At 37.4% G+C, this 57671-nt stretch carries 56 protein-coding genes, 1 tRNA gene and 5 pseudogenes (1 of these 62 running past the window's edge); 26 read left to right on the plus strand and 36 right to left on the minus strand.

The features are described 5' to 3' along the window. Positions 1 to 933, plus strand: a pseudogene (locus PVV66_RS06890) (filamentous hemagglutinin); the annotation flags it as partial. Next, complete coding sequence (locus tag PVV66_RS06895) at positions 930 to 1337, plus strand: hypothetical protein (RefSeq protein WP_273719059.1); 408 nt, start codon at positions 930 to 932, stop codon at positions 1335 to 1337. The pseudogene PVV66_RS06890 and the gene PVV66_RS06895, both read left to right, overlap by 4 nt. A 220-nt stretch (positions 1338 to 1557) precedes the next feature. Here PVV66_RS06895 and PVV66_RS06900 read toward each other — a convergent pair whose 3' ends face one another. Further along, positions 1558 to 1758, minus strand: a complete 201-nt coding sequence (locus PVV66_RS06900; protein WP_007347209.1) for an AlpA family transcriptional regulator — start codon at positions 1756 to 1758, stop codon at positions 1558 to 1560. Positions 1759 to 1968: 210 nt separating this feature from the next. Further along, a pseudogene (locus tag PVV66_RS06905) lies at positions 1969 to 2871 on the minus strand (tyrosine-type recombinase/integrase); the annotation flags it as partial. Between the two features lie 81 nt (positions 2872 to 2952). Here PVV66_RS06905 and PVV66_RS09735 point away from each other — a divergent pair. The 4 genes and pseudogenes from PVV66_RS09735 to PVV66_RS06920 all read left to right on the plus strand — a co-directional run. Continuing rightward, positions 2953 to 3053 (plus strand): annotated as a pseudogene (locus PVV66_RS09735) (hemin-binding protein); the annotation flags it as partial. A 225-nt stretch (positions 3054 to 3278) separates the two neighbouring features. Then, positions 3279 to 4856 carry an outer membrane beta-barrel protein gene (locus PVV66_RS06910; protein WP_273719060.1) on the plus strand — a complete coding sequence of 526 codons (1578 nt, stop codon included), beginning with the start codon at positions 3279 to 3281 and terminating at the stop codon, positions 4854 to 4856. A 247-nt stretch (positions 4857 to 5103) separates the two neighbouring features. Next, positions 5104 to 8019 carry an isoleucine--tRNA ligase gene (gene ileS, locus PVV66_RS06915; RefSeq protein WP_273719061.1) on the plus strand — a complete coding sequence of 972 codons (2916 nt, stop codon included), beginning with the start codon at positions 5104 to 5106 and terminating at the stop codon, positions 8017 to 8019. Between the two features lie 177 nt (positions 8020 to 8196). Beyond that, the gene (locus PVV66_RS06920) at positions 8197 to 8688 is read left to right on the plus strand and encodes a hypothetical protein (protein ID WP_273719062.1); all 492 of its coding nucleotides are present in this window, start codon (positions 8197 to 8199) and stop codon (positions 8686 to 8688) included. Between the two features lie 646 nt (positions 8689 to 9334). Here the strand turns inward: PVV66_RS06920 and PVV66_RS06925 are convergent. Continuing rightward, positions 9335 to 9781 (minus strand): nucleoside deaminase, encoded by a 447-nt coding sequence (locus tag PVV66_RS06925; protein ID WP_273719108.1) that lies wholly within the window; start codon positions 9779 to 9781, stop codon positions 9335 to 9337. Between the two features lie 267 nt (positions 9782 to 10048). Between PVV66_RS06925 and PVV66_RS06930 the strand changes: the two genes are divergently transcribed. From PVV66_RS06930 to lpxK, 8 genes are all read left to right on the plus strand, one after another. Then, complete coding sequence (locus PVV66_RS06930; RefSeq protein WP_273719063.1) at positions 10049 to 11449, plus strand: pseudouridine synthase; 1401 nt, start codon at positions 10049 to 10051, stop codon at positions 11447 to 11449. Next, positions 11430 to 11996 carry a 16S rRNA (guanine(966)-N(2))-methyltransferase RsmD gene (gene rsmD, locus PVV66_RS06935; protein WP_273719064.1) on the plus strand — a complete coding sequence of 189 codons (567 nt, stop codon included), beginning with the start codon at positions 11430 to 11432 and terminating at the stop codon, positions 11994 to 11996. Before PVV66_RS06930 ends, rsmD begins: the two co-directional genes overlap by 20 nt. Positions 11997 to 12779: 783 nt before the next feature. Next, positions 12780 to 13226: a hypothetical protein gene (locus PVV66_RS06940; protein ID WP_273719065.1), complete on the plus strand. Its 447-nt coding sequence runs from the start codon at positions 12780 to 12782 to the stop codon at positions 13224 to 13226. Positions 13227 to 14517: 1291 nt separating this feature from the next. After that, positions 14518 to 15849 (plus strand): TldD/PmbA family protein, encoded by a 1332-nt coding sequence (locus PVV66_RS06945; RefSeq protein WP_273719066.1) that lies wholly within the window; start codon positions 14518 to 14520, stop codon positions 15847 to 15849. Then, positions 15836 to 16639 (plus strand): 3'(2'),5'-bisphosphate nucleotidase CysQ, encoded by an 804-nt coding sequence (locus PVV66_RS06950; protein WP_273719067.1) that lies wholly within the window; start codon positions 15836 to 15838, stop codon positions 16637 to 16639. Before PVV66_RS06945 ends, PVV66_RS06950 begins: the two co-directional genes overlap by 14 nt. A 46-nt stretch (positions 16640 to 16685) precedes the next feature. Further along, positions 16686 to 16931, plus strand: a complete 246-nt coding sequence (locus tag PVV66_RS06955; RefSeq protein ID WP_273719068.1) for a DUF4170 domain-containing protein — start codon at positions 16686 to 16688, stop codon at positions 16929 to 16931. 1182 nt (positions 16932 to 18113) lie between these two features. Next, positions 18114 to 19436 carry a lipid IV(A) 3-deoxy-D-manno-octulosonic acid transferase gene (gene waaA / locus PVV66_RS06960; RefSeq protein WP_273719069.1) on the plus strand — a complete coding sequence of 441 codons (1323 nt, stop codon included), beginning with the start codon at positions 18114 to 18116 and terminating at the stop codon, positions 19434 to 19436. Further along, positions 19426 to 20466 (plus strand): tetraacyldisaccharide 4'-kinase, encoded by a 1041-nt coding sequence (gene lpxK, locus PVV66_RS06965; RefSeq protein ID WP_273719070.1) that lies wholly within the window; start codon positions 19426 to 19428, stop codon positions 20464 to 20466. The genes waaA and lpxK overlap by 11 nt, the downstream gene beginning before the upstream one ends. 11 nt (positions 20467 to 20477) lie before the next feature. Here the strand turns inward: lpxK and PVV66_RS06970 are convergent, their stop codons facing one another. Both PVV66_RS06970 and mutL read right to left on the minus strand, forming a co-directional pair. Further along, complete coding sequence (locus PVV66_RS06970) at positions 20478 to 20717, minus strand: DUF2093 domain-containing protein (protein WP_273719071.1); 240 nt, start codon at positions 20715 to 20717, stop codon at positions 20478 to 20480. 105 nt (positions 20718 to 20822) lie between these two features. After that, positions 20823 to 22676: a DNA mismatch repair endonuclease MutL gene (mutL, locus tag PVV66_RS06975; RefSeq protein WP_273719072.1), complete on the minus strand. Its 1854-nt coding sequence runs from the start codon at positions 22674 to 22676 to the stop codon at positions 20823 to 20825. Between the two features lie 273 nt (positions 22677 to 22949). On the opposite strand from mutL, the gene PVV66_RS06980 reads away from it, so the two are divergent. Continuing rightward, positions 22950 to 24038, plus strand: a complete 1089-nt coding sequence (locus PVV66_RS06980) for a 2'-deoxycytidine 5'-triphosphate deaminase (protein WP_273719073.1) — start codon at positions 22950 to 22952, stop codon at positions 24036 to 24038. 1106 nt (positions 24039 to 25144) lie between these two features. Beyond that, complete coding sequence (lldD, locus tag PVV66_RS06985) at positions 25145 to 26296, plus strand: FMN-dependent L-lactate dehydrogenase LldD (protein WP_273719074.1); 1152 nt, start codon at positions 25145 to 25147, stop codon at positions 26294 to 26296. Positions 26297 to 27017: 721 nt separating this feature from the next. Here lldD and PVV66_RS06990 read toward each other — a convergent pair. From PVV66_RS06990 to PVV66_RS07000, 3 genes are all read right to left on the minus strand, one after another. Continuing rightward, entirely contained in the window at positions 27018 to 27635 is a 618-nt protein-coding gene (locus tag PVV66_RS06990; protein ID WP_273719075.1) for a transketolase C-terminal domain-containing protein, read from the minus strand. A gap of 5 nt (positions 27636 to 27640) precedes the next feature. Continuing rightward, complete coding sequence (locus PVV66_RS06995; RefSeq protein ID WP_273719076.1) at positions 27641 to 27943, minus strand: hypothetical protein; 303 nt, start codon at positions 27941 to 27943, stop codon at positions 27641 to 27643. A gap of 160 nt (positions 27944 to 28103) precedes the next feature. Beyond that, entirely contained in the window at positions 28104 to 28244 is a 141-nt protein-coding gene (locus PVV66_RS07000) for a hypothetical protein (RefSeq protein WP_273719077.1), read from the minus strand. A gap of 2641 nt (positions 28245 to 30885) precedes the next feature. Between PVV66_RS07000 and PVV66_RS07005 the strand changes: the two are divergent. After that, a pseudogene (locus PVV66_RS07005) lies at positions 30886 to 31334 on the plus strand (phage integrase central domain-containing protein); the annotation flags it as partial. Between the two features lie 472 nt (positions 31335 to 31806). Here PVV66_RS07005 and PVV66_RS07010 read toward each other — a convergent pair. Genes PVV66_RS07010 through PVV66_RS07020 form a run of 3 tightly spaced genes read right to left on the minus strand, consistent with a single transcriptional unit; the run spans position 31807 to position 32841 of the window. Beyond that, complete coding sequence (locus PVV66_RS07010) at positions 31807 to 32022, minus strand: hypothetical protein (protein ID WP_273719078.1); 216 nt, start codon at positions 32020 to 32022, stop codon at positions 31807 to 31809. Further along, positions 31955 to 32182, minus strand: a complete 228-nt coding sequence (locus PVV66_RS07015) for a hypothetical protein (RefSeq protein ID WP_273719079.1) — start codon at positions 32180 to 32182, stop codon at positions 31955 to 31957. Before PVV66_RS07015 ends, PVV66_RS07010 begins: the two co-directional genes overlap by 68 nt. Beyond that, on the minus strand, positions 32179 to 32841 hold the full coding sequence (locus PVV66_RS07020; protein WP_273719080.1) for a lysozyme: 663 nt from the start codon (positions 32839 to 32841) through the stop codon (positions 32179 to 32181). Before PVV66_RS07020 ends, PVV66_RS07015 begins: the two co-directional genes overlap by 4 nt. A gap of 1062 nt (positions 32842 to 33903) precedes the next feature. On the opposite strand from PVV66_RS07020, the pseudogene PVV66_RS07025 reads away from it, so the two are divergent. After that, positions 33904 to 34061, plus strand: a pseudogene (locus PVV66_RS07025) (DNA-binding protein). 131 nt (positions 34062 to 34192) lie between these two features. On the opposite strand, the gene PVV66_RS07030 reads toward PVV66_RS07025, so the two are convergent. The 7 genes from PVV66_RS07030 to PVV66_RS07060 form a co-directional block, all read right to left on the minus strand. After that, positions 34193 to 34268, minus strand: a tRNA-Thr gene (locus PVV66_RS07030). Between the two features lie 1407 nt (positions 34269 to 35675). Beyond that, the gene (locus tag PVV66_RS07035; protein ID WP_273719081.1) at positions 35676 to 35984 is read right to left on the minus strand and encodes a hypothetical protein; all 309 of its coding nucleotides are present in this window, start codon (positions 35982 to 35984) and stop codon (positions 35676 to 35678) included. 448 nt (positions 35985 to 36432) lie between these two features. After that, positions 36433 to 36987 (minus strand): biotin transporter BioY, encoded by a 555-nt coding sequence (locus PVV66_RS07040; protein ID WP_273719082.1) that lies wholly within the window; start codon positions 36985 to 36987, stop codon positions 36433 to 36435. A gap of 133 nt (positions 36988 to 37120) precedes the next feature. Then, positions 37121 to 37675, minus strand: a complete 555-nt coding sequence (locus PVV66_RS07045) for a biotin transporter BioY (RefSeq protein WP_273719083.1) — start codon at positions 37673 to 37675, stop codon at positions 37121 to 37123. A gap of 15 nt (positions 37676 to 37690) precedes the next feature. Further along, positions 37691 to 38332, minus strand: a complete 642-nt coding sequence (locus tag PVV66_RS07050) for an energy-coupling factor transporter transmembrane protein EcfT (RefSeq protein WP_273719084.1) — start codon at positions 38330 to 38332, stop codon at positions 37691 to 37693. Continuing rightward, positions 38329 to 39009 (minus strand): energy-coupling factor ABC transporter ATP-binding protein, encoded by a 681-nt coding sequence (locus tag PVV66_RS07055; RefSeq protein WP_273719085.1) that lies wholly within the window; start codon positions 39007 to 39009, stop codon positions 38329 to 38331. The genes PVV66_RS07050 and PVV66_RS07055 overlap by 4 nt, the downstream gene beginning before the upstream one ends. A gap of 40 nt (positions 39010 to 39049) precedes the next feature. After that, positions 39050 to 40477 (minus strand): amino acid permease, encoded by a 1428-nt coding sequence (locus PVV66_RS07060; RefSeq protein WP_273719086.1) that lies wholly within the window; start codon positions 40475 to 40477, stop codon positions 39050 to 39052. Between the two features lie 165 nt (positions 40478 to 40642). Here PVV66_RS07060 and PVV66_RS07065 point away from each other — a divergent pair, with 165 nt between their 5' ends. Beyond that, complete coding sequence (locus PVV66_RS07065) at positions 40643 to 40960, plus strand: hypothetical protein (RefSeq protein ID WP_273719087.1); 318 nt, start codon at positions 40643 to 40645, stop codon at positions 40958 to 40960. 1017 nt (positions 40961 to 41977) lie between these two features. Here the strand turns inward: PVV66_RS07065 and PVV66_RS07070 are convergent. Further along, positions 41978 to 42181 carry a SlyX family protein gene (locus PVV66_RS07070; RefSeq protein WP_273719088.1) on the minus strand — a complete coding sequence of 68 codons (204 nt, stop codon included), beginning with the start codon at positions 42179 to 42181 and terminating at the stop codon, positions 41978 to 41980. Positions 42182 to 43118: 937 nt separating this feature from the next. Between PVV66_RS07070 and PVV66_RS07075 the strand changes: the two genes are divergently transcribed. After that, positions 43119 to 44276, plus strand: coding sequence for a site-specific integrase (locus PVV66_RS07075; protein WP_273719089.1), 1158 nt, complete (start codon positions 43119 to 43121; stop codon positions 44274 to 44276). Between the two features lie 130 nt (positions 44277 to 44406). Here the strand turns inward: PVV66_RS07075 and PVV66_RS07080 are convergent, their stop codons facing one another. Genes PVV66_RS07080 through PVV66_RS07095 form a run of 4 tightly spaced genes read right to left on the minus strand, consistent with a single transcriptional unit; the run spans position 44407 to position 45634 of the window. After that, on the minus strand, positions 44407 to 44619 hold the full coding sequence (locus PVV66_RS07080) for a hypothetical protein (RefSeq protein ID WP_012230750.1): 213 nt from the start codon (positions 44617 to 44619) through the stop codon (positions 44407 to 44409). Beyond that, the gene (locus tag PVV66_RS07085; protein ID WP_273719090.1) at positions 44612 to 44815 is read right to left on the minus strand and encodes a hypothetical protein; all 204 of its coding nucleotides are present in this window, start codon (positions 44813 to 44815) and stop codon (positions 44612 to 44614) included. Before PVV66_RS07085 ends, PVV66_RS07080 begins: the two co-directional genes overlap by 8 nt. Further along, on the minus strand, positions 44748 to 44975 hold the full coding sequence (locus PVV66_RS07090) for a hypothetical protein (RefSeq protein WP_273719091.1): 228 nt from the start codon (positions 44973 to 44975) through the stop codon (positions 44748 to 44750). Before PVV66_RS07090 ends, PVV66_RS07085 begins: the two co-directional genes overlap by 68 nt. After that, positions 44972 to 45634: a lysozyme gene (locus tag PVV66_RS07095; protein ID WP_273719092.1), complete on the minus strand. Its 663-nt coding sequence runs from the start codon at positions 45632 to 45634 to the stop codon at positions 44972 to 44974. The genes PVV66_RS07090 and PVV66_RS07095 overlap by 4 nt, the downstream gene beginning before the upstream one ends. Before the next feature lie 106 nt (positions 45635 to 45740). On the opposite strand from PVV66_RS07095, the gene PVV66_RS07100 reads away from it, so the two are divergent. Further along, on the plus strand, positions 45741 to 46064 hold the full coding sequence (locus tag PVV66_RS07100; protein WP_012230755.1) for a type II toxin-antitoxin system RelE/ParE family toxin: 324 nt from the start codon (positions 45741 to 45743) through the stop codon (positions 46062 to 46064). Between the two features lie 11 nt (positions 46065 to 46075). Then, positions 46076 to 46387 (plus strand): DNA-binding protein, encoded by a 312-nt coding sequence (locus PVV66_RS07105; RefSeq protein ID WP_120101720.1) that lies wholly within the window; start codon positions 46076 to 46078, stop codon positions 46385 to 46387. 53 nt (positions 46388 to 46440) lie between these two features. On the opposite strand, the gene PVV66_RS07110 is transcribed toward PVV66_RS07105, so the two are convergent. The 3 genes from PVV66_RS07110 to PVV66_RS07120 are packed head-to-tail and all read right to left on the minus strand — an operon-like array spanning position 46441 to position 47673. Beyond that, positions 46441 to 46719: a hypothetical protein gene (locus tag PVV66_RS07110; RefSeq protein ID WP_273719093.1), complete on the minus strand. Its 279-nt coding sequence runs from the start codon at positions 46717 to 46719 to the stop codon at positions 46441 to 46443. Then, the gene (locus PVV66_RS07115; protein WP_273719094.1) at positions 46716 to 47477 is read right to left on the minus strand and encodes a phage antirepressor KilAC domain-containing protein; all 762 of its coding nucleotides are present in this window, start codon (positions 47475 to 47477) and stop codon (positions 46716 to 46718) included. Before PVV66_RS07115 ends, PVV66_RS07110 begins: the two co-directional genes overlap by 4 nt. After that, the gene (locus PVV66_RS07120; protein WP_273719095.1) at positions 47470 to 47673 is read right to left on the minus strand and encodes an Arc family DNA-binding protein; all 204 of its coding nucleotides are present in this window, start codon (positions 47671 to 47673) and stop codon (positions 47470 to 47472) included. Before PVV66_RS07120 ends, PVV66_RS07115 begins: the two co-directional genes overlap by 8 nt. A gap of 75 nt (positions 47674 to 47748) precedes the next feature. Here PVV66_RS07120 and PVV66_RS07125 point away from each other — a divergent pair, with 75 nt between their 5' ends. Further along, on the plus strand, positions 47749 to 47973 hold the full coding sequence (locus PVV66_RS07125; protein WP_273719096.1) for an Arc family DNA-binding protein: 225 nt from the start codon (positions 47749 to 47751) through the stop codon (positions 47971 to 47973). Here PVV66_RS07125 and PVV66_RS07130 read toward each other — a convergent pair. From PVV66_RS07130 to PVV66_RS07170, 9 genes are all read right to left on the minus strand, one after another. Next, entirely contained in the window at positions 47920 to 48477 is a 558-nt protein-coding gene (locus PVV66_RS07130) for an antA/AntB antirepressor family protein (protein WP_273719097.1), read from the minus strand. The two genes, PVV66_RS07125 and PVV66_RS07130, sit on opposite strands and share 54 nt — an antisense overlap. Positions 48478 to 48782: 305 nt before the next feature. Continuing rightward, positions 48783 to 50093: a phage late control D family protein gene (locus tag PVV66_RS07135; protein WP_273719098.1), complete on the minus strand. Its 1311-nt coding sequence runs from the start codon at positions 50091 to 50093 to the stop codon at positions 48783 to 48785. Then, complete coding sequence (locus tag PVV66_RS07140) at positions 50090 to 50314, minus strand: tail protein X (protein ID WP_039760481.1); 225 nt, start codon at positions 50312 to 50314, stop codon at positions 50090 to 50092. The genes PVV66_RS07135 and PVV66_RS07140 overlap by 4 nt, the downstream gene beginning before the upstream one ends. Beyond that, positions 50311 to 50691, minus strand: coding sequence for a phage tail protein (locus PVV66_RS07145; protein WP_273719099.1), 381 nt, complete (start codon positions 50689 to 50691; stop codon positions 50311 to 50313). The genes PVV66_RS07140 and PVV66_RS07145 overlap by 4 nt, the downstream gene beginning before the upstream one ends. A gap of 5 nt (positions 50692 to 50696) precedes the next feature. Continuing rightward, on the minus strand, positions 50697 to 52997 hold the full coding sequence (locus PVV66_RS07150) for a phage tail protein (protein ID WP_273719100.1): 2301 nt from the start codon (positions 52995 to 52997) through the stop codon (positions 50697 to 50699). Beyond that, positions 52994 to 53065, minus strand: a complete 72-nt coding sequence (locus PVV66_RS09740) for a GpE family phage tail protein (RefSeq protein ID WP_081485993.1) — start codon at positions 53063 to 53065, stop codon at positions 52994 to 52996. Before PVV66_RS09740 ends, PVV66_RS07150 begins: the two co-directional genes overlap by 4 nt. 38 nt (positions 53066 to 53103) lie before the next feature. Next, positions 53104 to 53391, minus strand: a complete 288-nt coding sequence (locus PVV66_RS07160; protein ID WP_273719101.1) for a phage tail assembly protein — start codon at positions 53389 to 53391, stop codon at positions 53104 to 53106. Between the two features lie 2 nt (positions 53392 to 53393). Then, complete coding sequence (locus PVV66_RS07165) at positions 53394 to 53900, minus strand: phage major tail tube protein (RefSeq protein ID WP_273719102.1); 507 nt, start codon at positions 53898 to 53900, stop codon at positions 53394 to 53396. Further along, a complete protein-coding gene (locus PVV66_RS07170; protein WP_273719103.1) occupies positions 53900 to 55111 on the minus strand; it encodes a phage tail sheath subtilisin-like domain-containing protein in 1212 nt (403 codons plus the stop codon). Before PVV66_RS07170 ends, PVV66_RS07165 begins: the two co-directional genes overlap by 1 nt. 391 nt (positions 55112 to 55502) lie before the next feature. Between PVV66_RS07170 and PVV66_RS07175 the strand changes: the two genes are divergently transcribed. The 3 genes from PVV66_RS07175 to PVV66_RS07185 all read left to right on the plus strand — a co-directional run bounded on the left by PVV66_RS07175 (position 55503) and on the right by PVV66_RS07185 (position 57338). Next, the gene (locus tag PVV66_RS07175) at positions 55503 to 56078 is read left to right on the plus strand and encodes an antA/AntB antirepressor family protein (protein ID WP_273719104.1); all 576 of its coding nucleotides are present in this window, start codon (positions 55503 to 55505) and stop codon (positions 56076 to 56078) included. 250 nt (positions 56079 to 56328) lie between these two features. Then, positions 56329 to 57063 (plus strand): antA/AntB antirepressor family protein, encoded by a 735-nt coding sequence (locus PVV66_RS07180; protein ID WP_273719105.1) that lies wholly within the window; start codon positions 56329 to 56331, stop codon positions 57061 to 57063. Further along, a complete protein-coding gene (locus PVV66_RS07185; protein ID WP_273719106.1) occupies positions 57060 to 57338 on the plus strand; it encodes a hypothetical protein in 279 nt (92 codons plus the stop codon). The genes PVV66_RS07180 and PVV66_RS07185 overlap by 4 nt, the downstream gene beginning before the upstream one ends. Before the next feature lie 46 nt (positions 57339 to 57384). Here PVV66_RS07185 and PVV66_RS07190 read toward each other — a convergent pair. After that, positions 57385 to 57671 carry part of the coding region annotated (locus PVV66_RS07190) for a HigA family addiction module antitoxin (RefSeq protein WP_273719107.1) on the minus strand (this coding region is incomplete at its 5' end). The annotated region continues 28 nt past the right edge of the window, so 287 of the 315 annotated nt are shown.

Genomic DNA, 57671 nt, shown 5'->3' on the forward strand with positions numbered 1-57671 from the left:
TTATCAGATGAAGGATTGGGATACTGGGATAAAGTGCGTAAAATTGTATTGCGTGTTGACCACCCAGTGGGTGAGGTTGCGCATGATGAAAATGGCAATACCCTCTATTTAACTGATGACAATGGAAAACCTATAAAAGGCAATGATGGAAAAAATATTGTTTTGTATCATTTTTTAAAACCAGAGGAAGAGGAATATTTACAAAAAGGCTCTGATGGCAATGTTTATATGTTCTACAATGGCATTTTTAATTCACCCGATGATGCAGCGGGTAATGCCGTCCAAATGGCTGTTTATAACAATGGTCATCTGTATTTTACATATTTCCCACAATCTAAAGATATGCTGGTAGAGTTAGGGATAGCGTTTTATCAAAAGTTTCTTGAAGGTAAGACTTGGGGATTGAGTAATTCGACGAAGAAATTTCAAGATTTTATCACTCGTTATGGCAATGAGGGGGCTATTGTAAGTATGCATAGCCGTGGTACCTTGACAGGGGGTAATGGATTACGTGACCTTGAAGAGCGTGGTATCCATGGTATAGGAGAAAAAACAGATATTTATCTTTATGGACCAGCTGGTAACTCTCTATCGATAGCGAATGCACACTATTATGTAAGCGATGGTAAAAAAGATCATGTTTACTTACAAAATCATCTATTTGATCCCATTGGCACGGTGGTTGGTCTCAATCCACCTACGGCTTATAAGGTACCCTTGAAGTTCCCCTATGTATTATTTCCACCAGCAACTCCAATGATAGAGCAAGTGGGAGCGATACGCGGCCATAATCCTAGTACCACCCATAAGTGTTATGGTGATGCAAGTGATGCATGTACGAGACGCTATGGAACACCTCATAATGCAATAATTTATGCACCTCATGCAATTTTAGATAATTTAGGTTTAGGTTATTTATGGAGAAAAAAATGAATACACTGTTTAAATTATTAAGTGGGATAGTCCTGTTAGGTGTCACTGGGTGTGACATTGAAAATATTGACAAACCTCCTCGAGGAGAGACAGCTGTGTGGGAAAAACCTGGTGCAGATTCTACTGAGGTAGGAAAAGCTCTTTTAGAATGTGGTCTGCCGCATCTTAATTATCTTGAAGATGAAGTTCAAAAGCTAAGCAACAATGAGAATGCAACGATTGATGCTTGTATGATTCAAGCGGGATTCCGCTATAAAGGGAGTGGTAGCTGGTGTTCTCCTTTTAACGGTAGAGACCTATCCATTTGTCGTCCTGGTGCTATTATTCCGAAGCGAAGTGTTGAAAAGCGCTTAAATAGCCCTTATTGTAAAAAGTATAAAAACGCAGATGAATGCCAACCTTAAGTATTGTTGTTTGTGGAAAGTACAATCCCCACATTCATGTGTTCCCATGCTTGTGCGGGATTGTCTCCTCAACCCACAATCTCAACACTGTATGTGAAGCAGTATAACGTAGGGAATACACTTAGTAATCCTATAACGTTGCGTCATAGGATGGGTTGTGCACTCTCTAGGATTGTGAATTTGAGAAAGCCTTGTCCGTCCTTACGTGACAAGGTTTTTTTTATGCTGCGTCACTTTGACGTTGTTGTTTCGCTTGCTCGATGACATTTAAAAGATCCGATTGTAACCAACGGGATAAAAAGCCAAATTTTAAAGGTTTTGGCAAAGAGCCATTGGTAACATGACGGCGGAATGTTGAGACACTCATATGAAGCAATTTTGCACTTTCACGGTCTGTCAAAAGAATATCATTTTCTGTCATAATAATTTTCTTTCAAAAGTAAAAAAATGAGAACAAATCATAACTATTTATTAACCACATTTTGGTTCATTTTTGAAGGTATTTTATTCATAGAAAACAATATTTTATCATATAATTTCTGATGTGATAAGTTATGACTCTTATTGAGAAAGAATGAGAGAAAAGAGAGCTAAAGTTATCCGCAGATCATGGGGTTATTCACCCCATATCTTAAGATTGACCCGTGATATAAGCCGCCCATTTATCCATATAAACGCGGCGCTGTTCTAGATAATCAGTCCGACGATAGGCACGCTCTACTTTACCGCCGACCGTATGACTTAGAATGGTTTCAGCGACCTCATAGGGGGCGTCTGTTGTTTCAGCAAGCCAATTGCGTAAACTAGAACGAAAACCATGGGGGCAGGCTTCAATTTTATTTTTTCTCATATACGTAGCCATACATTTCTCAGCGAGGGGACCACGACCTCTAGCAGAAAAAAAGAAATCATTACGAGAGAGCAAGCGCGCTTGTTTTAGAATTTCTAATGCTTCTGTTGATAGAGGCACGCGAAATTCTGTTGTAGCATCACGCCTTCCTTTCATATTCTCAGCAGGGATTGTCCATATATCCTCCTCAACTTGATCTTTATGAATATGACGTAAAGGATTGGTACGAACGCCTGTCAGAATAAGCAAACGCAAAGCCAGTTGTGTTATGGTTGATGCTTCACAGAGTGTTTTATAAAAAGCCGGAACCTCTCTCCAATCCATGGCTGGTAAATTTTGCGTTTTATGACGTTGTTTACCTAAGAGCGCGCGTGCTTTTTCTGTTGCTTGTAAATCAACATTCAATCCTAATGCAGCCGCATGTTTAAGACAAAGATTAAGACGTATCAATGCTGTCCGAGCAGCTCCAGTTTTTGTATGCCAAATGGGAGCAAGAACATTCCGTATCTCCGTTTGGGTAATCTCTGAAACGGGTAAACAGCCTAACTTGGGAAGAATATGAAGGCGTAAAGGTGTAAACCAATGTCCATTTTTCCCATCTCCTTTTAATTCAGCTTTACGACTTTCAAAAGCATCTAATGTTTTTTAATAATGAAGATTATATATTGTTTTGCGCTTTTGTTTTTTGTAATTTAAGATACAATATTAAAGTATTAAAGATAGACCATGCTGGTAAATAGATAAAACTCTGATGGTACTTGGAAAAAGTCAATGATTGGTTTTACTAGTAGGCTAGCATTGATTTCCCAATGACAAGCGATGTTCTGTTACGTGCAGAATATCGTTATTTAGATTTCGGTAAAAGAAGTTTATAAAGAATATTACCATTAACAGTTACGCGAAAATTTAATGAAAGTGAATCCGACTTATAAGACACATAATTTTAGTATGATTTAGTTGATAAATTTTCATTGGATGCAAAATTAAATAGTTAAGAAGCTTTATTTTTTTGTGAGTGTGTCATTTTTGCTACAGATCTTTTAAAAAAGATGCTCTATATACATTTCATTTTGGATATTTGGAGAGATTTTATGAACACAAAACGTTTAATAACAGCGTCTATTTTTTCTTTAATTTCAGCGTCTACAGCGCTAGCTGCTGATGTACTGATTCCTCATCAGCCAGCATCAACGACTTCTTCTTCTGCCATTGTTGCGCCTACTTTTTCATGGACCGGTCTTTATTTAGGTGTCCAGGCCGGGGGCTTTTCGAGCAAGGCTGATATGGCTCTTGTTGGTCAAGAAAAGAGTTTCCCATTGGATAAAGAGTTCTCTCCTAAACTTTCAGGTTTTGCAGGTGGTTTTTATGCAGGGTCTAATATTGATCTCGGTGACAGCTTTATTTTTGGTGTCGATACGGATTTAATGTTGTCTGGGAAAAAACACACAAAGACTATCACTATAGGTGCAGCTGATAACATTACAGTAGAAAGTGCAGTGGGAAGATCCCGTAGATCAGCAGGAACACCAACTTCTCCAACCTCACAACCAAGCACACAAAGAACTTCATCAGAAGGTACTGGAACTCCAGCATCAGGTGCGAGAGCTCCAGTAGCAGGTGCAGGAACTCCAGCAGCAGGTGCAGGAACTCCAGCAGTATCAGGTGCAGGAACTCCAGCAGTAAGACCTGCTGCAACACAATCAAATCAATTAGCAACAACTGGCAATTCTAGCAATGTTAATTCTACAATGACAGTGAACAATTCAGGAGTTTCAACACCACCATCCACACCATCATCAAACACGCCATCTAAATTGCCAGAGGCACAATCCGCCTCCTCAAGGACAGAGCCAAGATCAGGGCAATCATCACCGTCATCATTGGCAAGATCAGAAGCAAGCCAACAAGCAGCAAAAACAACTACATCAGGACAATCATCATTAGCAGAAAGAACAGTGCCGAGCGGGAGCCTTGTACTCTCGAGATCAGGATCATCTAATGGATCAGCGACAAAAGCTTCCAATGGAACAAGCGGAGCCCAGCATGGAGGTCATCATAGTGCCCATGGTAGTGGACATTCTAATCCGCATGGTGCGTCTCACGCAGGTGGACATGGCTCTGGAGCTCATGCACATGGTAATCCACATGGTCATGCTTCTCGTCCTCATGGTGTACAGAATGCGGCAGGACATGGAGTACAGAGTACGCAAGCGGCTGATAAGAAGGATTCCAGTGTATATGGTATAGAACAAATGAAAAGGGTGGCTTCTGAACTTGGTCTTGATCAAGAGGATGAGGTTGAAACTTTAAATCATACTTTCAAACAAAATTGGGGTGGTGCTACACGGGTACGTATCGGTTTTGCTGCTGATCGCTTTATGCCTTATCTTGCTGGTGGTATTGCTTATGGGCAGTTCCAAGATACTATATCAATATCTGTTAAGGATGATGAGGGAAGAGTTGTTTCTTCTAAGAACTTAACCGATGAAACAAAAACCATGATTGGTTACACTCTTGGTGGTGGTGTTGATTTCTCTGTGCTGGATAATGTGATTGTGCGTGCAGAATATCGTTATTCCGATTTTGGTAAAAAGAAATTTGCCAAGGAAAAACTTGAAATTAACTACAAAACCAATGATTTCCGTGTTGGTGTAGCTTATAAATTCTAATTTTTTTAAGAGTAAATTTCTAAGAGGCTCCACTATCGGTGGAGCCTTTATTTTTTTAAGATCATTTTTTGGTTTATTTTCTTGTGAATTTCATGATAAAGGCCATAGAGTGTGATGATATATTTTCTTGATCGCTGCTTAATACGAATGATAAGCTCGGCTTTCCTTATAGATAAAAACCAGAGTTGCAGGGTTCAGGGAAGTTATGCAAAAATGAAATCGTAAAAGTGGACAGGAATATTTCACAATGACTGTGAAAAATGAAACAATAGATTATTCAAAAACTCTTTATCTCCCACAGACAAATTTTCCTATGCGTGCAGGGCTTCCGCAAAAAGAGCTTGAGTTGATGGCGCGTTGGGAAAATATAGGGCTTTATGCGCAATTGCGTCAACAAGCAAAAGATCGTCCATTTTATATTCTTCATGATGGTCCACCTTATGCAAATGGCCATATTCATATCGGGCATGCTTTAAACAAAGTTCTAAAAGATGTCGTGGTCCGTTCATTTCAAATGCGTGGTTTTAATGCAAATTATGTTCCTGGTTGGGATTGCCATGGCCTTCCAATTGAATGGAAAATTGAAGAAAAATATCGCGCACAAGGAAAAAATAAGGACGAAGTCCCTCTTAATGAGTTTCGTCAAGAATGTCGTGAATTTGCACAGCATTGGGTAACCGTTCAAAGTGAAGAATTTAAACGTCTTGGTGTTATGGGAGATTTTAAGGCGCCTTACACTACAATGGCTTTTCATGCAGAAGCACGCATTGCGAGCGAATTGATAAAATTTGCTATGTCAGATCAGATTTATCGTGGTTCTAAGCCGGTGATGTGGTCTGTTGTGGAGCGTACAGCTTTGGCAGAGGCAGAGATTGAATATCATGATCATGAGTCAGAGGTGATTTGGGTTAAGTTTCCTATTTTTGAAGCAAATTTTGATGATTTATATGGTGCTTATGTCGTTATTTGGACAACAACACCATGGACAATTCCAGGCAATCGTGCTGTGAGTTATTCTTCGCAGATTTCTTATGGTCTTTACGAAATTGAAAGTGCTGAAAATGATTTTGGTCCTCAAGTGGGAGAAAAGCTTCTCTTTGCAGATGTTCTAGCCATGAGTTGTGCTGAAAAAGCCAAACTTGTTTTGAAACGTTTGCGTGTTATTTCTGCTGACGAATTGAAAGCTCTTGTTTTGTCTCATCCACTCAAAGGTTTGGCTGGAGGATATAATTATAAAATTGCGCTGCTTGAGGGCGCTCATGTGACAGAGAATGCGGGGACAGGTTTTGTCCATACAGCTCCAAGCCATGGGCGTGAGGACTTTGAAATTTGGAATGATTATAAGTCCTTACTGGAGCAAGCAGGGATTGATTCATCGATACCGTTTCCTGTTGATGATGCAGGGTTTTATACGAAAGATGTTCCGGGTTTAGGACCAGATCGTGAAGGGGGACCTGCACGTGTTATTGATGATAATGGAAAAATGGGTGATGCCAATAAAGAGGTTATTAATGCTTTAATTAAAGCAGATCGATTGTTTGCACGCGGTCGTTTAAAGCATTCCTATCCTCATAGTTGGCGTTCGAAAAAACCGGTTATTTTTCGTAATACACCGCAATGGTTTATCTCAATGGATAAAGATCTTGGGGATGGTTCAACTTTACGTAGTCGGGCTTTGGAAGCTGTTTCAAAAACGCGTTTTGTGCCATCTTCTGGACAAAACCGTCTTGCTTCTATGATAGAAGATCGTCCTGATTGGGTTCTTTCTCGTCAACGTTCTTGGGGTGTTCCTATTTGTATTTTTGCCAATGAGGATGGTGTTGTTCTAAAAGACGAAGGCGTGAACGAGCGTATTTTACGGGCTTTTGAAGCAGAAGGGGCAGATGCGTGGTTTGCTGAAGGAGCACGTGAACGTTTTTTAGGTGAGCGTGCACATGAGCCTTGGACGCAGGTTTATGATATTCTGGATGTTTGGTTTGATTCTGGAGCAAGCCATAGCTTTGTGTTAGAAGATCGGGCTGATTTGCAATGGCCTGCTGATGTTTATTTTGAAGGTTCAGATCAACATCGTGGATGGTTCCAATCTTCTCTTTTGGAAAGCTGTGGTACGCGTGCTTGTTCTCCCTATAAGACAGTGATCACACACGGTTTTACTTTGGATGAGAACGGTAAGAAAATGTCTAAGTCTTTAGGCAATACGGTTGTTCCACAGGAGATCATTAAAACATCTGGTGCTGATATTTTTCGTCTCTGGGTCATGACAACAGATTATTGGGAAGATCAGCGTTTAGGAAAAAAAATCCTTCAAACAAATGTGGATTCATATCGTAAACTGCGCAATGCAATTCGTTGGATGCTTGGAACTTTAGCGTATGATGAAGGAGAAGAAATATCTTATGGCGCACTGCCAGATCTTGAAAAATTTATATTACATCGGCTTTTTGAACTGGATCAGTTGGTTAATCGAGCTTACGATGAATTTGATTTTAAAAAGATTATGCGTGCATTATTAGATTTTTCAATCATTGAGTTATCAGCATTTTATTTTGATATCCGTAAGGATTCTCTTTATTGCGATGCACCTTCGTCACAAAAACGTAAAGCTTCTTTGCAAGTTGTTCGTGAGATTTTTGAACGAATGGTGATATGGCTTGCTCCAATGTTGCCTTTTACGATGGAAGAAGCTTGGTTAGAGCGTTATCCAGAAAGCCAATCGGTGCATTTGGAACAATTTCGCTCTGTACCAGAAGAATGGCAAAACCAATCTTTGGCTGAACGTTGGAAAAAAATTCGGCAGGTCCGTAAAGTTGTGACAGGTGCTTTAGAGCTTGAACGCGCTGATAAGCGTATTGGATCTTCGTTAGAAGCAGCTCCTATTGTTTTTATTTCCAATCCAGTTTTACGAGAGGCATTAGAAAATGTGGATATGGCGGAGATCTGTATCACCAGTGCTCTCACAATTACGCAGGATACAATACCTTCCGATGCTTTTACTTTGAATGATGTAGAAGGCGTTGGTGTATATCCAGAGAAGGCTTTGGGGAAAAAGTGTGCGCGCTCATGGCGTTATACACAAGATGTTGGGAGTGATCCGACTTATCCAGATGTCTCTGCTCGTGATGCAGCTGCTTTGCGAGAATTAAAAATTCTTGGCAAGATTTAAAATTTTAGATCAAGGGAAAGCAACGCAAATAGTTTTCCCATATTGATAAATATAGTTTTTTGTGGTATGAAGTAAATTCCGTTGTTTTATCTGCAGGGGGGAAATTTGTGTATGAACCGTTCTCTCATGAATAGCGGGAATATTAGTCAGCCGTATACTGAGGAAATGGAATAAGCAGTGAGAAAACGTGAAGTAAAAATATTTCCAACAGGGATTTTAAGTATATGCTTTGTTTTAACGGGATGCAGTTTATCTGCTCCTACCTATGGGACAAATAAACCGGTTTCGATCCAGTTTTTTGAAGATGTTGCTAATATTGCTTCATTAACACCAGTGAATAATAGCAGTCAGATTGTTATGAAACCTCGCCCAGAACTTGTGATACCAAGTCCTAGCTCACGCGGATTTTTACCGCTGCCACAACAAGATAAATCTGTCAATAAAATAGCAGCATCGAAACAGCATCAAGGAAATGTTTCTTTTCCTCACAAAGGGTCTTCAGTTAATGGGGGTGGTTCAGAAAATCCTTCACAGTTGAATGCGAAACAACGGCAAGAATATTTACGTCGTCAGAGGGCACAAGTTGGAAGTTCAAAATACCGTCGCTATCTCACAGAACCGCCTTTAAGTTATCGCCAGCCGGCAAAGACAGCTCCTATTGGTCGCTAGAGAAAAGGGAGCAGATTAAAGTATTGAGGTATTCTTCCTATTGCTTATAATACCAAGTTCTCGTTCACGCAGAGCTTTACTTTTTCAGCAAGGAGATCTTTATTTCCATGAAATAGCGATATAGCAATAGCATCGAGAGAGTGATTCTGCGTTTTTCTCAAAAGAAATATCTCTCAAGGTTTTTGACTCCATTTCACATCCTCGCTCGTGTGGATGGTATAACGTAAAATCCATTGTGCACCACCATTTTATGCTTATGAAAGAGCAGGCTTGTATCATCATTGTATTTGCCAGCCTCTAATTTTGTGATAGCCTTTGCGCTTGCAAGAGTCTTCATAAGGGACATTTTTAGTCTTTTCTAAATAGTTTTTTATACAGACGGTAATTCATCTTGTGATGTACAAGAAAGAGTTTTTTATTGGTTTACTATAAACAGATTTGAAATGAGAGTATTCTATGATATTTTTGGACTTTATATTTTATATACAAAATAATGCATCATCTCATAGAAGCAATATGCAGTGTTAAAAAAGGTTTAGAGGGAAAATGCTTCAAAATAGTTTTCGCGATATCAAAAGGATTAAGAGTCTTTTTTAAAAAATAGGATAGTTTCTAAAGAGTGAAAGTTATGGATGAAGAATTGTTTTTAGGATCGCTTTTGAATAAAGAAATCTTTAAGTAATTGAGCCGCTTCTTTTTCTTTAAAACCAGAATAAATTTCAGGTTTGTGATGACAGGTTGGCTGCTGATAAAAGCGTGGGCCATTTTCTATGGCTCCCCCTTTGGGATCATTCGTTGCATAATACAGACGTCGTATGCGTGCAAATGAAATGGCAGCAGCACACATAGCACAGGGTTCAAGTGTTACGTAAAGATCGCAATCAGGAAGCCTTTCGCTTTGCAATGCTTCACAAGCCATACGGATTGCGCGCATTTCTGCGTGTCCTGTAGGGTCATATGCAGATTTTATAAAGTTACCAGCGCGTGCAATAATAGCTTTTCCGCGTGTAATGACAGCGCCTACGGGAACCTCATCTTTTTTTGCAGCCCATTGTGCTTCCAAAAGGGCTATTTCCATGGGTGTCAAAGTCATCATGTTCTTTCTACGAGGGTATAGAGAATCTAAAGATTTTTCGATAAGGAATACTATGGAATGAGTAATTTATTATTTTTTTATAATGAAAGGGATACCTTTATTTTTTTAGGTGTTTAAAACAAACTTGCAAGTCAATGGATACGTTATTGCTGTTAAAGGATAGAAAATGATAAATGATTGTGCTACTTCCTCTTTCAGGATAAGCGGTATGGTGCATGTGAATAATTTTCTGAACATACTGGCAAAGATTGGTTTGAAACGCAAATGAATGAAAATAATGAGAGTGAACGGATTGCTAAAAGGTTAGCGCGTGCTGGCGTTGCCTCACGTCGAGAGGCAGAAATGATGATTGTTGCAGGTCGTGTTTCTGTGAATGGTACAGTTGTGACAACGCCTGCTTTTAATGTTAGCCGCTCTGATGTTATTAAAGTTGATGGCAAACCTTTATCTCCGATAGAACGAACGCGCTTATGGTTGTACCATAAACCAGCAGGGCTTGTCACGACGAACCGTGATCCTGAAGGCAGACCTACAGTATTTAGTCATTTACCAAAGGGAATGCCGCGCGTTGTTTCTGTTGGAAGGCTTGACATTAACACGGAAGGGCTTTTGCTCTTAACCAATGATGGTGGCTTAGCGCGCGTATTAGAACTTCCTGTAACGGGGTGGGTTCGCAAATATCGCGTTCGTGCCCATGGAAGAGTAAAGCAGAGCGCGCTGGATAACCTTAAAAATGGTATTGCGATTAATGGTATTTTCTATGGTTCGATTGAAGCCTCAATTGAACGTGAACAAGGGGCTAATATATGGCTTTCTATCGCTTTGCGAGAAGGAAAAAATCGTGAAATAAAGAATGTTTTAGGGGCATTGGGATTATCGGTTAATCGTTTAATACGTGTATCTTATGGCCCATTTCATCTCTCTGATTTAAAAGAAGGAGCCGTACAAGAATTAAAAGGTCGGATGTTACGAGATCAGTTGGGAGAGCGTTTGATTATGCAGGCCAATGCAGATTTTGATGCTCCTATTCTGAAACCCTTTTCAAATTCTCCAGTTGTTGCGGAAAAGCAAAGCCAGAAGGATGTTTCTGTTGCAAATGATGGTTGGGTTTTCTCAAGCGAAAGAGTGATACGGCGCAGATCAAATGATGGTTCTGTTGAGCATGATCGCGCACGATTAAGAGCAAAGTCTCATGAGAATATGAATAAGGGGAAAAGTGAAGAAGGAAAAGCAGAGCGTTTTCTACCACGTTCTCGCCGCGCGAATGTTTGGATGGCTCCTGGTGCCCGTCCGCAGAGTGCACGTAGGAAACCATCCTATAGTGATGAGAAATCGCATGATCATAAGAGCGATTTGGCTGATAAAAAATCCTTTCATCGGGGCAAGGAAAAACTAAAAGATCATCACTTGCAGAAAGAGAAGAGGGGAAGTTTTGTTCAAAAACGTGGCAAAACATCTTATGATGAGACGCATAGCTTTGGTAAGAAAGATCGCTTTTTAAAGGATAAAGAGAAAATGATAAAAGGTGGTCCTGATGAGCGTTCTTTTGAGAGAAAGGACAAAGTAAAATCGTTTAGTGGTGCTATGAAAAAATCTAAACTACATCGTGATGGTACAAAAACTTCGAAGCGATTTGGAGGGGCCCGTGCGGATCATCGGCGGTAAATTTGCTGGGCGTGTTTTATTTTCACCTATTGATCAGTCGATTCGCCCAACGAGTGATCGTACACGTGAAAGCCTTTTTAATATTCTTTCTAGCCGTGAAGAACAGTTTTGGGCCAATAAACGCATCCTTGATCTGTTTGCTGGTACTGGTGCTTTAGGCATCGAAGCTCTTTCACGTGGCGCAAAGGCGGCTGTTTTTGTTGAAAACTCGGTTGAGGGGCGTGGATTGCTTCAAAAAAATATCGAAGCCTTTGAATTACAGTCTATTGGGCGAATTTTGCGTCGTGATGCAACCAAACTTGGCAATATTGGAACAATGCTTCCATTTGATGTTATCTGTGCTGATCCTCCCTATAGCCGTTGTTTAGGTGAACGTGCTTTTGTAGAAGCTTTGCGAGGGGGGTGGGCAAAAGCGGATACACTCTTCGTGTTGGAAGAAAAGAAAGATACAATCATTCATTTACCTGACGTGTTTTATCTCGATGATGAGCGTTTTTATGGTGAGACAGCAATACGTCTTTATAAATTACGATCGTTGACATTTTGAGAGAGTTTTTTTATCCGGTTGGACGAAAAAAACGCTTCTTTACCGTTTCTTTTGTTTTATATTGGTTTCTTTAAAGATTAAGCAGAAAATCAATAAAAGATTCTAAAGTTAAAGAAATTGATGTGTTTTAATTTCATTACGCTTTTTTGTCTCAATCTCTTTATTTTTTGAAGCTTTTTATAGCTCCAAAAGCGAACCTTTTACGATATATGCTCTTCATAATAGAGAGATGTCCTCTAATCTTCTGTTCACCCCAAAATTACTTTGAGAAATAGTATTGTACGCTAAGTTAGCAGCATGTGTTGCTGCTAACTTTGTAAGTTATGTGCTGATTTATTGATCCCAGCGGTATTAAAAGCGAAACACATTGCCAAAGCTTTCGTATATTATAAACTTTAATACCGATGAATGTTTCTTCTATATTTCACGACAACAGTTATGATACCTTTTTGTCTCATTTCTTTCGGTGGAACATTAATCATCAACATTTTATCAACAGTTGAACGCTTTAAGCTATGTAGTCTACATTTATATCTTAAATGGTGCGTAAATTATTGTATGAACTTAAAAAAACAGATATTTTTATTTAAGGTAGACAATAATATTCATTTATACGCAACATTTGTGTGTTTATTTTATTAATATCGCTTGTTGATTTAATCACTATCTATTAAGGACACTTAAGAATATTAAATAGCTTATCGTTTTTCAGTTTTAAGAGTCATTGGTATATTACTCTTTGTTACTAAAGATAAGTGATTTTGTAAAAAAGGGGAGATTATCATGTTTAAATGGACACATAGTGAAGAAATTAGCACAGAAGCAAGTGCAGAGCAGATTTGGTCTATGTGGGAAGACGTAGCAACATGGCCTTGCTGGGATCATGAACTTGAATGGGTAGAACTTTCTGGTGCTTTCAAAGAAGGCGCTGTAGGACGCATGAAACCTAAAAAAGGACCAACGGTAACTTTTACACTTGATAAAGTTATAAAAAATGCTTGTTTTTCTGATTATGCTAAACTCCCTCTTACACGCATGAGTTTTAATCATGAATATATTTGTTCAAAAAAATCTGATTCTTCAAATAACAAAATTCGTCATACTGTAACGATGTCTGGTTTACTTTCTCCTTTCTTTGGAATAATTATTGGATCAAAAATTAAGTTACATCTTCGTGCTGCGATGATTGAAATGAGCAGACGTGCTCTTACTGAAAATAAAACCATCTGATGTGTCTTCATAAAGAAGTTGATCTTTTAAAAAAGCTGCAGAAATTATAGCCTTGTTAGAATGAAATCAGTTATGAATATATCACAAATCAATGAGCTTTTGAGTTAGCTGTTGAAATCGTGTCAAATCAGCTTACGGGATTAATTTTGCTCTAAGGGTTTTATAAAAGTCATTGGATTTTATTTTATCACACAAAAGCTTAAAAGATGATTTTTTCACTGAAAATAAGAAAATTGCAGAAGCTTATCGCTGCTCTTGTGAAGTTGTAGACCAATATGGTCATGATATTTGTTAGTTTCTAATGTTGCGATAGCTTTTATATTTAAGAGCATTCATAAGAGACATTTTATTTCTTCTTAAATAGTTGTAATTGACTCAACATGGATAGGTTTCTAATGGAGAGAATTTTATGATATTAGGCATCTTTGATGCAAATGGCAAAACAATAAATGATGATTATAAATCAAAGTGTTGATTGAAAAATTACAAGGGTAATTTTTTTGATCACTTTTCTAGAGAATATAGCTCTAAAAAACTCTAGAAGATAAAATAAGCATACACTTCATTCCCATAAAAATGAATCTTGTATCTATATATTTGGTTCAAATGTTTAAAAAATTGAATTTTTAAGATGTATAGAGATGTTCGGCTTCTACAAGTGTTTTTGTATCTGTTAAAACAATTATTGAGTGATAAGGTTTCCAGAACTAATTAAGTGAATGTGTTTATTACAAACTGAATTGAGAAATAGATAGAATGAAAGGAAATATTTTTTACGCTATTGATGTTTTGTTTCATTGACAAGATTACTGTTCTCTTATGAGAGAGCTTATAGAAGTAAAGAAATATCCAAAAAGATAAGTCGTTTTCTTGATTCTTTCTTGAGAATTAAAGAATGCTATAGGAATGAGGGAAGTTATTTGACACTCTAGAGGACAACAGGCGTGTGGTTTAGATGGTTTTATGCTTTTTGAATTTTTGATGATTTTAACTTAAATCCAAATGTTATTGCTAAGTCTTCTATTGATTTACGAGGTTTTTTGTTGATCTGATTGTGAGTTGCAGATTTGGCTTTTAAAATGAAGGGTCCATGAGAAATCTTGAAACTAAAGAGATTTTACGACATATTACGTCTTTTCATAAAAGGGAAATGATTTAATGCATTAAAAGAAAAAGAATGCATGAGACATGCGTAATTTTATGAATGAACAAACAAGAATTATATTCTAATTTGTATGAATTTATCAGAGTGCGTATCAATGTAAATAATAAAATATTTTAGGGAGTTATAATGACTGACAAAAATCAGATTGAGAAAGCTGTTTCATTAGTTGAAGCGGCAAGGCGTTCTGGGGCGGATGCTGCTGATGCTGTTATTGTTTATGCACATTCCACCAGTGTATCTGTTCGTTTTGGGAAAGTCGAATCGACAGAAGCAGCCGAAAGCAATGATTTTACTTTAAGGGTTTTTGTTGGAAAAAAAGTAGCAAGTGTTTCTGCTAATTTAGCGTCTTATCCGCAAGAACTCGCAGAACGTGCTGTTGCAATGGCTAAAGCTTCTCCCGATAGTTTATTTGAAGGTTTGGCAGATAAAGAGTGTTTGGTTAAACATCCTAAAGATCTTGATCTTTTTGATGATTTTGTCCCAAGCAGTCATTTTTTAACAGAAGATGCTTTAAAAACAGAAGCGGCAGCTCTTGATGTTAAAGGCGTAAGCAATTCTGGTGGCGCTGCAACAGCTTATGGCCGTAGTGGGTTTATTCTTGTGACCAGCGATGGTTTTTGTGGAGCCTATCGCTCCAGTTGTTTTTCACGTTCTTGCAGTGCTCTTGCGGGGGAAGGGACACAGATGGAGCGGGATTATGATTATACAACAGCCTTACATTTTTCTGATTTAGAGGACGCAGAAACTGTGGGAAAGAATGCAGGGCTTGGTGCTGTTCGACGTTTGGGGGCAGTTCGTGCAGCAACAGGAGGTGTTGATGTTATTTTTAATCCGCGTACTGCTCGGGGAATTGCAGGGCATATCGCATCTATGGTCAATGGAGCTTCTGTGGCCCGTAAAACGAGTCTTTTACAGGACTTCTTAGGTAAGGCAGTGATGAAGCCTGATGTTAATGTAACCGATCAACCTTTGCGATTACGTGGCAATGCTTCTCATCCTTTTGATGGAGAAGGAATAGAGGGGCAAACACTTAATATTATTGAAAATGGTATTTTAAAAAATTGGCTTCTTTCATCATCTACAGCACGTGAATTGGGGCTTAAAACAAATGGGCGCGGTGTGCGTTCGGGATCATTGGTGCAGCCGACAAGTACAAATTTTGCTATTGAACCGGGTTTAGTATCCCCTTGCGATATGATAAAAGATTTACGAAGTGGATTTTATGTGACAGAATTATTCGGCCATGGTATTGATTTTATTACCGGTCAGTATAGTCGGGGTGCTTCTGGTTTTTGGATTGAAAATGGTGAAATTGCTTATCCGGTGAGTGAAGTAACGCTAGGTTCTGATTTGCTTCATATGTTAGCGCATTTAACACCGGCCAATGATATTGATCGGCGTTATGGTACAGCGGCTCCAACATTGTTAATTGAAGGGATGACACTTGCAGGAAAATAACACGCATCATTCTTCTGATTTAAATCTTTTGCGTGACGTTTGTCGAGAGGCAGGGGATTTAGCAATGCGGTATTTTGGATGCTCGTTGGATGTTTGGATTAAAGAAGGTGATTCACCGGTCAGTGAGGCAGATTTTGCTGTTGATCATTTTTTGAAAGAGAAGCTTCTTGGAGCACGTCCAAATTATGGATGGATTTCAGAAGAAACAAAAGATAATCGAGAACAACAAGGTTATGAACGCTACTTTGTGGTTGATCCTATTGATGGAACACGAGGTTTTCTTTCTGGCAGTCCTTATTGGTGTATTTCGGTTGCCATTATTGAGAATGGGCGTCCTATTGTGGGCGTTCTACAATGTCCAGCTCAAGGAGATGTTTATGCCGCTGTCACGGGGGGAGGGGCAACATTAAATGGGATAAAACTTCCTCGTTTAGCCTTTCAGGTTCATCGAAAGTATAAAATTTCGCTTGATAAATCCCTCGCACAAAAATTACCAGATGATTTTCGCAATAAAGTCAGTTTTTACCATTATCTTCCCTCTCTTGCTTATCGTATTGTCCTTGTTGCTCAAGATGAGATCGATATCGTATTAGTTCGTCCCAATTGTCATGAATGGGATATTGCTGCGGCTGATCTTATCTTGCAGGAATGTGGAGGGTGTTTTTTATCGCTTGATGCCCCTTTACTATCTTACGGAATTGAACCTTATCAATATGGCCTTTTAATTGCAGGTAAAAATAATTGCTGTGAGGATATGATAGATGTTGTTCGTCAAGCAAAGTTAGTTTAATCACATAAAAGCGCGCTAGAATTATCTGAATGATATGGAGGCACATATGACTAAAGCCAACGAGAAAAAACAATATTTGTATCTTGTATTTGGTGGTGAATTAAAAAATCTTAAGAGTAATCAGTTTAAGAATCCTGATGATTTAGATGTAGTTGGTATTTTCTCAAATTATCAATCCGCTCAAGAAGCATGGCAGGCAAAAGCGCAAAGCAGTGTAGATAATGCATTACAACGTTATTACATCGTAGATTTGCATCAGTTTCTTGATTCTGAAACAGGCGATGCAGAGTAAAGCTTGAATATTTGGTTATTATATCCGCTACCTCACGCTTGTTTATTGTGCTCTCTCATAAGCGTGTCCTTTAAGAAAAACAGAACGCTGTAAAACAAAATGCTATTATTGTTGTAAATTCTATATCCTTTCTTAAGAAAATATTTCTCAAGACGTCAAATCATTCATTTCAGAATGGTGTTCGTCGCAAGGTATAAAATCCGCCATTGTATCACCATCTTTACGCTTAGAATATTAATAATTACATTATTGTATACTTTGCAAACTCAAAATATTAGGATAAACTTTAGCACTTGAGATAGGGCATAAAAGGCATAGTTACCCCTTTTTTCAGTATTTTTTTACTCTACCCCCCCTCCAGCTGTCGTGTAGTGCGTAAGCAAAAAGTTTTGATTACTTTAACATAAGTTGGCTTTAAATGGAAGAACTTTACGATATTCAGGGGCAAGTTATGCAATGATAAATCATTATACATCAATATATTGCTTTGTTATGCGAATGTAGTGTGATTAAGTTTCTGGATTTGATGTCAGAGTACGTAAAAGAGTTCAAAAAAGAGGCAGTACATTTTAAAGCGCCTTTGGTAAAATAACTAGCATTGACTGATGGCAAGGTGGTTTTGCACAAGTTTTTATTGTGCAAGCAATGAGGTATATCCTTTTATTTATAAGATAAATTTATATGACCATTGCAAAGACACAAAGGTGATTATCATTCATTGATTATTGCTTTTTTGCAATAAGTAGTATCGTATGAGAATTTTCTTTGTTCTCAAATTGAGGAAGTTGTTGCTCTATTTTTCTTGGTTTTTCAAAGATAAATATATAATTTACAAAACAGGGTAAGCGTGATTGGAATAGAACAATATACAGCATATCATGTTTATAAAAAAATCTGAGTATTATTAACGTTTGAAATGCCTTTAAATCTGAGAAAAATATGGCTATGAATGTGGATATTTCATATGGAATAGTAGAGAAAGCTGGAACAGAGGCATTGTATAGTCAATGATCTGTCTATTCTATTGTATTTTGTGTATATGCTATTCTTATAGGGAAAAATGTTTTTTATCCAAGATACGGATGGTATGAAAAAAATATGGATGCAACCAATAGTGTTGATGAATTTTTAAACAAAATAAGCCTATAGATATCTCAAAACAGCTGGATGAGGTGATTTTAAATGGCAGAATTAAAGGCACGTACGGCTCTTTTAACCTATCGGATGATTGGCTTTTGCTTATGTCCTGTTATCCCTTTTTATTTGTTTTTTCGTGCTATCCGTGGAAAAGAAGAGTGGTGTCGCAAAAAAGAGCGTTTAGGTAAAAGCTCTCTTCTACGTCCCCAAGGTTCGTTAGTTTGGTTGCATGCAGCAAGTGTTGGAGAAACACTTGCGCTTGTTCCACTTATTAATCATATTTTATCATTAAAAATCAATGTGTTATTGACAACAGGGACCGTAACATCTTCCTCTCTTGTGAAAAAACATTTTGGTAATCGGTTGATTCATCAATATGCTCCTTTGGACTTAGATTTTGCAGTGCGCCGTTTTATTCGTCATTGGAAGCCTGATCTCGTTTTGATTTGTGAATCGGAAATTTGGCCTCTGCGTATTAAAGAACTTGCCAAAATGCGTATTCCGCAGATTTTGGTTAATGCCCATATGTCTGAACGTTCTTTTAAAGCTTGGCAAAAACGGCGCATTCTTGCCAAACATATTTTTAAGGATATTGATTTGGCGATTAGTCAGAATGAAAGAGATGCCATTTATTACCATACACTTGGCGTAAAATCTGTTACGTTTTCTGGTAATCTCAAGGCTGATGTTTTTTTGGTTGAAGATAAAACATTGCTGGCACGTTATCGTAATGCTATCGGCAATCGCCCAGTTTGGGCTGCTATTTCAACGCATGAAGGGGAAGAGGAGATTGCTTTTGAGGTTCATAAGATTGTTAAAAATTATTTACCAGATTTATTGACAATTATTGTGCCTCGCCATCCTGAGCGTTTAGAAGATCTTATCAAAAAATGTGACAATCAGAGTTTACGTTTTATTCGGAGAAGCAGAAATACTCTTCCAGATATGAATACCGACATTTTATGGGGAGATACGATTGGAGAAATGGGACTTTTTCTTCACTTATCGAAAGTTTCTTTCGTTGGTAAGTCGTTATGTGGAAAGGGTGGACATAATCCATTGGAATTGGCTTTGCTTGGCTCCGCTATTTTAACGGGGCCTCATGTTTCAAATTTTCAAGAGATATTTGAACAATTTTTAACGCGTGATGCAGCATGTATGGTTCAAGATACAAAACAGCTTGCGATTCAGGTGTATAAGCTTTTAACAAATGAAACATTGCGACAAGAAATGGTTGATAAGGCTCATGGGGTAGCAACAGGTATGGCCGGTGCACTTGAGCGCACATTAAAGATTTTAGATCCATTTTTACAACCCCTTGTCATACAAACTGGGTTACGTCAGCGTCAGGGTGGATATGCATATTAATGCCCCCCATTTTTGGTGGAAAAATAAAAGCTTTTTGCATTTTTTATTAGCTCCAGTTTCATGGGGATATGGTTATTTTTCACGTCGTATTATGACAAGACAACCTCCCGTGATTGATCTTCCGGTTTTATGTATTGGAAATTTTACATGTGGTGGTACAGGTAAAACGCCGGTTGTTATTGCTTTTGCCAAAGTGGCTAAAGAACTTGGTTTCGTCCCTGGTGTTGTATCACGGGGTTATGGTGGAGCAGTTAAAGGAGTGCATCTTGTAAATGAGAAATATGACACTGCACGCGATGTTGGAGATGAGGCCCTTCTACTGGCACGGCATGCTTTTGTCGCTGTATCGGCTAATCGTTATGCAGCGGCACAACGGCTGAAAAAAGAGGGATGTAATCTTATTCTAATGGATGATGGTTTTCAAAGCCGCCGCCTTTATATGGATTATGCATTACTTGTTGTTGATGCGATGCGTGGTTTTGGTAATGGAGCTGTTTTTCCATCAGGACCTTTACGTGTACCATTAAAAACGCAATTTTCTTTTATGGATAGCGTTTTATTGATTGGTCACTCAGATGCGCGTGATAATGTTGCTGTTCTTGTTGCACGTGCTGGAAAGCCTTTGCATCGTGCTCATCTTAAGGCAAGTGCCTCTGATGAGGTTGCAGGAAAAGCATTTTTGGCATTTGCAGGTATTGGAAATCCAGATAAATTTTTTCAATCCATTAAAGAATTGTCTGGTCATGTGGTGCAAACTTATACCTATCCAGATCACTATTTTTTCACTGATAAAAATTTAACAAGCCTTGTACAAAAGGCTCAAAAACACAATTTATGGCTTGCGACAACTGCTAAAGATTATATTCGTATACAGACAATTCATATGCAAAAAGATTTGAAAAATCTTATTGTTTTTGATGTGGATGTCGATTTTGTTCAAAAAGATTTCTGTCGTATGCTCCTTGAGGAGGTCATAACCCGCTTTAGAAAACGTTCCAGTGAATTTTCTTGCCTGAAAGGCAAAGGTTAAATTTATAGCTTTTAACCTTCTTCTTTTGTTTTTAACAATTGCTTGAGATATGGATTGCATTCAAGTTCACGGTGATAAGAAATTTCACAACTGGCATATGCTTCCTGGCGGTGATGATTCCAATATTTTAGATCATCTATAGGGATTTTTTGTCCGCTAACGGCACAAATAGTATAGGTTCCATATTCTACAATGTCATATCCATTATTAGAATAATGAACTTTTGCTTCGCATTCACCATTGGAAAACATTTTAGTTCCTTTTTACTTGAGATTATTATTCAAAAAATGCCATAAGTATATTATAAGGTCGAGAGTTAATTTAAAAATATTTTTCTTATCAAAATGGTTAAGCTTTTATTTTCTGCCAAAAAGCCGTTCTATATCTGCTAATTTGAGTTCAATATAAGTAGGGCGTCCATGATTACATGTACTTGTATTGGGCGTTGCCTCCATTTGTCGCAACAGTGTGTTCATTTCTTCGGGGCACAAAAGGCGCCCTGACCGTATTGAGCCATGACAAGCCATCGTTGCTGCGACATAATCAAGCATTGCTTTTAAATTGTTTGTTGTATCATACTCAGCCGCCTCATCTGCGAGATCTTTAATAAGGGCTTGTACGTTGATCTCTCCTAACATGGAAGGTGTCTCGCGTACAAGAATTGCACCAGGACCAAATGGTTCTATTCCTAATCCAAATTTTTGCAAAGCATCTTTGTGCGTTAAAAGGCATGTTGCATCCTCTTCAGAGAGTTCTACAATTTCAGGAATAAGTAATAATTGTGAAGGAAGTGGTTTGGCATAAAGTGCATTTTTGAGTGCTTCATAAACCAATCGTTCGTGCGCAGCATGCTGATCGACAATGATCAAACTATCTTGAGTTTGGGCAATAATATAGTTTTTATGGATTTGTGCTCTGGCTGCACCTAAAGGATAAGATAACTCCTCTGATGAGGGTATAGTGCTTGGAATGTAGGTAGCACCACTTGGTGTATTTAAGCCCTCCATAATAGGAGTGGCATCTTCTTTTAAACCAAAAGAGCTGGTACTATCCAACGGTTTGTGAACCATTGAAGCGGCGGAAAAATGATGAGGATGTGGGCTGTAAGAAGAGGATTGGTGAGCATTTTTAAAATTGCCCAAAGGTTGTTGTGTTAATGGTTTTTGTGTTTGAAAAGCTGCGAGCATTGCTTCAGAACGGGTTGAAGTAGGGCGAATACCAGATTGCTGCAATGCTTCACGAATTGCTCCAACGATTAAACCACGAATTAATCCTGGATCACGGAATCGTACATCAGCTTTGGCTGGATGAACATTAACATCGACATCAGCAGGTGGGAGATCAATAAAAAGAATAGCGACAGGATAACGATCTCGTGTCATGACATCAGCATAAGCGCCTCGAATTGCACTCCATAGAAATTTATCACGCACAGGACGCCCATTAACATAAGCAAATTGATGAAGGCTGTTATTTCGGTTGAAAGATGGCAAACAAGCAAACCCCGTTAAGCGCACAGATTCGCGTTCAGCATTCAGTGCGATGCTGTTAGGCGCAAATTCTTTTCCCATAATTTGGGTAATACGTTGTAATTGTCCTTGAGTATTATTTTCTGTCGCAGACAGTTCCATAGGTGTTCTATCTAGTCCTGAAAGAGAAAAGCGGATATGTGGAAATGCGATAGCAATTCGCTTAATCATGTCACTAATAGCATTTGTTTCAGCCCGATCAGTTTTCATAAATTTTAATCGTGCGGGTGTGACAAAGAAAAGGTCACGAACTTCAACAATTGTTCCCAGATTTGCAGCAGCTGGTTTGGGGCCTACAATTTTTCCTGCAGTAACAGAAATTTCAGCAGCATTCTCGGCCTCTTTTGTTCGTGAAATGAGTTTGAGTTTAGCAACAGAACCAATAGAGGGGAGGGCTTCTCCTCTAAACCCAAGGAAGCAGATATTGTGCACATCATCGGTAATTTTTGAGGTACAATGGCGAGAAACGGCTAAAGTTAACTGATCAGCCGGAATCCCACAACCATTATCACTTACCTTTATAAAATTTTTTCCACCATTTGCTGTAATAATTTCAATGCGCGTTGCACCAGCATCAATAGAATTTTCAACAAGTTCTTTGACAACATTTGCTGGCCGTTCAATCACTTCACCAGCGGCGATTTGATTAATAATATTTTCGCTAAGATGTCGTATAATCATCATAAATTCTAACAAGATTCTTAAGGAGTTTATAGAAAATTATGATAACATCATTTGTGCAACATTCAAGAATGAGAAGGTACGAGAGGTAATATTTCTAAACGCTTCTTATTTTTTTTGAGAGTGATTATACTAAATGTTTTTCATTATTCGAAGTATTAACAAATGACTTGGAGAAAATAGAAAAAATAATTTTTATCATCCTAAAATAGCTTGCACCAATTTATCATCTAGGTCAAAAAAGAAACAGTGTAAAAAGGGAAGGCAACATATATGGCGCGTATAAGCGGTATTTTAGCAGATAGTGATATACAAGCTTTGATTGATAATAATTTTCTGAAAGCTCAGAGCACGTTTGATAAATCTCAAATACAACCAGCAAGCCTTGATCTTCGTTTAGGGGAGAAAGCTTATCGTATACGTGCTTCCTTTATGCCGGGTCTTGATGCAAAAGTTTTGGATAAGCTTGAACGATTAAAGTTGCATGAGTTTGATTTACGAGATGGAGCTGTTTTGGAAACGGGGTGTGTTTATATCGTTCCGCTTTTAGAAAATTTGGCCTTACCAGAATTTTTATCTGCTATTGCCAATCCAAAAAGCTCGACGGGACGATTAGATATTTTTACACGGGTCATTACGGATAATGCTCAAGAGTTTGATAAAATTTGTGCTGGTTATCATGGTCCGCTTTATTTGGAAGTTAGTCCACGAACATTTCCAATTTTGGTGCGTACTGGCTCGCATTTATCACAGCTTCGATTTAGAAAAGGGCAAAGTTATTTAAATGAAATTGAGCTGCTTGCTTTGCAAAGGCAAGAAACACTGATATCGGATGATCTTCCTAATATTAGCGCTGGTGGTATTGGGCTTTCCATTAATTTAAAAGGAAACGAAAACGGGCTTGTAGGTTATCGTGCTAAACATCATACAAGTGTTATTGATATTGATAAACGTGCTACTGCCCATGTTTTAGATTTTTGGGAACCTCTTTTTGATCGTGGTCAAAGGGAGCTGGTTCTTGATCCTGATGAGTTTTATATTTTAGTTTCACGAGAGTCTGTTCATGTGCCTCCGCTTTATGCTGCAGAAATGACTCCTTTTGATCCCTTAGTGGGTGAGTTTAGGGTGCATTATGCAGGCTTTTTTGATCCAGGATTTGGGCATATGGAAGCGAATGGTAAAGGGGCAAGAGCGGTTTTAGAAGTGCGGAGCCATGAAGTTCCTTTTATCTTAGAGCATGGTCAAATTATTGGCCGTTTGGTCTATGAGCATATGCTTAATCGACCATCAACCCTTTATGGACATGATGTTGGATCACATTATCAAGCACAGGGTTTAAAGTTATCCAAACATTTTAAATGATTTGAAAACGACGAATTTTGATAAAATGTATGCAGGAAATGCATTTTAAGTAAGAAATTTGTTCTTCACAAAATCGGCACCATGCATTCTATTTTTAGTTTTAAAAGTTATGACTGCCCTTGCATTTTAGAGGATATGAGAGGAATTTTTACTTCTTTTTTAAGAGTTTTTATCCATGCAAGTTCCGTTTATGATGAGAAGAAGAATAGTTTCAATTGTTTCATCGTGAAAAGATCTAAAATGAAAGAGCTTTACTGTATTCAATTCTTATTCAATATGTCATGCATATGTATTATGATAATAAATCAATAAGTTAATAGAATTCGATATAACAAGCTGCTATTAATTTCATTTTTTTAGAGCTTAAATATCTAGTATATTTTATTTTGTATAAAACTTATCATTAAGAGCCAATAATTAATTTTTTCACTACAGTTCAGTAATATTTTTAATGAATAGTTTTTTAATTTTAGGAACTTATTTATAGCCTTAAGCTATAATATTGCTAGAGAATTATTGAAGGTGAAGGTCTTTTATTCGTATAAATATTAAAAGTTTTTTATATTCTATGTGAATGAGATAATGTTAAAATTTTATGAAAAAGTAACTGATCTGAGTTTTGAATATTAATATGAGAAGATTTCTAGATGTATGCGACAGCTTTATTTCCCGTATTAATTAAAGGCTTTTTTCATTTTTTGGGGAAATTATGGTTTATACTTAATGAGTATAGACTTTCTATTCTTATAAAAGATAATGTAAATAATCTTTGGAGGGAGAGACGACTTTAAATTACAACGAACCAACTGGCGAAGTAATGACTTTCGAAGAGGTATCTATTGACAGCAAGTATAGTACTTCAATTGTCCATGAATAATGTATGAGTGCATACGTTATTGATCCTACTCCATACTGTGATGTTTTAAAATTGGAAAAGAGAAAGAAAGGCGTTGTTTTTATCAATTAGTTTTTTTAGAAAGTTGCAATCCCTGTTATCTTTATCTATTCAATAAAGCGTTTTGTGAGAATATCAAATAGGGGGTACAGGGGGCTCTTATGTGTTTTAGAATGTCTTCTCTTTTCATTTAGGAACAATGGTGCCATCAATGATTATTTCTTCAACATTTGATTATCGCAAGGCTGCAAAACGTCGGCTTCCTCCTTTTCTTTTTCACTATATTGATGGTGGTGCTTATGCTGAGGAAACACTGCGACGTAATTGTACAGATCTTCAAGCACTTGCACTGCGTCAAAGGATTCTAAGGGGAGTGGGTACAGTTGATCTTTCAATCAAGCTTTTTGATCAGAGACTTGATTTACCGATAGTGCTTGCACCTGTTGGGCTAACGGGTATGTATGCACGTCGTGGTGAGGTGAAAGCAGCGCGTGCCGCAGCAGCAAAAGGGATCCCTTTTACTCTATCTTCTGTTTCAGTTTGCCCCATTGCAGAAGTGCAGGAAGCGGTTGGGGCGGGATTTTGGTTTCAGCTTTATGTTCTCAAAGATCGTGGTTTCATGCGTGATGCATTAGAGCGGGCTTGGTTAGCTGGTGTACGCACGTTGGTTTTTACCGTTGATATGCCAGTTCCAGGTGCACGTTATCGTGATGCACATTCGGGTATGTCTGGTCCTTATGCTGGATTACGCCGTTTTTTACAAGCTTTTACGCATCCACATTGGGCTTGGAATGTGGGTATTATGGGGCGCCCCCATGATCTTGGAAATGTTTCTACCTATCTCAAAAAGAAGATTGCATTGGACGATTATGTTGGTTGGCTTGGGGCCAATTTTGATCCATCAATTGGTTGGCATGATCTACAATGGATTCGAGATTTCTGGAAGGGAAAAATGATTCTGAAAGGTATTCTTGATCCAGAAGATGCACGAGAAGCAGTACAATTTGGTGCTGATGGTATTGTTGTTTCCAATCATGGTGGGCGCCAACTCGATGGTGTTTTATCAACGGTGCGAGCATTACCAGCAATTGCTGAGGCTGTAAAGAATGATTTGGTTATTTTAGTCGATTCTGGTGTTCGTTCTGGACTTGATGTTGTACGCATGGTCGCACAAGGTGCGGATGCTGTGATGATTGGTCGTGCTTTTGTTTATGCGCTTGCAGCAGCAGGTGAGAAAGGTGTTACTCACCTGCTTGATCTTTTTGCCAATGAAATGCGGGTAGCTATGACACTGACTGGTGTTCAGACACTCAAAGAGATTACACGCGAAAATTTAGTGAATACAGATATCTTTAAACAATGAAAGTCATATTTTATACTACTTTTAGGAAAAGAAAGCCTTTTTTATAGAAGAGCATAATTGTATTTACAGATATGTTGACAGTTAGCATTAAAGAAAAAGGTCAAAATTCTTCTCCATAAAACAACAAAAAATACCCAATAACTATAATAATAGTAAAGAAAAAATCTTAATAATAATCAAAGCAAAAATGACACTGCGGACACCTTTTATTCACTTTTTTAAAGGCTTATTCTAAGGATAAAAAGGAACAAGCGCTGCAAGTAAAGGCATAACAACTGTTGATATAGAAAAAATAGATATAAATAATGCTGTGAGCATTTTCCTCTCCTATTTATAAAAATATAATACATTAATTATGTTTTATTTTTAATAACAATTAAACACATATAGTATATAATTAATTTTATTTAAAGAGTCAATATGTATTATTAATAATATATAAATTATAATAAAAAGTGGAGATATATTATATAATATCTATAGTATTTATGTTGAGTTTACTGAATAATATATTATATGGATATGTTATTGTCTTTTATGGAATGAATTTTAAAACAATGAAAAATACGATGTAGTATCTTTTAAATAAAACGCGTTCACTAAGAAAGCAAGACAATGCGATTTAATGTGTTTATCAGCCCTTGTTTCTCGTGCTCTCAATGACTTATGATAGTTTTGAACTGGTGAGCATATTGAGATGCAGTTTAATGTTTTTTGTATCTTATGTCATTGCTAATACAATTTTCGTTATACTTTTTCGATTTATTCCATAATTTACCAAAACATCCCATTGGCTTCCATTACAGATTGGCTCCTCCGGTATTTCTAGCGTTACAAATTTGCATGTAATACTATATTCCATAAGTAATTTCGCAATCGCTTCTCCAAGCCCCCCATGAATGCTGGGCTCTACACAAACAATGATAGATCTGTGAGGTCTGCAGAGTTCTATAACAGATGTATCATCTAAAGGTCGGATTGTTGGTGCACTGACAACTGTTGGTATAATTTCATATTTTTGGAGTTTTTCAGTCGCATCAAGACAAATCTGAACAGTCTCACCCGTAGCAAATAAGAGAACTTCTTTTCCCTTTTTGATAACAGAATCTTTGCTGATATCAATTTTTGCAGCACTCTTATGAATATTTATAACAGAGTACTTTCTTAGCTGTATATAAACAGGCATAGGATTGCTTAACATCGAGAAAATTGCAGCTTCTGTTTTTTTATTATCCGCAGGAGCAATAATACGTATGTTAGGAATGACGCGAAGCGAAGCAAAATCTGAAATAGCATGATGGGTTGCCTCCAGTGGTTCATAGCTGATACCAGCACTCATGCCAATCAATCGGAGAGGATTTTCACAATAAGCAACATCTCCTTTATTTGTTCAAGGGTACGCCCTGTCAAAAAACAAGCCTGCGAAACAATAAAGGACTTTTTCCACATGAAACAAAACCAGCAGCAACGCTTACCCAAATTTTGTTCAGCAATTCCAACTTCTACAATCCGTTCTGGATAAAGCTTTGCGAATTGATCAATCTTTCCAGATATTCGTGAATCAGTTGTTAAAACAACAATATTCTTATCAAATTGCGCTATTTTTATAAGAGCCTTATTTAAAATTCCGAGGTTTGAAAATTTCACGGCAGTTTGTGTCTAGTGATGAAGATTATCCATTGCTCCTATTAATTGAATTTTTGACTCAATTCCCTTGACAGCAAGATTATATTTCTCATCTGTTGGAACTTATGGTGCCAGGTTATGTCATTTTCCATAGTGGAAATTCCACACCCTTTTATTGTGTTCATAATGATTGCTGTTGGTTTGTCTTTATGAGAGGGGGTGATCCTAATGATGTTTTCAGTTGCGTTATATCGTGACCATCGAGTTCTACAACATGCCAGCCAAAACGTGTAAATTTATTGGCCAAGGGGTCTGTATTCATTAAAACATCTGTTTGTATTCGTAATTTGTAGCCGGTTTCTATAGACAACTGCTGTGAGATTGCTGAGTTTATAATGTGCTGAAAAAAGTGCCGCTTTCCAAACAGAGCCCTCCGCTATTTCGCTATCGCCAAGAAGCATAAAACAGGATATGATTGAGAATTAAGCTGTCCAGAAAGAGCATTCCTGCACCTAGAGACAAACCATGACCAAGAGAATCTGTACTTTGCTCAATACCAAGAACTTTTTGGGTGACATGACCAATAAAATTTGACCCAAAGCTCAAATACGTCTCAAGAAGTTGAGGATCAAAATATATCATTTCTGATAATAGAATATACAACGCTTCGACCGCATGTCCCTTACTTTGGATATATCAATCGCGATTGGGATTATCGATACGCGTTGGATTTATTTGAAGAATATATTTGTATAAGATATAGATAAAATCAATACAGGAAAGACTTCCAGCTGTGAGACTAAATTTTGCTTTTCTAATGAGACCAAGTATTTTAAGGCGTAAACGGAGAGCATAAATCGCGTCATCAATATCTGCTTTATTCGTTGCATAACCTATGTCTTCTCCCCTTAGAAGATTTATAACATCATCACTTCCAAGCGCGACTTTGTGTGCTATTTCTCCTCTGTTTTAAACGGTTAGCACTGTCATTCTATTTTCTCGTTTCAAATATTGCAACAGCCTTTGCATTTAAACGTTTTATAAGAAGCATTCTTAATTCCTTTTTTGTACAGTGTTTTTCACACAGCAATCCTAATTGTAGCAAGCGCCAATAGTTTTGATTGATTTATTATGAACAAATTTGAAATAAGAAAATTTTACGGCATTAGGTTTCCTTATTTAATACGTAAAACGTTGAAATATTATAAAGCAATAGATTATTCTTAGTATGAGAAGAGGACGGATCGGCTAGCATTATAGAAAGTGTTTTTTTTGGCATTAAAATGGCATCCCAAAATCATGTTTTATCAACCACTTCTTCTCTAGGACTTTCGTGGAAAGTCTCATGGTGTTGAGCCACTTTCGTTCCCCATTGCTATGAGAAGACGAGCAGATATACCACAAAAACGAGCTTAGAAGCACCAAACATGAGTCAATTAATCTAGCGAGAATAGAAAATAAAAGGTTTAAATAGCCACTTTGATCGGTTGTGAAGCATTTTTGATCGGTCGTGAAGCATTCTGAGAATAAAGTATAAATTTTGCATTCCAGTTTGAGGGGTAAGAATAGGAGCAAGATGATCCAATTGCTCTTGTAAGCAATAGGTAAAATTTACCCTATAACTAAAGGAAAAGCTCTCTCTAATAGAGGCTGGACTAGTCATTCAGCCAACGAAGACAGTTTTGCGATGAATCGGTTCGATATAACACAATTTAACATCGCATACTTTGTTATCACAACGTACTGAGAATACGGTTAATATAGCTGACAAGAGTATTAAAAATAATGGATATACTTTACGTATGGAAAATTAAAATATGTTGATTCTATTACACCAGCGGCTGCTGATATTGGTGACAAAAGAAATTTTACCAAAATTATTAAAGATATTTCTCATAGCATGTACACAAAATCTTTTGTCTGCATGAGGGTATTTTCTTTAGATAGAAATTCATTTTATTCGCTGAAAGCAGCAAAAATCATCTCAAATGATGTCGTAAATTTTTGGGAGGCTGTTTCAACGCCACGATCGTCCTTTTATGAAAACTGTTAGCGTTTCAGATGAGACGCTGTGAGGTGTTTCAACGCTTAATAAAGCAAGATCTAGAAACTCTCTCGGACTTAGAATGAGTCTCAAGGTTTTATATTTTACAGCGATTATTAGCGAAAAGGTAGGCAATCTTGTACGATGAGAGTTGAAACCCGTTGTAGCCGCGCGGGTTTAATCCTTTCCAATTTGAAGGCGTGCTAAAACTTATTGACCGCTGTTTAGCAGGTGTTCGCATTGAACATTTACGCTGATCTGATTTTATTGTACATTATGAAAGTTCAAACACCTTGTTTTATTTTGAATCACCTTATTGTGGTGTTGAAGGTTATTACGGAAAGGATTTGTGTCAGTGGGAGAATTATCAGATGATGGCGCGGGTACTGCGCAAATAAAAGGAAGGTGTCTTTTGTTTTTAAACAATATGCTAGAAGTTCGAAAAACTTTCAGTTAACTTCAAAAGAGATTATACCATCGATTGCTCTTCAAATAATGCAATTGTTGTTGAGGAATGGGGCGTTACTAAGTTTGATTTCTAAAACAAAGAAACAATATCCATTAAAGGTTTTTTAATTTTGAAGGTTTGTTGAGAATTCTTTCATAATTTTTTGAAAAAAGTGAACTGATATAAGATATTTCTATCAAAATATAGAAATTTTTCTAGCAAGTTACGAATAAATCTAAAAAATATATGTTAAATAAAAAATGTTGCAACATGTTACCAGAAAGGGCTTTAGAAATGAGGAGCAAAGTGTATAAAAATGCGCAAGAATACATTGCTACACATCTTTTTATAATTCAATAAAAATAAGAATTAAAGAAAAAATTCTATATCAAAAATTAAAGAAGGTCTAAAGGGCGGATCAAAAAAGGTGAACAGGCAATGCGTGAAAAGGTAGATAAGAGGGTAAATTAGATAAGGGCGCTTCATAGATTTATCAGCAGCATTCGTAGAAGAATCCCCTCAAGGGAGATATCGTGATGGGGCAGGGGGGTGAATGTTCGAAAAGACAATATACACTTTTGGTTGTTCCATTATACACATCACAATAAGCGCTGTGAAATGGGGCTTGATCCTATCACAAGTCTTTACTTTAAAAGAAGTACAAAAGCTTGAAAGAATTATAGCGATATTCTCAAAGAAGGCAATGATCCTATTGTCTTTTGAGAACAAACTGTCTTAAAGCAGCAAAGAAATATTTTTCAAGAGATTGCCCAGGCGACTTTTGAAAGTAAAAAAAGCGGAAAAATGAAGGCAAAAATAGGCGTTGGTTTTCTCCATTGGAGTTGCATGTTATTCCGCAGATAGGAAGCTTACCTATAGAAAAATTAACAGCCAATATCATTTGCAATGTTCTTACACCCTTTTAGCATAAAAAAAATAGACACAGTGTGAAAGGATTTAGTTTATCTTCAGGAGTATGACGGTAAAAAAGCCGGAACAATATTATTGACAAATCGCATAAAAAGCCCATATTCTTGTACAGTTCTGTGGACTGATTTTTTCAAGCATGGATGGGTCTATAAACATCATCTTTGCTGAAGACAGCTCTTTTATCTGATCAGATCTTTGAACGGCAATAACAGGGCAATTCATAGCATATTTTTTCTTTTGTTTTGATCAGATAACAGAGATACCCTAGAATATATTGATATACTCAATCATTTTACGCAAATATAACTAGTTGAATCCTTTTGTTTCAAGCTAAACACCTCCCCTTGTTACTTCAATTAAATTAAGCCACCAAAGTGTTTTCACTCTTTAAGTGCCTCTGCTTTTAATTTGAATGTACTCACCCCTTTCAAATTTTTCATTGATTAATTTTTCAGAGGAGTTTCATTTCACCTTTCGTGTATGTTTCCACCCACATAAACGCTCACCTTGTTCGTTATGTTTTAGAATATCTCTTGCCAAATTGGGGCTAATGACATTGATGTCTTGTCGATTCAAATAAATTGGCAGCCATCCAATACAAGAATTTCGTTCATTCGTCGCGCAACCAGTTAGAAAGCTTATTGCGCACATCAGCATCACTTTTCTTGTTAATTTCATTTTCTACCTCAAGCCGTGTTTTCGCTATATTAAAAGCTTCCTTTGTTTGTTTTTGCTTCTCAACTCTTTTCCCAAGGAAAAAGGCTTTCACTAAAGCTATAAAAAAAGCAGCTATGATTGCTGACGTCGTCGTCAGATATTTTTTTATCCATAAGATCATAGGCGGTGTTCCTGAAAACGTTTAGCAATATATACCATAGCTGTACAAGCAGCTAAAACCATAATTCCTGCTAAAGCCCATTGTACAGGGCCATTTCCTGCAAAAAGTCCCCCAAGCCCTGAAAAAGAGCCTATGATTGGTGCAAGAGCTTCTATTTTGCAAATACCTGTCACACCTTCTGGTTCTACTACATGATAATTAGGGGCAACATGAGCACCTTTCGCCCATAATCCTGCTTCGGCAGCTCGACGATTGGCAAGACCTTGGATACGTTTTCCTCCTACTCTTGTCCATTTTTGCAATTCAGTCGGTATCGCTTCATATTCACCATTATTGAGTTTTTTTAAAAGTGTAGATTTGCCAAAAGCCGTTATTCCTACATTATAGGAAAATGATACTAAAGCTGCGAATTGTTCATCACTTAAAGGAACGGTAACAGCTTTTTCAACAGTGACTTCACACTCTCTCAAGTCCTGACAAAGGATCTCTTCAGCTTCTTTTTCCGTAATTTGCATGTCTTTATGGACACTTGGGGCTCCAGCTGCACTTGTATGCCCATAACCAATTGTCCATATTCCACCGGAATCTTCATAAGCCCTTAAACGTAAACCCTCCCATTGCTTAATCAGTGCAAGCCCTTCTGTTGATATTTTTCGCATTATTCTTATCCTATAAAAAAACCTACACAAAGCAGGATATGAATTCAAAACTTACATTTACTCAATTTTAAAGAACGGAATAGTGAAAGGGTTCAATTGAGCAAAACACCATAACGGATTATATTAAAACCCATATCATCTTTAACTATAACAAATACTATATTAACCACTATTTATTTTGTGGTAATTAATTTTCTCTTGAATCTCAATATAATAACTCTTTATAAACCAATTTATAATCAGATATTCCACCTATAAATACAATTGATCTAGAATGATTTAGAGAAAAGTTACTTGAAAAACTTCAATACTTTTAGCAAATAAAATCTCTTTACAATAAAAATATAATAGTTAATTAAATAACAGGAATTGATTTTTAAATAATTTTATAATCCATAACCTACATCATAGAAATTTTTATAAAAACAAAAAGATAAATTATAATTAAACCATTCTACATCTACCAATTATTTAGAATCAAAGAATCGAATACACAACGTATTATACATATTGAATCGAAAAAGCTATAGTTAATTTAATTATTCTTTATTTTTTCCTCTAATTGCTTAATTTCCTTAAAAACAAACCTTTATGAAGGATTTGAAATAAGCTGTTACATAAATTTTGTTATAAATAAAATATATTTACATGAAAACATAATGGATATTTTACTCCTCTCTTATAGTCAGTTTCTAACTGAAACAATATATTAGAGGAACATATTCCATATATAGATCAATGATATTTGATTGTTTTTTAAGAATATTGTACTGTAATAAACTTGAACAATAGTCTTGGTTATGTTTTTTCCCATATGAATAACGTCTTCGTCTTCTTCATATGAAGTGTTTTGTGGGGCGTTTGGGTCAATGGTATCATCTTTGTCTGGTGTTGTATTGGCTACGTTTCCAGCAACATCTTAAATAAATCAATCAAGCTTTTGAAATCTGTTTAGGTGCAATAACACAAGGGATACAAAAGATTTTGATAAAAGCCGCTTGAAGTTAGGGAGGGAATTTTTCCCTCCCAACATTTTACCCATTTATGTAATATACAAATGAGATGCTCTTTGAGAATGGCGATAGATATATCTCACCATAAATGTGCACAGCTTTTTAGTGTATCCACAACAACGATTCGAGCTTGGAGTCTTCAAAGTGGTACTTCCAGAGTTATATAAGTGAGGCAGAGTCGTGCGGTGGAGAAAAAAGAAACCTTAGCCTTTTACTCAAAAGAAAAATATGGAAAAAATAACAATAAATTAGGTAAAATCGTATAAATCACAAGAGGTGAACTAAAAACAGACAATTAAAGAAAAATATATGTATTTCAACGTATTAAGCACAAAAAATGGTGCCGCATGCCGGATTCGAACCAGCGACCCCATCATTACGAATGATGTGCTCTACCAACTGAGCTAATGCGGCATAGATTTGTAAGTCAATGAGACAAAACTAATTTGAGGGTAATAGCTAAAAGTACGTATAAAAGCAAGTATACATTTTTTTCAATAATTTATAAGATGTGATCATAATTGAATGAGGAGAACTGTACAAAAGTCATGGGGGCAGTATTCTTTGATCTTAATGCTATAAAACGCTTTCCGATTTATGATAGTGTTTAAATTAAGATTCTGGAGACCAGTTTGACGTAGGTCTTATACTCAATGGGATTACGATAGAAAGACGTGATAGTTTATTGTTTTTATATACAATTTTTACCATTAAATGCACGTTTTGTCAAAATGGATTTTGACAGTTTAAATTGTAAAAAAGTCAAAAATGGCAAAAATCGGAATTTGACGGTAAAAATGAGAAAAGGCTTTGAAAGGTCTTTGAAGACCCTTTAAGACCCTTTAAGACCCTCTTAAAAACCCTTTGAAAAAAATAAATTGATGCAAAACCTGCTGTCAAATTTTGCAAAACCCAATGACAAGCTACAATCTTTAGGATAGAAAATGGTGTTAAGATATCTTAGTAAAGATAAAAATATTTTCTGTTTCTAAGACAAGGGAGAAATTTATTGAATAAGTGCTTAGGAAACTAAAATTTATCATAAACCAGCTATAGCGACATTGGAACTGGCAAAAGTGTATGATGATATCGACTTGCTCCTTCATAACTGTAAAGATGCTGGTGTCCTAATATATTATTCGTGAGGGCTTTAGTATTTATACTATTCACAAGCGTCCTCACGAAATAGGTGTGACGTGCCCTAAGAGATATCTTTTTAAAACAAACTCGTAAATTAACAACAACAAGTATACTGCATTTGAGCTGTTCTCTTTGTAAATGAGGGACATCACCCTATTAAAAAATGTGAAACATAAAAGCGTAAAGCAATGCGTAATTTCCATTATTAAAAAGATATTGATGTGGGTGTTTTTAAAAAGTCGGAAAGCCAAATTAAAAGGGAAGGGTCAAGCGATTGATTGCTTTGCACCTCCCCCACATCATTTTCTCTAAAAACTTTATGAAATGGATACTCATCCATTTTTAAAAAATTAAAAGACTTACAAACCTTTTTTCAAAATAAAACTTACACCATTCTTTCAACAAGGTAAAAATTTAAAAATCAATTGGCACAAAGTTTGAACATAATTATTACAAATAAACTAATCACTCTCATAGTTTTATAAAAATATTAGTATTTTTTAAAGCTCATTATAAAAACTGATTAATTCAGCTTTGAACGCTTACCTATTATAACCTACTGCTACAATATATAAAATTCTTCGAATATTAATATACATAATTTATTTATAGGTATATACATATCTTGTTATTTATTATCTTTATGAGAAAATTATTTTATTATCTAAAAAATTAACTAATCTACCATTTAAATATGGATAATATTGAATAATATAAATATATTCCTAAATTAATATACACATGTTTTGCTGTTTGAAAAATAAATATCATATTTTCCCAAAATAAATTATGATTACCAGGATGAGCTGGTAAAATAACTTTATTTAATAAAGAATCTTTCTGTTTACTATGAAGTAAATCTGATACACTCATATTATGAGTAATAGTAACAGATTTTTCTCCTTGAAAAACTTTATATTCAGATGCTTTCACTGTAGATAAAAAAATTAATAATATAGCACATATAGCAAAGAAATATTTTATAGTCATTTTTATAATTTACCTCCATTAATAAATATTCATAATGGAATTAACATAAATCTATTTTTGTGTCTATATTATATTTAAAATAAAAAATACGAAAAATAATATTTTATTATCTAAAAGATTATTTAATATTAATCGTTATTAGTTAAATAAATTTTATATTAATTTATAATTCATTATATTTATATAACTTTTAAAAGTCAGTTGTGTAAGTTATGAAAATATTTTTATATGCGTATATTATTCGCAAATTATTTATAAGATATATTTTATAAAACAAAATTAAAATTTATAATAAATATACTAGATAATATATAATACATCCATCTTTCCTAGATATTCCATTTCATTAGAATAAAAATAAGTAATATAAAAAATACTTTATTTTGTTACTATTTGTGTTCTAGCTTTCTCATACAAAGTAATACAAAACTTCATTCAAGAATCAGAACTACTCTTTCTCAGAATGAATGAGAGGGACGGTTTGTTTAATGGTAAGCGCTACAAACGATGCTATAAGCACTTTTAAAAAACCACCAAGTAAAAAAACTAATGAACTTATTAAAACTGTCAGCAAAGACACTTGTGTCATATACGCTGTCCATGGAATACCGAAAGCATAGACAACACCTATACCACCCACAGTATTTATCAAGAATAAGAGTATAAAATTTAATCGCTTCCAAAATAACTCAACCAGTAAGCCAATGAAAAATGCAGCAAAGGGAAAACTGATGAGATAACCGCTCGTAACTCCTGAAAAAACACTAATTCCACCACGACCACCAGACAATAGAGGCAATCCAATCGCAACAAGAACAAGGAAAAGAAGTGATGCGAGAGCTCCCCTTTTGGCCCCAAGTATAGACCCTGCTAACATTGGAGCCATAGACTGAGCTGTAATAGGGACACCTAGAAGAAAGGGAAGAGAAATAGGAGGGAAAAGGCTCAAAACATCATAAATAGCGGCAAATAAAGCTATATAGACTAAATCTTTTGTATTCACTGATATTCCTTCATTATGGCAAAGCCTTAATTATTGTTGTATAATTAATTAAAAGTATCAGATCTATAAAAGAACTCGTCCAATGCCTTATATATCAAAGAGAAATATTATAATAATACATTCAAAATAAAGCCTATTTTTTCTTTGAATGAATGAGAGGAACAGATCTCTTAATCGCGAGTGCAACAAAGGATGCAATCAACACTTTTAAACAATCACCTATCAAAAAACCTGAGGAAGCGATTAAAACCTTCAGTAAAGAAACTTTAGTCATATATGCTGTCCATGGAACACCAAAAGCATAGACAATTCCTATACCACCCACAGTATTTATCACAAATAATGTTATAAAATTTAACCTCTGCCAAAACAATTCTACCATTAAACCAATAAAAAATGCGGCAAATGGAAAACCTATCAAATAACCACTTGCAATCCCTGAAAAGACACTGATTCCACCACGACCACCAGGCAACAGAGGCAAACCAATCGCAACAAGGACAAGAAAAAGGAGCGATGCTAAAGCCCCCCTTTTAGCCCCAAGTATAGACCCTGCTAACATCGGTCCCATCGACTGAGCTGTAATAGGTACCCCTAGAAGAAAAGGAAGATAGATAGAAGGGAAAAGGCCCAAAATAGCATAAATAGCGGCAAATAAAGCAATATAGACTAAATCTTTTGTATTCATTTGATTCTTCTTTCACTATAAAAAACTTGGATTATTATGAGATGCTGTATCAATAGTATCATCAGCATCATAAGAACGCGCTTCCAATGCTTCAGCCACTTCTGAAGCCATTCTGATGGTTCGTATAATTAAAGGTATTGCAAGAGCGACAATGTTCGTATTAAGTCCCCGTGCTTGCTGTGCTTCATGGACTTCATTAAACTTTTCACTCAAAAGAGGAATAAACCTGATTGCCATAGAGATAACCATACTCACTTTTGATGGATTTATACCAAAACAACGAAAGGGCTGAAGCCCTGCTTCAATTGCATCCACCATATCTGAAACTTTTGTTGTGAATGAAATAAGTGATGATAAAGAAAAGAGGACAACAAGACGTAATATAACCTCCACTCCCGTAAGCCATCCGCTAAAAATAGTTTGAAATAAAAATAGAAGAATTAAAAGCAATCCCATCGATTTAAACTGCTTTATCACAGTGCTAAAAGGAACCTTGGCAATTCTATAAAATAAGGCAACAAATAATAAAAAGAGTCCAAGAAGCGCTATGGAAGAAACCATTATTATAAAAGTTCCACAGACTGTAAGAAATAATAGCTTAACCCCAGAACTTAATCTATGAATAAATGTATCCCTTGGAATATATAAACCGATCATGACATTCTTCTTATATACTCCTTGATAGCAACAAAAGGTACCTCATCAATTGCTATCTCCCCCTTATCAAAAACTAGCACTCTATCAAACTTTTTCAAAAACTCCAAATCATGCGATACAACTATTGCCGTTTGTGGTAATTCTTCTATCACTTGCGTAACGCGATGCTTATTTCGCAAATCAAGTAATGTCGTCGGCTCATCAAAAATAATGTAATCTGGTTTCATTGCTACTACACTGGAAATAGCGACGAGTTGTTTTTGCCCACCACTTAATAAATGAACAGCGTGATTTCTGAAATCTTGAAGTTCATAGCGCTGTAAAATTTCATCTACACGCTCCTTAATTTCATCTTTACTAAGCTTCAAATTTTTAAGACCAAAGGATAAGTCTTCTTCTACTAATGGTAAAACAATTTGGTTGTCAGGATTTTGAAAAACAAATCCTACTTTACGCTTTACCGCCTTTGCATCGCGTTTTGTATCAAGCCCATCAACACTTACAAAACCATGAGATGGTAATTGGAGCCCATTGATAAGACGAACAAATGTACTTTTTCCAGAACCATTTGCACCAATAACAGCAATCCGTCTTTCGGTAAGTTGCACAGTAATATTCTTTAAAACACACAATTCACCAAAGACTTGTGTTACCTTATCAAATTTTATAATCCCCAAGATTTATTCCAATCAATCCCTTTTATTAGCTCTTCTTTCGTTATTGTTTCAGTTTATAGCCTAAAAGTAAAAACAAGCACCATAGAGGAACAATGATGACTGCCAAACTCATATCAGGCATCTGTACAGGGATATATATTTCAAGAAAGGATACCCTGATTCCTATCATCTCAAAAAGTCGAGCCATTAATCCATTTTTCCCAAAACCACTTATAAACATTATACAAAATAATAAAACAAGAAAGCATAAGCAAAGATAGTTAGCGTAAGGATATAAACCAAACGCATAAATAAAATTTCCTTTTCTGTTCTTATGGGCCTTTCGAAACTTCAAATGAACAATAACAATAATGGTCCAAGTAATAACGGCTGCCGCTGTCGCAAGAGCCATGATCCGCATAAAACTATTATCAGGAATTAAAGCATTAATAATAAGGATTATTGCCGTACAGAACGATGAAAAAAGAATAGAAACATAAGGAACACGAGCAGCACTCAGTTTACTGAAAATATGTGGAGCATTTTTTTGTATAGCTAAACTATAAAGCATACGACCATTAGAATAAATGCCACTATTGTAAACAGAAATAGCCGCCATAATAACCACAAAATTCAAAATATGACCCGCAGCGGGAATTCCTACAGTTTTAAAAATTGTAACAAAAGGACTACCATTTTTTCCAATCATATTCCACGGACTGATTATCATAATAACGCTGATAGAACCAACATAAAAAATTATAATTCTCCACATAACTTGACGAATAGCCGCTGGAATTGTTTTTTGTGGATTAGATGCCTCTCCAGCAGCAATACCAATAAGCTCGGTTCCTCCAAAAGAAAACATTACTACAGAAGTCGCCAAAATAACCCCTATAGCCCCATAAGGGGAAAAACCGCCGTGATCCCAAAGATAATAGATACTCGCTTGATTTTCCCCCATTCCAGAGACAATGAGAAAAATCCCAAAAATAATCATACCAATAACAGCAGCAACTTTGATTAAAGCACAACCAAATTCAAATTCTCCATAAAAACGGACATTAAACAAATTAACTAACGAGACAAACAAAAGTACAATGAAGGATGACTTCCAATGATCAATCAAAATCCAGTGATCAAGATAAAATCCAATCACTGTAAGTTCAGTCATGCTCACAAGAATATATAAAAACCAATAGTTCCAACCTGTTATAAAACCTGCTAAACTTCCCCAATATTTATAAGCAAAAAAACTAAAAGCTCCTGAAGACGGTTCTTCTACTGACATTTCACCAAGCATTCGCATAATGAAATACATAATAAGCCCACCGATGAGATAAGCTAAAATGACTGAGGGACCTGCTAATTGAATTGCCTCGGTTGATCCATAAAAAAGTCCTGTCCCAATAACACCACCCAAAGCAATCATTTGAATATGACGATTTTGAAGGTTACGTTTTAATTCATTGTGCTTTTTCTCAAACATTCTGTCTCATTACTTTTGTTGAACCTAACCTCAATTTTTATCGAAAAAATTATGCGCCTTTTTCAAAAAACACAAAACAAACGTAAATTTATTTTCTTATCATAATGCAACTCCGTATTTTTCTGTGCATTATACGTATGTCCTGTTAAAACTTTAGGAAAAAACATGCTCCGCCCTTTATTTAAATTAATGACCTTCATTTTCGTGACACTAACAATTATAGCATTGGTTATTGATAATGCACACTCTGTCATCACATCACATTGGACAATAACCCCCCTTAATAAAATTCTAGTAAATCTTCTTCAAACAGATATCTATAACCTTAATCAATCTCTCTGCAAGATAATGCCCGATTTTCTGTCCTCCATTTGCATTACTCTCACTTATCTACCAGCATGGACTATCTTTGGTGCTTTAGCAATAATATTTGGTATTTTAAATTACGAAAAACAAAAGCCTTTTCACAAAATATATACATAAAATGAAGAGTACATTTAAGCTTGAAAAAGACCTTTAGCACTCACTGTACTATACACAACCGATGTAGCTTAGAGTACCTCATCCTATCAACACAACTAAAAGTCTTTTGATCATAAGAGCGGATTAAAATGCTTTATTATAATAAATATATTGCTCAATCACGATTTCTAATCGATAACGATAACATCATTTTATTTGCATCAATTCAAAGAAATTAGCGAATAAATTTCCCCCCTGCCTATAAAAAAACACTGTACAGAAAAAATTAAAATCCATTGAAGTCTCTAGATTTTTCTACGACTGCAGTTTTATACTCTACAAAAACCTTTCTTCATTTTAGTACTAGAAATCACATATAAAAAATGTCTTCCGATATCAGCACGCCTTATAAGATTGAAACTTCTTGAAATTAATGAGGAAGCTTATAAAAACTGTTCTACATGCTAAAAAATGCATTAAATAAAAACTAATCTGTAAATAATGCATAATCGTGATAAAGCACTTTTCGCCCCTTTCTCTCATTGTGAGATTCACCTTATCTCATCTAAAAAACAAGAGGCTATTACTAGAAAATTTTTTAAAAAAATATCTTCATAGGGGCGCGCCTTTCCCATAAAATAGAACACCATTGGATTGCGAATTCATGCGCTTGTTTTGAAGAAATATCTCTCAATATGCCCAAGCCCATTTCGTGATGTAAACCATAAATGATATAACGGCAAATCCATTCAGCACCTCTAACTTTACGTTAGTCAAGTAACAAGCCGATACCATTACATTCCTTGCCAACCCTAAAATGTTGCTACAGCCCTTGGTACTCGAGATGATTCATAAGAAGCATTTTTAGCTCTTTCTTAATAGTTTTTTATCTACCCGGGCCCATCCTGCTTGTAACGTGCAAAAGATACGGTTTTGACTTGTTCAATATGAGGGAGATTTAAAAAGAGGGGATTTACGGTATTCAAGATTTTAATTCAAGTTGAATAACGATAAATTATTATAAATCAGCATGTTGCTTTATTTATAAATTGGCAAAATAATAGTTTCAGTAAGGCTTTGCTCTTCTAAATCTGAAAATCGTCTCGCTAAAACATCAACTTTTTTAGACATCTCATCCAAACTTTTCCATTGATCAGTGACCACACGAGAAAGCTCCTCAATGAATTTTTCTTGGTAAGCTAGCTTCGTTTCTAGTTCTATTAGCCGATTTTCATCCGACATGATTTCGACTCCATTTTAAGTAAAAAACATGACTAATTTTATTAACCCTCTTCCTTTTTCTTTCTATAAAATTGAAAAGTAACTCAACTAATTTTACGCGTCTTATTTTCACATTATAGCTCTTGGCTCTGGATGGTTCATAAAACGTTTTCTATCCACATGCTAGCCACCCTTGTGGTGTGCAAACCAGTGATTTTAATTGATTAAATATAAACAAATTTTAAATGAGAAATCTACGATATTCAGGTTTTCTCATTCAACATACAAAACAATAAATTATCATTACAAATCAATACATTGTATATTTACAAAGACTTAATGTAAATTTAAAAAACTTTTATAAAAACACGTGTTTTCTTTGATGTTCTCAATAATTTTGTAGTGAAGGCTTTGGCATTTCTTAGAAAGAGTAATTATCCCGTGGGTAACTTTGATACAGATAATACCATTAATATGACGCATATCATCAAAAATTTTCGGGACAAAATTAACGTTGAAGTATAATAATTTTAATGAAATTAGAGATATTTCTTGAGAATTCATCTTGTTAGAAACTAAAATATTTTGAGTGTCCGAATCAACTAACATCCCTCGAGAAGAAGTCTTAACTTACAGTAATTAAGAGACATGTTGGAAAATCCTATTCCCTCACTTTTATTTTAGTGCCCTAACCCTTTAAAAAACCTAAGAAAAACAATAAATTATTAGAAATAAAAAAGAGAGTGGTGCCCAGACGCGGCAGACAGGGCTTTAGCAACAAGAATCAAGTTATGTAAATATGTGCAAGAGCTATTGATGTCTATAATTTTTTATGTTCCAATAAAAAAATTAAGAATTAAAGAAAAAATCTCAAATCAAAAAATTAAGGTGGTCTAAAAGGTGGCCCCAAAAAGGTGGACGAGCAATGTGTGAAAAGGTGGACGAGAAGGGAAATTAAGTGAGGGGGATTCATAGGTTATCAGCATTACTTGTCAAGTCTGCTTCTCAAGGTAAGTATTGTGACGGGGCAGGATTATGGTTGAATGTTCGAAAAGACAATACGCGCTCTTGGTTCTTTCGTTATACATACCATAACAAACGCCGTGAAATGGGGCTTGGTCCAGTTGCACAACTTTCTCTAAAAGAAGCGCGCGAACTTGCCAAGCATTATAGTGCTATTCTCAGAGAAGGCAATGACCCTATTGTCTTTCGAGAACAAACTGTCTTAAAACAGCAAAGCAACATATTCAGTGAGATTGCAACAGCGGCTTTTGAAAGTAAAAAAGCAGAGTTAAAAAATGAAGGCAAAAATGGGCGTTGGTTTTCTCCGCTGGAATTGCATGTTATTCCACACATAGGCAGCCTCTCTATAGAAAAATTAACGGCTAATATCATTCGCAATGTTCTTGCTCCTCTTTGGCATGAAAAAGCAGACACTGCACGAAAAGCACTTAATCGTATTAACATTTGTTTGAAATATGCTGCGGCTCTTGGTTTGGACGTTGATCTACAAGCTTGTATGAAAGCACGCGCCCTTTTAGGAAAAGCCCGTGCAACATCAACAAATATTCCTGCTATGCCATGGCAAGAAGTTCCGGCATTTTATCAAAGCTTGGATGATAAGATTCTTTCAAATTTAGCACTGAAGTTGCTTATTTTGACTGGAGTACGGTCGTATCCATTGCGCTATTTGCGTCTTGAACAAATAGATAAAGATATATGGACTATACCCAAAGAAAATATGAAGGGCATTGTAGGAAAGGTTTCAGATTTTCGCGTGCCATTGAGTGATGAAGCTTTAAAAGTGATTGAAAAATCTCTCCCCTTTGAAAAAAATGGTTTTCTCTTTTCTGGTCTTACCGGCAAACCAATTTCTGATGCAAGCATGGCAAAATATATGACAGTTTGTGGTTTGACTTATCGCCCCCATGGTTTTCGTTCCAGTTTACGTGACTGGATAGCAGAAACAACGTCAACACCCTTTGAGATTGCCGAAACTGTTCTTGCGCATTCAGTTGGGAGTTCAGTGACAAAAGCTTATATGCGGACAGATTTTTTAGAACAACGCCATGCTCTCTTGGAACAGTGGGCTGCATTTATAACAGGAGCGACCTAAGGGGATCAAATTGTTAATGTTTTGAAAACCACTGTTTGAGATGTGTAAAACGATATTATCTCTCGCATCTTTGAGACGTGCTAAATTGATAATTTATTTGCTAAACAGTTTCGCACGTTTCAGAGTGTATTTAGAGTCGGATATTTGGTTTTTGTGTAAAAATATTTTCTACAGCATCTATAAGACGTGAAAAATCAAGTGCTAATAAGAGTATAATGAGTACAATCCATTTCGTATAACGTGACATCACTTTTATACTTTTGTAGGTCATGATGATTTCTTGAAGGATTTCTTTTTCTCCTTCTGTAAGCTCTATATCGTCTTGTGTTCTTTTCCTAGCCATGTTTCCACCCACACACACGTTCGCCCTGCTTGTTATGCTTTAAGATCTCTCTTGCTAAGCGCGAACTGATGACGTTGACATCTTTTCTCTCTAAATAAATTGGCAACCAACCAACACAAGAGACATACTTATTTGTCCCGCAACCAACGAGAGAGAGCAGCACGCACATCAGCATCACTTTTCTGATTAACTTCATTTTCCACCTCCAGTCGTGTTGTTGCTGCCTTTAAGGTTTTTTCTGTTTGCTTTTGCTGTTCTGCCTTTTTCCCAAGGGTGAAAGCTTTTGCCAAAGCTATAAAAAAAGCGGCTAGAGCCGCACCTGTTAACAGCAGATTTCTTTTCATCCATAAGATCATAAACGGTGTTCCTGAAAACGTTTAGCAACAAAGAAAATGCCAGCACATGCGGCTAAAACCATGATAGTGGCGAGCGCCCATTGCACTGGACCATTGCCGGCTAATAAGCCGCCAAGTCCAGAAAAAGAACCAATGACTGGAGCAAGAGCTTCGGCTTTGAAAAGCCCGGTTGGCGCTTGCGTTTCTACGGTTTGGTAGTTAGAGGAAACAAAAGCACCTTTCGCCCATAATCCTGCTTCAGCTGCACGCCGATGTACAAGACCTTGCAAGCATTTACCACCGGCTTTGGTCCATTTCTGTAATTCGGTTGGGATTGCTTCATATTCACCGTTATTGAGTTTTTTTAATAGGGTCGAATTGCAAAAAGCTGTTGTTCCTACATTATAGCAAAAGGAGACCAAGGCTGCGAATTGTTCATCCGTTAAGGGAACTTGAACCGCTTGTTCAACGGCATTTTCAAATTGTCTTAAATCTTGGCAAAGAAGTTCTTCAGCTTGTTTTTCAGTGATTGCCATGCCTTTGTGAACAAAAGGTTTTCCGGCATTGTTTGTATGTCCATAACCAATGGTCCATACCCCAATGGCATCTTTATAGGCATTCAAACGCAAGCCTTCCCATTGTTTAATCAGTGCTAGCCCTTCTGGTGATATTGTTCTCATGTATTGCTCCTATAAAAAAGCCCCACACAAGGCGGGGCTGAGTGAAAATCTAAAAATAAATTTCTTTCGCTCTTGACAAGCATTCGTTTATAAACGAATATACATTATGTTTGAAATACGTCACTACCTTACCTCTGATGGCAAAGACTTGATAGCCGATTGGCTGCGAAAGCTCCGTGATGTGCAGGCTAAAACTGCAATTATTCGCCGTCTTAATCGTTTAGAGCAAGGAAACTTTGGCGATTTCAAGCCGCTTCGTGATGGTGTCTATGAACTGCGTATGAATATTGGTCCTGGTTACCGAATTTATTATGCTCAGTCTGGAAAGACCGTATTATTGTTATTATGCGGTGGTACCAAAAAAACACAAGACACCGATATCACTCGTGCATGTGCTTGTTGGTACGATTGGCAAAACCGTGAAGATTAAGGAGTGCAAAGATGAAAGACCGTAGCCATGATGATGCAATGGCAGAAATATTCCATAATGACCCTGAAGTAGCAGCAGCGACCCTTGATGCAATCCTAGCAGATGGTGACCAGGGGGAACTGCTTGTAACACTTCGTCAAATGGCAAAAGCCTATGGTGGTGTTCAAGCTGTTGCCAAAGCAGCCAAATTGAATCCTACGCAACTTTATCGTACACTTTCAGAAAAAGGCAATCCAGAGTTCCGTAGCCTAAATGCGTTACTGCATACCATGGGGTTGCGTTTGGCTGTACAACCTCTTGAACGACCCGTTCCACACGTTTAATCTGTATTAACCACCTCCCCATTTTTAAGAACGAGGAGGGGTATATATTTTACTTAAGCAACTTTTCTAATGGGGTTCTCAAAATTTGGTTCATAAGCGCGCAACAAAGGTTCCATGCTATGCGACAGTTCTGAATCGCCAAAATCTGTTAAAACTGTTAAGATTTTAAGTATACTTGGCATCTCATCTTGAAGTTTTGAAATCAAAGCTTTTTCTATGACAGTCATAGTATCAACCAGAGCAGTACAATCTTTATCATTCATATTTTCATGTCTAGAAAATTGAGATAATGCTATCCATAAATCACATAAGAAGTTGGTATCTATCTTCATTGTACACCTCCATGGATTTGTTCTCTTAAACATGCCAATCCTCTAGATGTGATTTTAGTTGAAGGCAGCACCTTCTCTGTTCCGTCCGGTCTTTGAATGGTGATAGCAGGGCAATCCATGAATCCTTTCTTAATTTTCTCTTGATAAGGTAACAGAGGCGCCCCTGGAGCACGTCGATACACCCAATCATGTTTACGCAAGTAATCCGTTAAGTCCTTAGGTCGTACCTCTAACATCTTTGCTGCTTCAATAAGACCAAACAAACCATCAGAGCGCTTTAAACCATCCAAAGCTTTTGCCTTTGGTTCTAATTTAGCAATGATATTGTCTTTCCGCTCGTTTTCATCTTTTAAATGCGTTAAGACACCAAGCAATACTGCTGGACTGGAGTAGTCGATCGATTGAACATAGGATTGCTTTATCTCGCCCCTACGCCATGCAACAAATAACTTAATAAGCATATAACGGACTTGAGAAGATTTTTCTGTATTCGATAATGTCGCAATCAATAACGCCTGCTCTTCGTTAAGCCAATATTCTGTTACGTTATTGCCCTTTATTACGTGCGCCACAGTGGCGCACCTCCCAAACCGTTCTATTTCTTGCATATTTCTTGTAATTAATTTTCTAACGTCACGTGTACGAACAAACCCTAATTTTTCTGCTAAGTCCACATCGCGAACACGAGGCTCGTTTTCAACTTCTCGTAATTTGATTAATTTGTCTTTATTGATAGGTAAGTATGTGCTATTATTCATTGTAATTGACCTCTTTCAGGTTAGTTAGATGTAAAGCGTTAGAGAGAGTTTTTGCGGACTTATGCTCTAGCGCTTTTTCTTTTTTGAGAATGTTAATTATTTCAGATGAAAGAGAGCGATCATTCTCAGTTGCCCGATTAAACAACCACTCCTTTAATGTACGTGGCATATTTATTTTATATTGGATCGTTTTCATTTTACCTCCATATGCACATATTTAGTACCATAAAGGTACCTTGTGTCAAGTGTATTTTAGGTATATTTTAGGTGCATGACAAAAAAAGATCGTGTGCAATTTAAATTTCTCATTCCAATTGAACTGAAAAATCAATTGGAAGAGCTTGCTGAAGCAAATCATCGTAGCCTTACGGGTGAAATTCTTGCTCGTTTAGAAGATTCTATCCGCACTACCGTTACATTAAATCACTTAATGGCAATGAATTCAGAAGATCTCAAAAAGCTCCTTGAACAACCACTCGTGAATAAAAAACAATAAGATGCCACATATAGCCCCATCAGAACGCTTTAAGCCATCCAAAGCTTGTGCTTTTGGAGTTAGTTCTGCAATCACATGATCTTTCTGTTCGATTTGGCTTTGTAAGTGATTCAAGACACCCAGTAAGGCTTCGGGTTTGGAATAATCAACTTGTGGAGCGGCTATCTGTGGAGTAGCGACTTGTTTTGCACGTCTTTCACATTCGATAAAGTATAAACGAGCTTCTCTACCTTTTTTATTGTTCTCCACCATAGAAAGCTCTTTAGCTACGCTTAAGCTGAGAGCATAATCTTTGGAGGGACGTCCACCTTGGAGGTTTTCGCCAAAATTGGTGAAAACTAAATAATCCTGATTTTCTAATAAATTATATTTATTGATGCGATCTTTAATCCAATTGGAAAAGTCTCGTTTTGCCTCTAAGAATGTGTGTAGATTACGTGCATTTACTGTTTGAACAGTTTCCTGTCCAACAGTTTGTTCCGATATCGGAATAAGAGTATTCATAATGAATTCCTTATGGTTAGATGTTTGTTAATGACACTCTAAAAAAGAGTGCCGGGCGCTAACAAACACGGCCATAAGTCCGTCGTTACACTTTCCCCGCAAGGGTATTGTATAGCGTAACCACACCCGACAATATTATTATACGCATGTAGCATATAATGAGTCAAAGTCTTTAATGTATAGAAGACTGATTATTTCGGTAACCAATCCGCTTATGGTTTAAGGTGTTCGTTAGGCACCTGATTCGAAAATACACATTGCATAAATAATGTCAAGCAACTTTCTATAATTTTTTGATATTTTTGCTAATTGATATCCTCTTTATCCATATGGATTACGCCTTCGCCTTCGTCGCATGCGTTTGGTGGGGCGTTTGGATCAAGGGTATCATCTTTGTCTGGTGTTGTGTTTGCAACGTTTCCAGCCGCATCTTCTTGGGTTTCATCAAAAAGTTCACAATCTATTTTTGTGGTGTAACCACCTGTTTTATCAAGCTTGTGTTTAACGCTTTTGATACGCCATTCTGCTGGAATATAGGGGCGGAAAGGGGGCTCTTGAACAAGCTTTGCTTCTGCTTGCACAAAGGGATCACCTCCGATATCACATGAGAAAGAAGATTTGCCACGCGATGATTTATTGCGATAAGCCGCAATAGCCGCAACAGCTTCTGATTGATTGTGGTAGGTGTATTTGAGTTCATGAAACGGTGCTTGACCAACCTTGACTTCCTTTTTTTCACCACTGCGGATATCATGATAGCTTGCGATAACACCGCCTTTTTTCTCTTCTTCTTGCTCTTGATTTTCAGGTGTTTTGGCTTCCGTCTCTTCTTTAGGCAAATTGGGGGCGTCACTTTCATCCATATGGATAACATCTTCGCTGTCATCAACGTCTTCTGGTTCTCGTGCATCAGCGGCGGCTTTTTGGTCATCTCCTGCATCTGTTGCTAAGCCATTGGCGGCACCTGCTTCATCGCGTGCACTGTATTTAAAATCCCAAGAGGTACATTGTTTTTCATGGATGACAACGACGGGCAGTGTTTCACCGGTAATGGCTTTGCCTTCGCCCCGTTTAGCTAAAACAAGCTTGCCATCAACGGGTTTTGCTACCGCATCATAGTCTTCTGCAAGGCGTGTGGCAAAAGCCATATCGCTTTCAGAAGTTTGGTCAATGTGACGCACAACAATTTTTGCAAGAGCAGGGTCAACTTTTGCTATATAGCCATTGCGCTGTGCTATCTCTTGAATAATATTGCCAAGGGTTTGTTGGTGATAGGATTGGCTTTTGGGTGTTCTATAAGACGTGTTCATAGAGGCGGCGCGTCCTGTCACGCTTAAACTTTGTGGGGGGCTGCTTACAGAGATTTCATCAATCAGATAGGCGCCCATATCGCGGTTTTTGCCGCCTTCATAGCCAAGTGTTACGGAAATGATTGTTCCAATGAGAGGAATATCAAGAAAGCCATTGTCGCACTCACGGGCGCGGTCATCAAGTTCTATGGTGATGCGGTCACTTTTGTCTTCTGCTTCATCGGTAATTTCAATCGACAAAACATAGTCCATCAGCGTTCTTGTGATGTCCTCTCCATTTGCCATCACTATGCAAAAAGGTTTCATGATTGACTGCCCCAAATTCTAATCACCGGTGTGGCTTTAGGATAGGGGAGGGTTGGCAAAACGATTGTGATGCCTGCTTTTAAAATGGGTCCATAGTCTGCAAGACCAAAATTTGCTGCATAGACGCGTTCAACAGCAAGAGCTTGTTGACCCTTGGCATAATATCTCCAGCAAATGGCATCAACCATATCGCCTTCTTTTGTCACGTAAAGATCACTCATAGCTCTTCACCATATTCTCTCAATTTTATTGTAAATTCTTGTTTTTTGGGGGAGCCGTTTTGGTGAAAAATGCTTTGTTTTTCCTCTACGGAAAGAATGACAAACTTGCCTAAAATCTTGCCTTGACCCGTCACAAGGATATGAGGACCATTATGCGCCATTTGTCGCAAATATTCGATTTGTCCGTGACCGCCTTTAAAATCTGGATAGATCACACCGGTTAAAGAAAATTCCGCATTTGCAAAGGCAGGCAATTGAAGTGCTGCTTTGCGCCCCAATCGCCCTTGTTCAACCCATGGAATGCCATAAGACATATCAAGGGTTTGATAGGCTGCCGTTTCAATGGAAAAGATAAAACCACCCAAAGCTAACATCATGATGTTTAATCCGAAAGGCTAGAGGCTATAGCCAAGCGTTGCTGTTTGGCATAGCGTTCAAGGGCTTGATTGACGGCGTTTCTGATTTCATCTTTAAGACCATTGGGGACGGAAATATTTAAATTTGAAATCATCACGCGGGCATCTACTTCTACCGGCTTATGAACGGTAATGGGCTTGGGAGCTTTGAGGGAACCCACTTTTGCATTTGGAGCTTCCATATGCCTTGTTTCAACGCCCCCTGTATTAAAACCACTCTTGCGTTTTTCAGGGGGGGTATTTGTAACCACAGCTGTATCGAGCATTTTTTTTGCCCGTGTATTGGTTTCTTCGGTAAAGGTTTTAATGGTCTCCGTTGAAGTTTTGTTGATTGAAACATTAAACCCTAACTTTTCTTTCATCCAGTTTGGCATCCAATTGGTTAATTTATGCATCATGCCGCTCAACCAGTCAGACAGAGCGTTCCATTTGCTTTTGATGCCATCCCAAAGCCCATTAATAAGATTGGAGCCTACTTCCATTAAATCGACACCGAACAGCCATTCAATGAGTTCATTGATTTTTTTCGAAATCCAAGAGAGTGGTGAAAAGTTTTTAAAGAGCGCCAAGAGGTTATTAAAAACATTACTACATAAGCTTGCAAAAGAATCCCATAGCTTGCTTATAAAGCTTATGACTGTGTCCCAATTTTTGTAGAGCAGATATCCGGCAGCAACAAGAGCTGCAATGCCGCCAATAATCCAGCCAATAGGTGTGGTCATGATAGCAACACCAAGCGATATAAAAGCAGAACTAACGGCAGTTATTGCTGAAATCAGTGTACCTACAAGAGTTAAGGCAAAACTGGCAACTGCGGAAGCAGCTGAGGCTAATGCTAAAAGCAGTGATCTTCCCAGAGTTGCGGAAAATCTAATAAAAGCTTTATCTGCTGTGATTATTTTTGAGAGCAGGGATTTTCCAAGGTTTACAGCCAGACCGGTAATTTTAGCACCAACAGAATTGAAGGCCGCAAGCACTGGTCCTGAAAGAGCGAAAGCAAGCCTGATAAAAACTGCGCTTACTATGGCTAGTGATGTAAGCAGCCAGCCATTGATTTTGTCCCAATTTTTGTAGAGTAAATATCCGGCAGCAACAAGAGCTGCAATACCACCAATGATCCAGCCTATGGGGGTTGTCATAATTGTGATACCAAGGCTAACAAATGCGGCTCCCACGGCTGCTAATGCGGCAATGAGTGGACCAAAAATGAAGGAACCAAGAGCTACAAGCCCCACCTTGAAAAGAGTTATTTCACCAATTAGAGGCTCTAGCCATTGGAACCAGCCTTTAATCCTCTCTGTAAGATCACTGATACCCTTTCTTAAATCAGAGGTAGGATTAAGCAAATCTTGCAAGACTTTTCTTAAGGTTTTCGCCCAGCTCGCAACGGTTGTTTGAATGAGGTCACGGTTTTCATCAATCAACTTTGAAAAACCGTCAACCATATCATTGATCACGGGCATGAAACGTGCACCAATAAAGCTCGCGATACCCCCTATTTTTTTCTTAAAGGCACCAAGCTTGTCACTTAAATCTGCGGCATAGCGTGCGACATCAGCACCTATCAGCCATTTTCCTTTTCTCGCCTTTGCAAACAGCTCTTTGATGGGCGCCATGCCTTGTGAGAGCATGGATGCCATCTCTTTACCATCTCCACCAAACAGTAAGGCAGCAATGTGCTGTCTTTGTGCTTGATTTTTCATCTTACTCATCTTGTCGGTAATTTCTTCCAACAAGACAGAAGTGGATTTGAGTTTTCCAGAAGTGTTTTTGACAGAAATGCCAAGCGCTTCAAAGCCCATCATGCCTCTTTTTTGTCCAGCATAGGCTTGTGCCGAACGCCTATTTAAAACCGCTAAGGATTGTTGAAAGAGTTCGGCGGAAGTGCCTGAATTATCGGCTGCATCACCCCATAATTGAAGTGATGCAACACTCATATTTAAATGGCGTGATGCGTGATAAAGACTATCCCCCAGATGCATGGTTTTCATGGTGAGGGCAGTTACACTTGCCACAAGCCCCCCACCAGCAAGCCCTAAAACACCGGTAAAGACCGAAGCACGACTTGCTGCTGTGCTAAGAGCACCTTGAACACCATGAAGACTTTTTGTCATGTTTTGTACAGCAGCAGAAAAGCGCGGAATACCCAAACTATGTGAGAGTGTTTTTGAAAGTGTATCGAATTTCTTTTGTATACGTTTAAGAGGCGTGGTGAGTTCGTCTTCAAGTGACAATTTCACCTTTGCATCAGCAACTTTTTCACTCATTTTGTCTTATACCTTTCTGCTGCTTGTTTTCGCCAGAATATGAGTTCTTGTGGTTCCATTTCCATCATCTCTGAAAGGGACCAATGGAACACAATGGCGATATCGGCTATGAGTTTTGCGGCGGTTTCCCAGTCGAGGTATCCCGCCGTTTGATAAAAGACTCCAAGATCTCTCCAATGCTTGACAAATCATTGATATCAAGTTCACTAATAGCCTCATGCGGCCATCCAGAAAGGCGTGCGATCATAGCGATTGTCTGCTCTATACCTTCTTTTTTGTCGATTGCTTGCAAATCTTTTGTTTTGGGGCGCTGTAAGGTAATTGTGGTGTGCTCTTTTCCTTCAAAGGCAATGGGTATCAATAATTTATGTGTAATGCTTGTTTGGACGGTCATTTTTATAATCCTATGTTTTCTCTGTGGTCTGCGAGTTGATTGACGCCATTGAATTTTCTGATGAGGTTGAGGACGTCTATCTCAACAATTTCAACGTCTTTCTGGACATATTTGAAATATTGCAATGTGAATGTTGCTGTAGAAGTTGCTTTGCCTCCCGGTTGCCATTCTGCCATTTCAAAGCCTTTGCAAAGTCCTCTCATGGTAATAACAACACCTTCTGCGGGTGTGCCTTGTGCTTGCATTGAACTGCGCAATGAGATGTCGACATCGGTGCGTCCCAACAGCGCCATTAATTCTGGTGAACAATCAGAAATGGTCATGCTCAGCGTGAGGGTTTCAAGACCAAGATCAACCTCAATGGAGCTATCCATGCCACCGCCGCGATAACTCTCAACGACCAAACTCAAATTCGGTAGGGTGACACTTTCACATTTTGCTTGATAGGGAATGCCGTCAACAAAAATGTTAAAATATTTCAAAACTCTTGGTAATACAGGGACTGTCATTAAAAGATCTCCTCTAGGTAATCATTGATGATTTGTGAACGGAACGTGATGTGTTCTGCGGGTGTTGTGGGCGTGAATTCCACATTGAAATAGACTCTGCCGCTTTCAATGGCGCTTGCTGTATTAAGCTCTAGATCAGGTGTACAACGCCCACCAAGAATAGCGCCTTGTGCTTTCAAATCACGCAAATAGGCATTAACGCTTTCACTGACATCATGCATGTAGGTTTTTTTGATATTGCGGTCGACAGCCCATAGGTGTCCGCGCAAAATAGCATCATTGATCATATCTGCGGTGCGCACCACGGATAAAAAAGCAAACTTTGTATCGCTTGAGAGTGTGCGATTTCCCCAAAGGCGATAGCCATTTTCGCGAATGATTGTTGTGATGTTTTGTTCGTTGAGAAGGTTGGCACGGCTTGATCTGTCACCAATGGAAAAATCAATGGGGCGCGCAGTTCCCACAATTCCATTGATCACTTTATTAGAAGGGGAATGCCAAAAGCCATGAGTAAAATCATTTTTGGCAATGACGCCAGCAACCGCTGCACTTGCGGGCTGTTCTATGATCTTTCCATCACGATTTACCTTTACAAACGGGTCAGTGAGAATAGCGCGTTTTGAATCAAAATCCTTTGCTGTGCTAAGGGCTGCTTCATCTGTTGTGTTTGGAGCATCAAGCACCACAATAGCGCGCAAACGCTCTGCAATGCCAATCAGTTCTGCTGCGACGGGGTTGGCAGTCGCATCAGTTCCGTTCTCTTCAATACCCACACTGGAAGGGCGCTGATGTGTAAAGCCTGGCGCAATCAGAATACGTGGTGTTTGTCCTAAAACAGATTGTGCTCCAATGAAAGCATGAACACCTTCATAAGCGCCATTTGCATTTACACCACCTAGAATATTGGTGAGTGTCGCATTTTCGTTGTCACCTTCTTGCACACGGATGACAACGACAATTGCGCCTACTTGCTTGAAAATAAGATCAAGGGCATTGGGTAATGTACCTTGACGCTTACCAGTTTTATCGAGTTTTGCGGCTTGTGAAAGAGAGCCCGCTACCAAAACCGGTGTGTTGAGGGGGAATGCTTGTTCATCGGCATCGGGTGCTGTGCCAACAATCCCGATAACGGCAGACTGAACCGCACGAAGGGAGCGGGTGCCGTCGTCAACTTCAACGACTTCAACACCGTGTAAAAAACCTGTTGCCATTTTATACTCCTTTGAAATATTGGCTAGAAATGAATGGGAAAATGAAGGGGATGATTGCTGTGTTTTAGGCGTCCAGCATTTATAGATGAAATTAACAAAAATATAGAAAGGTGCTTGACATTATTTATGCAATGTCTATTGTCGAATCAGGTGCCTAAGAAACACCTTAAATCGATAGCGGATAGATTGCCGACACAATCTCTTCTCCGCACATTAAAGACTTTGACTCATTATATGCTACATGCATATAATAGATTTGTCGGGTGTAGTTACGCTATAAAATACCCTGTTATGGGAAAAGCGTGACGACGGACTATGCACCGTGTTTTTGAGCACCCGGCACTTTTCATTGAGTGTCAATCAAAAACGTCTAACTGCATAGGAATTCATTATGAATACTCTTATAGAAATTAGAGAACAGGTTATTGATCAGGAAACTGTTCAAACTGTTAACGCGCGTGATTTACATGCGTTTTTGGAAATAAAGTCTGAATTTAGAAATTGGATTAAAAATCGCATTAAAGAATGTAAGTTTCTCGAAAATATAAACTTTATAACGCTTACTAAAAATTTAGTAAGCGGTGGAAAGGTAAAAGAATACCACATTACGTTAGACATGGCTAAACATCTTTCAATGATAGAGCGTAATGATAAAGGGCATGAAGCACGTCAATACTTTATCAAATGTGAACGGCTTTTGAAACAAGTAGTGACACCACAAGTTGACTACTCCAAACCGGAAGCATTGCTTGGTGTTTTGAATCACTTACAAAGTCAAATAGAGCAGAAAGATCATATTATTTCTGAATTAGCACCAAAAGCAAAAGCTTTGGAAGGCTTAAAACGCTCTGATGGTTTGTTCGGTCTTATTGAAGCAGCAAAGATGCTTGAAGTACGACCAAAAGATTTAACGGATTATTTTTATAAAAATATTACATTGCCACTTGACAATGTAGCAACAATATGAATAATCGAATCAGGTGCCTCAAAAACACCTTAAATACCAAGCGGACGAGCTACCGAGATAGTTTATTTTCCGCACATTAAAGGCTTTGACTCATTGTATGTTACACGCATATAATGACCTCGTCGGGTGTGGTTACGCTATACAATACTCTTACGGGAAAAGCGTAACGACGGACTTGGTACCGTGTTTTTGAGCGCCCGGCACTCTTCATTGAGTGTCAATCAAAAACGTCTATTACCAAGGAGTTCACATGAACACTCTTATTCCGATATCGGAACAAACCATTGATCAGGAAACTGTTCAAACCGTCAATGCTCGTGATTTGCACACATTTTTGGGAATCACATCAAAGTTTGCAGACTGGATTAAAAATCGCATTAAAGAATGTAACTTTCGAGAAAATATAGACTTTATAGGTTTTTCTAAAAATTTAGAAAAAGGTGGGCGCCCAAGCATAGAATACTACCTCACCTTAGACATGGCTAAACACCTTTCCATGATCGAACGTAATGACAAAGGGCATGAGGCACGTCAATACTTTATCAAATGTGAACGGCTTTTGAAACAAGTAGCTATACCACAAGTTGACTACTCCAAACCCGAGGCATTACTTGGTGTTTTGAATCACTTACAAAATCAAATAGAGCAAAAAGATAACACTATTGCCGAATTAGCACCAAAAGCACAAGCTTTGGATGGCTTAAAGCGTTCTGATGGTTTGTTTGGTTTGATTGAAGCAGCGAAAATGTTAGAGGTGCGACCAAAGGATTTAACAGATTACTTGCGTAAACATGATTGGGTCTATCGACGGGCTCCAGGGGCGCCTTTGTTACCTTACCAAGATAAAATCAAGAAAGGCTTTATGGATTGTCCTGCTATCACCATTCAAAGACCGGATGGTACAGAAAAGGTACTCCCTTCAACAAAAATCACATCGAGAGGATTGGCATGTTTGAGAGAACAAATCCATGGAGGTGTGCAATGAAGACCAGTATTGATTTTTTATGCGATTTGTGGATGGCGTTGTATCAGTTTTCTGATCGTGATGATATTGAAGATAAGGCTTTTAATACTCTCATTGAGACTATGGATGCAATAGAAAAAGCTTTAATTTTTAAGCTTCAAGACGAAACCCCAAATGCACTGAAAATTTTGGCAATGATTACAAATTTTGGAACTTTAAGACCACCTCCGATTATAGAGTCTTTGTTAAAATCTTACGAACCAAATTTCGAGAGCCCCATTAAAAAGGTTGCTTAAGTCATAAATTATGACTCATCTCCCCGTCTTTAAGGTGGGGAGAAGGTTACGAATGGCTATGTTCCATTTGCGCATTCATTTCTCTAGCTGTTAGTGTTGGAACTTTGCTAACATCTGTTTCCCGTTCTGCATGCCAAGCATCATAATTGGCTTGAAGCTGTAGCCAAAGGGCTGGTCTATTTCCTAACAATTTACCAATGCGAGCTGCTGTTACGGCTGTGACTGGACGTTCTCCTTTAAGGATACCGTGCAAGTGCTGGCGTGATATTTGAAGAATCCGAGCAATTTCGGTTTTGCTTGCATTTAAATGTTCTAAGGATTCAGCTAAAATTT

Origin of the sequence: Bartonella sp. AU16XJBT, from assembly GCF_028618665.1 — a bacterium.
Classification (GTDB): Bacteria; Pseudomonadota; Alphaproteobacteria; order Rhizobiales; family Rhizobiaceae; genus Bartonella.

Excerpts from the sequence above, each read along its gene's own strand:
- PVV66_RS06895 (WP_273719059.1), top strand. The coding sequence starts at position 930 with ATGAATACACTGTTTAAATTATTAAGTGGGATAGTCCTGTTAGGTGTC.
- PVV66_RS06900 (WP_007347209.1), bottom strand. The coding sequence starts at position 1,758 with ATGACAGAAAATGATATTCTTTTGACAGACCGTGAAAGTGCAAAATTG.
- PVV66_RS06910 (WP_273719060.1), top strand. The coding sequence starts at position 3,279 with ATGAACACAAAACGTTTAATAACAGCGTCTATTTTTTCTTTAATTTCA.
- ileS (WP_273719061.1), top strand. The coding sequence starts at position 5,104 with ATGACTGTGAAAAATGAAACAATAGATTATTCAAAAACTCTTTATCTC.
- PVV66_RS06925 (WP_273719108.1), bottom strand. The coding sequence starts at position 9,781 with ATGACTTTGACACCCATGGAAATAGCCCTTTTGGAAGCACAATGGGCT.
- PVV66_RS06930 (WP_273719063.1), top strand. The coding sequence starts at position 10,049 with ATGAATGAAAATAATGAGAGTGAACGGATTGCTAAAAGGTTAGCGCGT.
- PVV66_RS06940 (WP_273719065.1), top strand. The coding sequence starts at position 12,780 with ATGTTTAAATGGACACATAGTGAAGAAATTAGCACAGAAGCAAGTGCA.
- PVV66_RS06945 (WP_273719066.1), top strand. The coding sequence starts at position 14,518 with ATGACTGACAAAAATCAGATTGAGAAAGCTGTTTCATTAGTTGAAGCG.
- PVV66_RS06955 (WP_273719068.1), top strand. The coding sequence starts at position 16,686 with ATGACTAAAGCCAACGAGAAAAAACAATATTTGTATCTTGTATTTGGT.
- waaA (WP_273719069.1), top strand. The coding sequence starts at position 18,114 with ATGGCAGAATTAAAGGCACGTACGGCTCTTTTAACCTATCGGATGATT.
- lpxK (WP_273719070.1), top strand. The coding sequence starts at position 19,426 with ATGCATATTAATGCCCCCCATTTTTGGTGGAAAAATAAAAGCTTTTTG.
- PVV66_RS06970 (WP_273719071.1), bottom strand. The coding sequence starts at position 20,717 with ATGTTTTCCAATGGTGAATGCGAAGCAAAAGTTCATTATTCTAATAAT.
- mutL (WP_273719072.1), bottom strand. The coding sequence starts at position 22,676 with ATGATTATACGACATCTTAGCGAAAATATTATTAATCAAATCGCCGCT.
- PVV66_RS06980 (WP_273719073.1), top strand. The coding sequence starts at position 22,950 with ATGGCGCGTATAAGCGGTATTTTAGCAGATAGTGATATACAAGCTTTG.
- lldD (WP_273719074.1), top strand. The coding sequence starts at position 25,145 with ATGATTATTTCTTCAACATTTGATTATCGCAAGGCTGCAAAACGTCGG.
- PVV66_RS06990 (WP_273719075.1), bottom strand. The coding sequence starts at position 27,635 with ATGAGTGCTGGTATCAGCTATGAACCACTGGAGGCAACCCATCATGCT.
- PVV66_RS07000 (WP_273719077.1), bottom strand. The coding sequence starts at position 28,244 with ATGAATACAGACCCCTTGGCCAATAAATTTACACGTTTTGGCTGGCAT.
- PVV66_RS07010 (WP_273719078.1), bottom strand. The coding sequence starts at position 32,022 with ATGAAATTAACAAGAAAAGTGATGCTGATGTGCGCAATAAGCTTTCTA.
- PVV66_RS07015 (WP_273719079.1), bottom strand. The coding sequence starts at position 32,182 with ATGATCTTATGGATAAAAAAATATCTGACGACGACGTCAGCAATCATA.
- PVV66_RS07020 (WP_273719080.1), bottom strand. The coding sequence starts at position 32,841 with ATGCGAAAAATATCAACAGAAGGGCTTGCACTGATTAAGCAATGGGAG.
- PVV66_RS07035 (WP_273719081.1), bottom strand. The coding sequence starts at position 35,984 with ATGACTATAAAATATTTCTTTGCTATATGTGCTATATTATTAATTTTT.
- PVV66_RS07045 (WP_273719083.1), bottom strand. The coding sequence starts at position 37,675 with ATGAATACAAAAGATTTAGTCTATATTGCTTTATTTGCCGCTATTTAT.
- PVV66_RS07050 (WP_273719084.1), bottom strand. The coding sequence starts at position 38,332 with ATGATCGGTTTATATATTCCAAGGGATACATTTATTCATAGATTAAGT.
- PVV66_RS07060 (WP_273719086.1), bottom strand. The coding sequence starts at position 40,477 with ATGTTTGAGAAAAAGCACAATGAATTAAAACGTAACCTTCAAAATCGT.
- PVV66_RS07065 (WP_273719087.1), top strand. The coding sequence starts at position 40,643 with ATGCTCCGCCCTTTATTTAAATTAATGACCTTCATTTTCGTGACACTA.
- PVV66_RS07070 (WP_273719088.1), bottom strand. The coding sequence starts at position 42,181 with ATGTCGGATGAAAATCGGCTAATAGAACTAGAAACGAAGCTAGCTTAC.
- PVV66_RS07080 (WP_012230750.1), bottom strand. The coding sequence starts at position 44,619 with ATGGCTAGGAAAAGAACACAAGACGATATAGAGCTTACAGAAGGAGAA.
- PVV66_RS07085 (WP_273719090.1), bottom strand. The coding sequence starts at position 44,815 with ATGAAGTTAATCAGAAAAGTGATGCTGATGTGCGTGCTGCTCTCTCTC.
- PVV66_RS07090 (WP_273719091.1), bottom strand. The coding sequence starts at position 44,975 with ATGATCTTATGGATGAAAAGAAATCTGCTGTTAACAGGTGCGGCTCTA.
- PVV66_RS07095 (WP_273719092.1), bottom strand. The coding sequence starts at position 45,634 with ATGAGAACAATATCACCAGAAGGGCTAGCACTGATTAAACAATGGGAA.
- PVV66_RS07100 (WP_012230755.1), top strand. The coding sequence starts at position 45,741 with ATGTTTGAAATACGTCACTACCTTACCTCTGATGGCAAAGACTTGATA.
- PVV66_RS07105 (WP_120101720.1), top strand. The coding sequence starts at position 46,076 with ATGAAAGACCGTAGCCATGATGATGCAATGGCAGAAATATTCCATAAT.
- PVV66_RS07110 (WP_273719093.1), bottom strand. The coding sequence starts at position 46,719 with ATGAAGATAGATACCAACTTCTTATGTGATTTATGGATAGCATTATCT.
- PVV66_RS07115 (WP_273719094.1), bottom strand. The coding sequence starts at position 47,477 with ATGAATAATAGCACATACTTACCTATCAATAAAGACAAATTAATCAAA.
- PVV66_RS07120 (WP_273719095.1), bottom strand. The coding sequence starts at position 47,673 with ATGAAAACGATCCAATATAAAATAAATATGCCACGTACATTAAAGGAG.
- PVV66_RS07125 (WP_273719096.1), top strand. The coding sequence starts at position 47,749 with ATGACAAAAAAAGATCGTGTGCAATTTAAATTTCTCATTCCAATTGAA.
- PVV66_RS07130 (WP_273719097.1), bottom strand. The coding sequence starts at position 48,477 with ATGAATACTCTTATTCCGATATCGGAACAAACTGTTGGACAGGAAACT.
- PVV66_RS07135 (WP_273719098.1), bottom strand. The coding sequence starts at position 50,093 with ATGAAACCTTTTTGCATAGTGATGGCAAATGGAGAGGACATCACAAGA.
- PVV66_RS07140 (WP_039760481.1), bottom strand. The coding sequence starts at position 50,314 with ATGAGTGATCTTTACGTGACAAAAGAAGGCGATATGGTTGATGCCATT.
- PVV66_RS07145 (WP_273719099.1), bottom strand. The coding sequence starts at position 50,691 with ATGATGTTAGCTTTGGGTGGTTTTATCTTTTCCATTGAAACGGCAGCC.
- PVV66_RS07150 (WP_273719100.1), bottom strand. The coding sequence starts at position 52,997 with ATGAGTGAAAAAGTTGCTGATGCAAAGGTGAAATTGTCACTTGAAGAC.
- PVV66_RS07160 (WP_273719101.1), bottom strand. The coding sequence starts at position 53,391 with ATGACCGTCCAAACAAGCATTACACATAAATTATTGATACCCATTGCC.
- PVV66_RS07165 (WP_273719102.1), bottom strand. The coding sequence starts at position 53,900 with ATGACAGTCCCTGTATTACCAAGAGTTTTGAAATATTTTAACATTTTT.
- PVV66_RS07170 (WP_273719103.1), bottom strand. The coding sequence starts at position 55,111 with ATGGCAACAGGTTTTTTACACGGTGTTGAAGTCGTTGAAGTTGACGAC.
- PVV66_RS07175 (WP_273719104.1), top strand. The coding sequence starts at position 55,503 with ATGAATACTCTTATAGAAATTAGAGAACAGGTTATTGATCAGGAAACT.
- PVV66_RS07180 (WP_273719105.1), top strand. The coding sequence starts at position 56,329 with ATGAACACTCTTATTCCGATATCGGAACAAACCATTGATCAGGAAACT.
- PVV66_RS07185 (WP_273719106.1), top strand. The coding sequence starts at position 57,060 with ATGAAGACCAGTATTGATTTTTTATGCGATTTGTGGATGGCGTTGTAT.